This window comes from Streptomyces sp. NPDC028991 (assembly GCF_055564775.1).
Genome location: NZ_JBVHVP010000008.1, coordinates 11,795 through 65,145 on the forward strand (window position 1 = coordinate 11,795; position 53,351 = coordinate 65,145).

The following is a 53,351-nucleotide window of genomic DNA, read 5'->3' on the forward strand; positions in this document are numbered from 1 at the left end:
TAGGGGTGTTGGGTTGTGGGAGAAGACTCTGGCTCGGTGGAATTGTTTTTGAGGGGTGGGGAGCCGCCTCGGGGGGGTGGTGGCGGGGGGCCGCCGTTGGGGGCGCCCCCGCGCCTTCGTCATTCCCCGGCGAGGAACGCGTAGGCGGTGGCGATGAACGGGTCGCGGGCCCGGAAGCGCCGGGTGCACACCGCGGCCAGGGCCGTGCCGGTGTCGGGCCGGAAGCCCAGGAACGCCTGCTGGCCGAGGGTGGCGCCGCTGTGGAAGTACATCGGCCCGCCGTCGGTGGGGTGCCGGAACCACGCCACGGTGTGCACGTGCCGGTGCCCCAGTCCGCGCCTGAGTACCGGCACGCGTACCGCGCGCAGCGCGCCGGCGGCCGGGGAGCCGGCCGGGTCCAGGTGGGCCTCGAGGAAGGCGAGCAGGTCGTGCGGGGTGGACCGGACGGCCCCGGCGGCCTGGAAGCCGCCCGCGTCGAAGGCGGGGACGGGGGTGCGGCCGTCCTTGCGGTGCCCCGTGGCGTCGGTCTTCCGGTCCTCCGCGCGCAGGGCCGTACCGCTCAGCCCGAGCGGGCGCAGGACGTACGCGGTGAGCAGGTCCTCCCATGCCGTGCCGGTGGCCGCGGCGACGGCGTGCCCGAGTACGGAGACGCCGTAGTTGGAGTAGTGCCAGCGGGTTCCGGGGCGGTGCCTGGGGCGGTGCCGCAGGAAGGTTCCGGTCAGCCGCTCGGCCGGGTAGCGGGCGTAGGGATTGGTGCGCCAGGCGGGCAGGCCGCGGGGGACGAAGTCGGCCGGCAGGGCGGGCAGTCCCGACGTGTGGGTGATGAGGTGGGCGAGCGTCACGGGGTCGGGACCGGCCGGCCGGGCGGGGTCCAGACAGGCGGCGGCCGGTTCGCCCCCGGTGAGCGCGCCGTTCCGGATCAGCCGGGTCAGGAGCAGTCCCGTGAAGGTCTTGGAGGCCGACCCGATCTCGTAGCGCAGGTCCTCGCGGGGGACGGCGGGGGGCGGGGCGGTGCCGCCGGTGTGCAGGGTGCGCCGGCCGTTCCGGTGGACGGCGAAGACGACGTCGGGCGCGTCGGACGCGTGGACGGCGTCGGCGAGCCGTTCGCGCAGGGCCGCCTCGTCGGCGGGTACGGAGCGTGCGTACCGCGGCGGGGTGCCCTCCTGGCCGGTGGCGGGTTCGCCCGGCCAGGGCGCGGCGCGGCCCGTCATGAGCCGGTGTGCGCCAGTTCGGCGAGGGCGCGGGAGGTGGCGAGCAGCGAGGCGAAGGCGGCGACCAGCGTCGGGTGGTAGACGATGTCGAACACCTCCTCGGGGTCGCCCTCGGGCATCGTCCGGACGGCGGGCATGGCGCCGTCCGGCTGCTGCGCGGCGGCGAAGCCCCGCCAGGCGGCCTCGTCGAGGGTGGGCCGGGGCAGGCAGGCGTCGACGACGAGGAGCTCGCCGAGCAGGTCCCAGCGTTCGAGGTCGAGCCAGTCGTCGATCCAGACCGGGAGCCAGGTGGCGAGGTAGTCGGCGATGGCCGGCGGCAGGCCGTCGGACCTCTCGCCCCAGTCGGTGAGGTGGAAGACGGTGTGGGTGATGTCGTAGGCGGTGTGGCCCTCCACCGTCCACGGTTCGGGGGTGCCGGCCAGCCAGGTGGTGCCCACCAGGTCGGCCTCGGGCGGCCTGGCCGCGAGCCCGAAGCGGCGCTGGAAGGCGGACAGGCCCAGACGCCGGGTCGGTGTCACGGGGAACCGCGTCCAGCTGTCCAGCCGGTGGTTGAGCACCGTGGCCCGCTCCACCTCGGGCTGGCTGTAGCCCAGTTCCCTGAACGGGAGGTACACCTCGAAGGGGACGGGTGAGAACGGCTCGAGGCGCTGCCCGCGCAGCAGCATGCGGCCGCCGTCCAGGGTTTCGCGCCAGGTGTGGTCGAGCAGTTGGCGGGCCAGTTGGGCCTGCCGGGACCCGGCGACGCCCTCGCGGAAGAGCACCTTGCAGATCAGGGCGAGTTCGCCGATGGGCTTGAAGCGTTCCAGGAAGCCGATCTCGGGGTCCACGTCCGGCTCCAGCCGGAAGCCGTCGCGGTGGGCCCACAGCCACTCCAGGGCACCGACTCCGACGCGGTGGATCAGGCGGGTGTCCGTCATCCCGGCGCTCCTTGTCCGGCGTGGTCCACGTCCCTCAGCCGTGCGGTGGTGAGGGCCGCCGCGAACGCGGCCATCAGCGTGGAGTGGTAGCAGTCGGTGAAGGCGTAGGGATCCGAGCCCGCATCCGAGCCGTCGGCGGACCCGGCGGCATCCTGGATGACACCCTCCTCGGGGATCGCGCCGGACGCGTGCTGTGCCTCCTCGACGCGCTGCCAGGCGTCCTCCAGGACGGCCGGCTCCGGGGGGCGCGGCACGCTCGCCGCCACCGCCAGCAACTCGCAGCTCAGGTCCCACATCCGGGCCTCCAGGCAGGTGTCGAGCCAGGGCGGCAGCCAGTGCAGGAGGTAGTCCGCCAGGTCCGGCGGCACTCCCTGGGGGGTGCGCCCCCATTCGGTGAGGTGGAAGACGACGTGGGTGAGGGCGTAACCGGCCGCGCGTTCGAAGGTCCAGGGCTCCGGCAGGCCGCCCAGCCAGGTGCGGCCCAGCGCCTTGGGCGCCCGGTCGTGGGGGATCAGGCCGCTGCGTCGTTCGGCCTCGATGACGCCGAGCCGCCGGGTGGGGTACTGCTCGGTCAGCCGCCAGCCGCGGGTCCGGGCCACCACGGCCGCGGAGGCCTCGTACCCGGTGTGCCGGTGACCGGCCGAGGCGAAGGCCGCGTAGACCTCCAGCGGGTAGGTGGCGAAGGGCTCGAGCGACTGCATCAACAGGAAGAGTTCGCCCCGGCGGGTCTGCTGCCAGGCGAAGTCCAGCAGGCCGGACACGCGGGGGTGCAGCGGGTCCGACGGCGGGGTGCGGGCGGCGACGGACGCGCAGACCTGGGCCAGTTCGCCCAGTGGCTTCCAGGTGCGGTTCACCTGGCCGTCGGCCGCCAGCGCGTCGTCGCCGAGGGCGAACCGGTCGCGGTGGGTCCACACCCAGGCCAGGGCGGCCTCCTCGACCTCCCGGACGGTCACAGGAGCACTCCGGCGGGCATCAGCCGCGCCGCCTCCAGTTGCAGGGCCACCCGCGGGTCGCTGCCGCCCATGAGCCGTACGAAGTCGAGTCCGGTCTCCAGGCCGAGGGTGTCCGGCACCCCGTCCAGGAGGGTGAGCCAGCGACCGGCGCCGGCCGCCTGCTGCCAGTCACGGCGGCGTACCGCCCGTACGAAGCCGCGGGCGACGTCCACCGGGCGGCGCCGGGCCGCACGGGTCACCGCGCACTCCTCGCCGGGCAGCGCGAGCGGGGCGAGTACGGCGAGCTGGTGGGTCAGGAGCTGCCAACTCGCGTCGTCGAGCCAGCCGGCGTCGGGTTCGGCGCCCGGATCGTCGGCGAGCGGGGCGGTCAGGGGTTGTTCGAGCCGGCGCAGGGCACGGGCCATGGCCCAGTGGCTCCACACGACGGCGGGGGCCGCGTCGGCGCGCGGCGGATGGGCCGCCACGGCGTCCTTGAACACGGCGAGTTGTCCGGGGTCGGGCGGAAGGCGCAGGAGGGCGGTGGGCAAGAGCGCGTCGGCGCCCAGAACCCGTACCGCCGCACGTACGACACCTTCGCCCGCACCGTCCTGGGACATGGTGCTCCCCGCTCGCACGTGGTCTCCGCTCCGAAGAGCGGAGACCACGTCGGAAGCGAGTTCCAGCACCGTTCCCTGGAGAAGGGCTGACGTGCTCGACTGCTCCATCTCACTGCTCCCGTCGGTCCGTCAACCCTTCTTCGGGCGCGGGGTCGGCGGCGAGAGCAGCAGGGTGGTACCTCCGGACTGGAGGGCGAGCGCGGCGCACTCGCGGCTGTCGCGGAAGACTCCGTCGGGCTCGGCGGGGTCGAGTACCGCTTCGATGTCGATGTTCTCGGTGCGGACTTCCTCGAGCACCTTGTCCTTGGAAGGCATTTCACCATCTCCCTCTGGTAGCCAAAGGCCTTCACACCACAGGTGTCCGGGAAGTCACAAAGCATGCCTCTCTTCTCAAAATTCTCAGGAGGTAACTTCTTCAACATTTCCGTTGAAACCGGCATCTTCTGTGCGATGCGCACCACGCGCGGCGTCCGGACCGACGGGGCGGCGGCGTCCGCCCGGCGGACACGGGCTGATCGTCTCGCCCGCAGGCCCTCCTCCGTCCGGTCGTCGTCATGGGCGATCGAGGCGCTGATGCGGCGAGTGTCGGAGGCGCGGTCCCGGCAGACCGGCGACCTCGGCTCGGGCGGGGGGCGAGGTGCCGCTCAGTGCCGGTCTTCGCACCCGGACGGGTTCCACGCCGTTGCCGACGACGGCGGCCACCACGCACCAGGAGCCGCGCGAACGGGCCTGGGCGGGGCACCGCGCGGCGGAGGCGGCGGAGGCGGCGGAGGGCAGGCCCGGCGGGTCCGTCCCCGGCGGAGCGGGACGCGTCACGCGGGTGACACGCCGTCACCCTCTCGCGACAGCACCGTGAGCAGGTCGTCGCGGCCGGCCAGGGCCTCCAGGGACAGGGTGCGGTAGCCGGCCCGGTCGAACAGTACGGTGATGCGGTCGCCGTCCTCGCTCAGCACCGTGCCGTCGCCCCCACTCCGCGTGCCGCACCCGCGCGCCGACCGGGTAGGCGGAGGCGGTGGGATGGACCGGCGGCGCGAGCCGCTCCCCCGGCCTCCGGTGCCCCGGCCTCCCCCGCGGGAAACGGGGGACGGCGGCGCCGGACGAGAACCGGTACCGGACACGTACCGGTACCGGACGCGTACCGGTGCCGGAGGACACCGGTGCCGTCACAGCCGCCGCAGGCGCCAGACGTGGTCCTCGCGGAAGCCTTCGACACCCTCGGGCGAGGCGCTCGGCCGGCGGACGGTCTCCTTGGTCTCGACGCTCCACTCGCCGTCCGGGAGGGCGAGTTCGGCGAGGATCCCGTCCAGGGTGGGGAAGACGGCGTCGAAGGGCGGTTCGGTCTGCCAGGAGGGCCAGCCGGCGTGCAGGACGAGCAGCAGGGTGCCGCCGTCCGCCACGGCGCGGGTGGCGTCCCGCAGGACGGTCTGCTGGTCGAGCGCGACCGGGGACTGGAGGTAGTGGGCGCTCACCAGGTCGAAGGAACCCTCGGGGAACGACCGGCCCAGCTCGTGGCGTTCCCAGGTGACGCGGTCACCGATCCCCGCGTCGGCGGCGTGCCCGGCGGCGCGTTCCAGCGCGGTGCCGGAGATGTCCACGCCGGTGACCCGCCAGCCGCGTGCGGCCAGCCACACGGCGTCAGCCCCTTCGCCGCAGCCGAGGTCCAGCGCGGTGCCGGGAGCGAGGTCGCTCGCCTCGCGGACCAGCAGGTCGTTGGGGCGACCGCTCCAGACGCGGTCGGTGTCGCGGTAGCGGGCTTCCCAGAACTCCGCGGCGGGGGGCGGGGCGGGGGTGTCGGTCATGGTGCCTCCTGGGACGGACGGGGTCGTCTGCTCGGCAGGTCGCGCGACGGCCGCCCGCCTGCTCATGTGCAGGCTGCACCGGCCGGAGCCGGAGTGACAAAGTTCTTTGCCGTTCCGGCAAAGATCGCCACTCCCCCGCCCCGTGAGCGACTCCTGCGCGCCCCGGATCGGCTCCTGCGCGCCCCGCGAGTCAGCGCGTGAGGGCGCCGGGCACGGAGTCCGGGGCGTCGGTGCGCACCCATACCGTCCGCTGCGGGAAGGGGATGTCGATGCCCGCCTCGTCCAGGGCGCCCTTGACCCGGCGGCGCAGCTCGCGGGTGACGCCCCACTGCTGGAGCGGCACGGTCTTGACCGCGAGGCGCACGAGCACGCCGTCGGCGTCCAGGGACTGCACGCCCCACACCGCGGGGTCCTCGAGCAGGAGGTCCCCGAAGTCCGGGTCCCGGCGCAGGGCGCGGCCGGCCTCCTCCAGCACGCGGTAGACGGTGTCGAGGTTCGCGTCGTAGGCCACGGCGACGTCCAGGACGGCGCGCGCCCATTCCTGGCTGTCGTTGCGGACCCGCAGGATCTCGCCGTTGCGGATGTGCCACAGGCCGCCGTTGAGGTCGCGTACGTGCGTCAGCCGCAGGCCGACGTGCTCCACCTCACCGACGGCCTCCCCGAGGTCGACCGAGTCGCCGACGCCGTACTGGTCCTCCACCATGATCAGCAGGCCTGACAGGTAGTCGGCGACCAGACTCTGCGCGCCGAAACCGATCGCCAGGCCCACCACTCCGGCACTGGCCAGCAGCGGTCCCAGTGCGATGCCGACCTGGTCGAGCACCATGGCCACGCCGACCATGAACAGCACGATGGTGACCGCGCTGCTGAGCACCGAGCCGATCGTGCGGGCCCGCTGTTCACGGCGTTGCCGCGCCCGGGACCGGTCGCGGTGCAGCACGGCGGCTCCGCGCCCCGGCCGCCGGGGCCGGCTGCGCTCGGACTCGCCCGCCGACGGTTCCAGCACGCGCTGGACGACCCGGGTGATGGCCCGCTTGGCCACCACACGCACCACCAGCAGGACGACGACGATGAGCGCGATGCGCAGCGGTATCCCGATCAGGGCCGCGGTGTGGTCGCCGATCCAGTCCGACCACGAGACCGCCAGCTGCGGATCGGCGGCCGGGCCGATGGGCGGGGAGGTGTGCGACATCGGCTCGAGTGCTCCGTTCGTCGGGGGTTTCGTCTCTGCCGTCGGGCCCGCCTACCCACGGACGGCTCGAACATGACGCCCGGCGCGGTCGTCGCGTCTCCGCCATTCACCCCTTATGTCCGAAGGTTGCCCAGTCTTCACCCGGTACCGGCCCATCACCGGCGCGGGCCAGGGCACCCGGAAGGGAGTCATCCACAGCGGAGGGGGATCTGCGGCGTGGTTACCGTTGCCGTCCTGCTGCTGCCCGGACTGGGGCTGCTGCTGTTCACCATGACGTACCTGGAGGACCGGCTCTTCGGCGACCCGGCCCCGGCCCGGCACGCCCGGCGCCGACACCTGCGTCTCGTTCCGGGCGGCCGGGCCGGCGGGGCCCCGCCGGCCCGGAAGCGGAAGCCGGCCGCACGCCGGGGACCCGCCGAACACGGCGGACGGGCCGGACAGCGCTCATCCGACCGGGACGCCGCCTGAGGCCGGGCTCGCCGGGACGGCTCCCGGGACGGCCCCCGGGCGCCGGCTGCGGCGCTCGGGCCGCCAGGTGGCCACCAGTGCCGCGGCGAGCAGGAGTTCGGCGACGTCCCCGGCGTAGTACATGATCTCCGCACCCTGCCGGACCTGGTCGACGGGCGCGTGGATGTGCACGAAGAACCCGCCGTACATCGCCTGGGCGATCAGGGCGTGGGCGGCGATCGCGACGCCCAGGTACACCAGCCGGGCCGGAACGCCGGGCCGCGCGGGCGCCGGATCGGGGCCGGCGACGGCGTGGGCGAAGAGGCACCCGGAGACCAGGAAGTGGACGTTCATCAGCCAGTGTCCCGCGGGGTGGCTCATCGCCGCGCCGTAGAGCGGGGTGAAGTACAGCAGTCCCAGGGTGCCGGTGCTCAGCACGAGCGCCACGGCGGGGTGGGTGACCAGCCGCGCGGGACGGCTGTGCAGCAGGGTGGTCACCCGGCGGGCGCCGGCCGGTGGCAGGGTGCGCAGCGCCAGTGTGACCGGCGCGGCCAGCACGAGTGCCAGTGGGGCGTACATGCCGATCAGCATGTGCTGGGCCATGTGTCCCCGGAAGTCGGTGTGGGCGGCCGGCCCCAGTGGGGGCAGCAGGGCGACGGCCAGGAGCGCCAGCCCGCCGAGGAACGATGCCGACCGCCAACCGCTCCAGCCCTGGACCGGGTTGCGGCGACGGGACCGGCGTACGGCGAGCAGGTAGCCGACGGTCGCGGCGAGGAGGATCGTCAGGACCAGCAGGGTGGGTGCCGCCTCGAGTACGCCGTCGCCGCTGCCGGGACCGTCGCCGGGGCCGTGGGGGTGCGCGGGGCGCGTGCCGTCGTGTGTGCCGTCGCCCGTGCCGGCGTGTGAGCTCCCTTGCGTGCCGTCCATCAGACCCGGCCTTCGGCCCCTGCGGTGCCGCGGGGGGCGTCGGGATCGAACGGTCGTCCACCGCGCTGGAGCAGGTGGCCACCGATCAGGAAGAGGGCTCCGAGGACGAGGAAACCGGCGTCCCACCATGCCTGGTGCGGGCCTGCGTACACGTGGTGGATGCCCAGGACGTGGTGGTCGAGAACGCCTTCGACCAGGTTGAACAGGCCCCACCCGGCCAGGATCCAGCCCCACAGCACCCGTGACGCCCACACCGCGCGCCGGTTGTGTGTGACCCGGGAGTACAGGAGCGCCAGGCCGAGCAGGACGGCGATCCAGCACACGGCGTGGAAGATGCCGTCCCACACGGTGTTCATCTCCAGCCCGGAGACGGTGTTCGGGTTGTAGTACTTCACGCCGATGCGGTCGTCGTTGGTGCTGGTGAGCATGTGGTGCCACTGGAGGAGCTGGTGGAGCAGGATGCCGTCGACGAAGCCGCCGAGTCCGACGCCGAGGACGATGCCGGGCAGCCGGACGCTGCTCGGTGCCGTCGTGGCCGCTCGGGTCTCACCTGTCGTGGTGGCCATGGCCTGTACTCCGTCCCGTCGGCGGTGCGCGCGGACCTACGGGACACGGTTTCCCGTTCGGCGGGCCGGTGTCACCCACTGGCGGGTTCCTTCCGCCCTTTTGCGTCAGCCTCCTCGATGGCTCGCACCGCTCTTGCGGCGGTGCCGCGAGGGAGCCTCCGGGACGCAGGTCACGGAGGCTCCGCGCCGTGCCGAAGGGCCACCCGGTCAGCCGGGCGATCCGTGCGTGCGTCAGGTCGCCGTGGAAGGCGAGGCCGAGGACACGGCGCTGCGGTGCGGGGAGCTGGAGGGCGGGCGACTCGCAGCGAATGTGCGTCGTATGCTGGTCGGCGACCTCCCGGCGGAGGCGCTGACCGCCGCCGTGCACCGTACGGGAGCGGGTGCCGTACGGGAGCGGGTGCCCTACGGGAGCGGTGCCGTCGTGCTGTGGGCCCAGGCGCGGCCCCGCCGTCCTGGTCGCCGGCCCGGGGCGAAGACACCGGACGCCTCCGGGGCTGCCGCGACCGCGCGGACCGGGCGAGGCTCCGGCGATGCCGTCCCGGTCGGGCACACCCGCAGCTCACGCAAGGAGATCCGATGAACACCGAGGAACGGCACCCCACGGGCGCGGACGCGGAGTTCGTGAGTTTCTGGCAGGAGCGCCGGGTGTGCTTCCTGTCGACCCCGCGCGCCGACGGGACCCCGCACCTGGTCCCGGTCGGGGTGACGTACGACCACGCCACCCGTACGGCACGCGTCATCACGAGCGGGGGCACCGCGAAGGCGCGCAACGTCCGGCGCGCCGAACGTCCCGTCGTCGCCGTCAGCCAGGTGGACGGCAGACGCTGGTCCACCCTGGAGGGCGTGGCGACCGTGCGGGACGACGCCGAGGCGGTCCGCGACGCGGAGGCCCGGTACGCGGCCCGCTACCGGCAGCCCCGCGCCAACCCGGAGCGGGTGGTCATCGAGATCGCCGTCCGGCGCTTCCTCGGCACGGTGCGCCCCCTCGCACCGGCCGAGGACGACCGCACCCGCGGGTGAGCACGCGGAGTCAGTCGCCGCTTCCCGGGCGTGCGGCGGCGGACTCCGGCGCCCCGTCCGGTGACCGGCGACCGAGGCGTCCGGGCCACCACGCGACGGCACCGATGTCGCGGGCCAGTGCCGGGACCAGCAGTGAGCGCACGACGAGCGTGTCCAGAAGGACGCCGAAGGCCACGATGAAGGCGATCTGCACCAGGAAGGCCAGCGGGATCACCCCGAGGGCGGCGAAGGTGGCGGCGAGGACGACACCGGCCGAGGTGATCACGCCACCGGTGGCGGTCAGCCCCCGCAGGATGCCCTCCCGCACCCCGTGGTCCAGCGACTCCTGCCGTACCCGGGACATGAGGAAGATGTTGTAGTCCACGCCGAGGGCGACCAGGAACACGAACCCGTACAACGGGACGGACGCGTCGGTACCGCTGAAGCCGAACACATGGGTGAAGACGAGCGCCGAGACGCCGAGGGTGGCCACGAAGTTGAGCGCCACGGTCGCCACCAGCAGCACCGGCATCAGCAGCGAGCGCAGCAGGACGGTCAGGATGACCAGGATGATGGCGAGGACCACCGGCACGATGAGCGTGCGGTCGTGTTCGGCGGTGCGCTGGGTGTCGTACTGCTGGGCCGTGTAGCCGCCGACGAGGGCGTCCGCGCCGGGCACGTCGTGGACGGCCGACCTGAGCCGTGCCACCGTGCCCTTGGCGGCGTCGCTGTCCGCCGGCGCCTGGAGCGTCGCGTCGATCCGCACGCGCCCGTCGATCACCTTCGGAGCGCCGTCGCCGGGACGTCCGGACCCGGTCGTCACGGCGGCGGAGGCGACACCGCGGGTGGCGCGGGCCGCCGCGAGGACGGGGTCCGCCCGGTCGGCGTCCGCGATGATCACGGCAGGGTTGCCGGAGCCGCCCGGGAAGTGCCGCGCGAGGGTCTGCTGGGCGGTGACGGACGGAGCGTCGTTCACGAAGATCTCGTCCAGCGGCACGCCCTTGGACGTGAGGGTCGGCGCGAAGGCGGCGCAGGCCAGCAGCGCGGCGAGGGAGACCGCCCAGATGCGGCGCGGGGCCCGGTCCACGCGTTCGGCGATGCGGTGCCACAGGCGGTGCCCGGCCTCCGGGCCGCCGGTCCGGGCGGGCTTGGCCGGCCAGTAGGCGGCGCGGCCGAGCAGGACCAGGACGGCCGGCAGGAAGGTAAGTGTGCTCAGTACGGCACAGACGATGCCGATGGCACCGACGGGTCCGAGCGCGCGGTTGTTGGTCAGGTCGCTGAGCAGCAGCGCCAGCAGGCCCAGGGCGACGGTCGCGGCGCTCGCGACCACGGCTCCCCAGGACGCGCGCAGTGCGGCACGCATGGCGCCGAACCGGTCCGGATGCCGGGCGAGTTCCTCACGGAAGCGGGCGGTGAGCAGGAGTGCGTAGTCGGTGGCGGCGCCGATCACCAGGATGGAGAGGATGCCCTGTACCTGCCCGTCGACGCGTACGACGTCGCGGCCGGCGAGCGCGTAGACGATCGCGCAGGCAAGGGCCAGTGCGAAGACGGCGCCCAGGATGATGCCCAGGGGCAGCAGGACGCTGCGGTAGACGAGCAGCAGGATCACCAGCACCGTGACCAGTGCGACGCCGAGCAGCAGCCCGTCGATGCCCGAGAAGGCGTCCGAGAGATCGGCCTGGGTGGCGGCCGGTCCGGCGAGTTGCGCGCGGGTTCCGGAGACCTGCCCGGCGACGTCTCGGATGTGCTCCAGGACGTCGGGCAGGCGGTCGCCGAGGTCGGGTTCGACCTGGACGACGGCTTGGAGGGCCTCGCCGTCGTCGGAGGGCAGGGCGGGCGTCGCGGGGCCGACGATTCCGGGCTGCCCTTCGAGACCCGCGACCGACCGGGTGGCCGCCGCCCGGTGCTCGGTGACGGCACCGCCGCCGTCGGCGGTCCACACGACGATCACGGGCAGGGTCTCGTCCTGCTGGAAGGCCTTCTGCGCGTCGACGACCCGGGTGGACTCGGCACTGCGGGGCAGGAAAGCGCTCTGGTCGTTGGTGGCGACCTCGCCGAGCTTCCCGGCGTACGGGCCGAGCGCCCCGCCGATGCCGAGCCAGACCAGGAGCAGGACGACGGGGATGAGCCAGCGGGCTCGTCGGGAGGGGATGGACATCGGCCTTCGGGTCTCCTGGTCTTCAGCGGCACTGGAAGTCACTCGATCGCTCGATTGCCAGCTCACTCGTTCATGAACAATCTCAATGATCAAGTTAGTTTGCCATCGTGACACACCGGCTTCTCCCCCCCGACGTGTCCCCCTCTGCTGCGCCGAGCGCCAGGAGATCAGCGGCCGTCCGACCGCGCCAGCCGCAGGTCCTCGTTCATCGCCGTCAGGAAGCGGACCACGACCGCCAGTTCACTGCCGTCGAAGCGGGAGCAGGTGGCCGAGGCCGCTTCGGCCAGGGGACGGAAGTACGTCCTGGCCGCCGCCCGGGCATCGGGCACATAGTGCAGATGGACGACCCGGCGGTCGGCGCTCTCCCGGACCCGGCGCACGTGCCCCGCACGCTCCAGCCGGTCCACGCACGCCGTCACCGCGCCCGAGGTGAGCCCCAGGTGCTCGCGCAGCCGCCCCGGTGTCATGGGCTCCGCCGCGTCCAGGATCGCGGCGAGTGCCTGGACGTCGGTGGCGTGCAGTCCGTGTGTGCCGGCGAAGTCGTGCACGAGGCGGTTGATCTCGCCGTTCATCCTCCGGAGCTGCGCGGCGAGGGAGTGCAGGTCACCCGCCTCGCCCCCGGCTCCGGTTTCCCGCTCGTGCGCGTGCTGTCCGCGCTGGTTCGCTGTCGCCACGTGATCAGCGTATAGAAGGGTCAACCTGGTCCGTCGCGCATCCACCGCGACCGGCGAGCGGGAAGTGATCACCGCGACGACCTCCCGTGCGAGACGGAGCCTGCCCCATGAACGAAGTACACGGCCGCGTGAGCGGTGACGGCGACAGCGCCAACGACAACGACCGTGACCGTGATGACGGAAGAGACGGGGCGGGACTGCGCTGTCTGGTCACCGGTGCCACGGGGTACATCGGCGGCCGGCTCGTGCCGGAACTCCTCGCCGCCGGGCACCGGGTGCGGTGCCTGGCCCGCTCGCCGCACAAGCTGCGCGACCACCCCTGGGCCGGGGAGGCGGAAGTGGTACGCGGAGACGTCACGGACGCCGACTCGGTGGCCGCGGCGATGGAGGGCGTCGACGTGGCCTACTACCTCGTGCACGCGCTGGGCGGCGGCGGGGACTTCGAGGAGACCGACCGGCGGGCGGCGCGCGTCTTCGCGGAACGGGCCAAGGCGGCGGGAGTGCGGCGCATCGTCTACCTCGGCGGCCTGACACCGCCGGGTGTGCCGGAGCTGGACCTGTCGCCGCACCTGCGCTCCCGCGCGGAGGTCGGCCGCGTCCTGCTGGCCTCCGGCGTGCCCACGACCGTGCTGCGCGCCGCGGTCGTCATCGGCTCGGGGTCGGCCTCCTTCGAGATGCTGCGCTACCTCACCGAGCGCCTGCCGGTGATGGTCACGCCGAGCTGGGTCCACACCCGCATCCAGCCGGTCGCCGTCCGGGACGTGCTGCGCGCCCTCGTCGGGAGCGCGCGCATGCCGGCCGACGTCTCCCGCACCTTCGACGTCGGCGGGCCGGACATCCTCACCTACCGGGACATGATGGTCCGGTACGCCGGGATCGCCGAGCTGCCGCGGCGGCTGATCCTGCCCGTGCCGATGCTCACGCCCGGCCTGTCCAGCCACTGGGTCGGCCTGGTCACCCCGGTGCCCGCGGCCATCGCGCGCCCGCTGACCGAGTCGTTGCGGCACGAGGTGGTGTGCCGCGAGAACGACATCGTCCGGTACGTGCCCGCCCCGCCGGGCTGTCCGCTCGGCTTCGACGACGCCGTCCGGCTGGCCCTGCGACGCGTACGGGAGGCGCGGGTCACCACCCGCTGGTCGTCCGCCTCCGTGCCCGGCGCACCCAGTGACCCGCTGCCCACCGATCCCGACTGGGCCGGCGGCAGCCTCTACACCGACCACCGCACCCTGACCGTCGACGCTCCGCCGGACGCGCTGTGGCGGGTCATCGAGGGGGTCGGCGGCGACAACGGCTGGTACTCCTTCCCGCTCGCCTGGGCGGTACGAGGCCGGCTGGACCGGCTGGCGGGCGGCGTCGGCCTGCGCCGCGGGCGCCGGGACGCCGCCCGGCTGCGGGCCGGCGACTCGCTCGACTTCTGGCGGGTGGAAGAGATCGTTCCCGGCCGTCTGCTCCGGCTGCGCGCGGAAATGCGTCTGCCGGGACTGGCGTGGCTGGAGATGTACGCCGAGACGGACGACGCGGGCCGGACGCGGTACCGCCAGCGGGCCCTGTTCCATCCGCACGGGCTGGCGGGCCACGCCTACTGGTGGAGCGTGTGGCCCTTCCACTCCGTGGTGTTCGGCGGCATGGCCCGCAACATCGGCCGCGCCGCCGCACGGGGCCCCGTGCCCGGACCGGTTCACGATGCCCCCGCTTCCTGAGACAGCAGCCGGCACGACCGGCGGCGGGCGGCGGGCGGCGGGCGGCGGGCGGCGGGCGGCGGGTGCGGGGGCTGGAGGGACGGGCCTGCGAGGACGGACGGGCCGTGGCCGTGCCCGAGCCGTGGCGGCTGCCGGGCCGGAGCGGGCCGCGCAAAACCCAGGCGCGTACACCCCAGGCACGTACACCAACCCAGGCACGTTCAACCCGGCGCGCGCTACCCGGGCGCGGGCGGCCGTCAGTCGAAGGGGCTGTTCGGTGTGCGGGTGTCGGGGCTGTCGGGGCGGGCCGTGTGGTCCGGGTGGTCGCGGGTCCGGCGGGCTTCCTTCATCTCCGCCTCGTACAGATGGTCGCGGCCCTCGGCCAGTTGCTCCACCGCCTCGCGCTCCAGGTCCCGGAACGCCTGGTAGTACGTCCGGTCGTAGGCCTCGACGATCTGGAACGTCCAGTGGCCCGGGATGACGTTGCGCCCGACGATCTCCCTCTCCACGCGTTCCGCCCACTCCGCGTGGCCCGCCTCGCGCAGCAGTGCCACGGCGCGGTCCAGTTGGAGGTCCGCCGTGCCGGTGAGCTGGTGGAAGGAGAACAGGTGCCCACGGGCTCGCTCGGTCGTCTCCAGCGCCTTCGACAGGGACCCGAGCGCTTCCACCGTCTGATCGCCGAGGCCTCCGGGGCGCCGGTGCGGATCTTCCATACCGTGGCGGTTCCTTTCCGTGTACGGGACCGAATGCGGATCGGTACGCGTGGCGGTGTCCGTGAGAACGGCGTCATGCCAGCGGGTCGTGTCCCCAGTTCATGAGCGAGTACCGCCAGCGGGTGTCCCGCACATCGCCCGAGGGACGCTGGGCCAGGTGCCGGCGGACGTAGCCGACGACCTTGCGCATGTGCTGGTAGTCGTCGTCCGAGAGGTCGCCCTTCTTCGTCCGCAGAATGCCGACGATCCTCCGCCCGGACGCGTGCCCGGTGGACTCTCCCCCGTCCTTGTGCTGTCCGACGTCCCGCGACCGGTCCAAGGCCAGCCACTTCTCCAGTTCGGTCGGCGTCATGTTGACCAGTTCGTGGAATCCGTCCCAGGTCTCCTCGCGCTCCTCGCCGTCCACGCCGGTTCACTTCCTCTTCTTCAGCGCGGACGGCTTGTGCACCGCGGACTTGCCCGACTTCTCGCTGCGGACCTGGTACTGCGGTTCTTCCGGGGACGCGTCCACCGTGCGGCCCGCGGCCTCGGTCCGCTCGGTGATCTTCTTCTCCACCTTCCCCTCGGTCCGGGTGCCGTGGGTGTTCCAGGCGACCCTGTCGCCCTTCTTCGGATCGTCGCGCTCGTCGCGGTTCTTCGCCATCTCGGTACTCCTTCGTCTGCCGGTCGTTCGCGGAGACCGGGGAACGGGTCAGGTTCGGAAGCCGTCTTCCTGGTGGTACGCCGCAAGCGCGTCCTTCGGGCGCGTTCCGTCCCGCAGGTCCGCCAGGACGTCCCGTGCCGCCCGGCTGCCGGAGGCCAGGGCCCCCTGGACCGATCCGGTGGCGCGGTGGTCCCCGCACACGTAGCGCCCCTCGGCCCAGCGGGTGTCGCGGTTCAACGGCCACGGGGGACGCATCGCCGGAAGGGCGCCCTCGACGGTGTACGTGGCGACCGGTTGCCAGTCGGCCGTGTCGGTGCCGTACAGCACCGCCGCACGCCGCCGGACGGCGCTCTCACCGTCCGGCGCGTCCGCGCCCAGTACCGACGTGGAGACCAGCGCGGTGCCCGGCGGGGCGTAGGTGGGGCTGACCTCGGTGAGCACGCAGGTGTTGAGGACGGCGAGCGTGCTGTCGACCACGAGGGTCGGCTCGGGCAACGGTGAGCGCCCGGTGGCGTGGTAGTAGGTGGTGACGGTCCGGCCGGGCGGCACGTCGAGCCCCGGCAGCAGGCGTGCCGCGGCGGCCGCGCCGGTGGCCACGACCACGGCGCCGGCGCCTCGCTCGCTGCCGTCCTGGAGCAGCACACCCCCGTCGGTGAGGCTGCGGACGGGCGAGTCCAGCCGTACCGTGCCCTCCGGGAGCCGGGCGGCCAGGAGCCGCGGCACACTGCCGATCCCCTGGGCCGGGAGGCAGAGGGTGCCGCGGGCCATGCTGCGCCACACGAGGTGGAAGAAGCGGGCCGACGTCTCCAGTTCCGCTTCCAGGAAAACGCCCGCCAGGAAAGGGCGCAGCAGGTCGTCCACCGCGTCGCGGGACAGCCCGCCGCGCGCCAGGGCCTGGGCGGTGGTCCGGTCCCGGCCTCGTTCGAGCAGGGCGGTGGGGGCCAGTACGTCCTTGACGGTGAGGCCGGCCAGTGCCATGAGGTCGCGGGCTCCCGGGGCCCGGCCCGGCAGCAGACCGCCGGCCTCGCGCGGGCGCCGGGTCGGGTCGGTGAGACGCGCGACACCGGACGGCGTGTGGGCCAGTACACCGGGCGTGAACGGCCGCAGGCGCAGCCTTCGCAGCGGCAGCAGCCGCCGGACCTGCGGATAGGCGGTGTTGAAGACCTGGAAGCCGCGGTCCAGGAGAAAGCCGTCCCGGCGGTCCGTGCGCATGCGCCCGCCGACCTCGTCGGAGGCCTCGTGGAGCGTGACGCGCAGGCCGGCACGGGTGAGACCGAAGGCGCAGGCCAGCCCGGCGAGGCCGCCCCCGACCACGAGGACGTCCGGTTCCCGGCCGTGCCCGTCGCTCGCCATGCACGCTCCTTCCGCCTCCTCAACAGCCTGAGCCCCTCACGGAGGTCGCACCACTCGGGCGGGACCCGTCGGCGCCGCGCGTCGGCCGGGCCGGCCGGGCCCCCTCCGGGGGCGCCGGCTCCGCCGCCCGCCGCCGAACTATCCTGGCCGCGGCCCCGGCGCCGCCGTCCGGGGCTTCCCCTCGTCACCACCGTCGCTCCGGGAGCAGTCCGTTGAACAGCAGTCCCCCGAACAACAGGTCGTCGAACAGCGGCACAGCGAACCCGGACAGCTACTACGAGCGCATCGACGAGCACCGCTACAAGCCCACCGTTCACGCCGGCGGGGCATGGAGCGCGGACGAGCAGCACTTCAGTCCGCTCGGGGGCCTGATCGTCCACGCCGTCGACCGCCACCTGGCCGGACGTGCCGGTGCGAGCATGTCAGTGAGCCGCATCGGCTTCGACATCCTCGGCCGGCCGGCACTGGACGAGTGCGAGATACGGGTGGAGACCATCCGGCCGGGACGCACCATCGAACTGGTGGAGGCGACCGTACTCATCGCGGACCGGTCCGTGGCGCGGGCCAGGGCCTGGCTGCTGGCCGACGTGGACACCAGCGCCGTCGCCGGTGGCGGCGCCGACCGGCTCACCGCGCCGGAGACGCTCGCGTCCTGGCCGATGGCCTCCGAGTGGCCGGGCGGATACATCGCCTCGCTGGACGTGCGCCCGCTCGCCCCGCCCCGGCCGGGCCGCACCACCGCCTGGGTCTCCACCGGGCTCGACCTGGTCGCCGGGGAGGCGGCGAGCCCGCTGGCGTCCTACGTCGCGCTGGTCGACACGGCCAACGGCATCGCGGTACGGCGGTCGCCGGCGGAGTGGATGTTCCCGAACGTCGACCTGACCCTGCACCTGCACCGCGCGCCGCGCGGCCGGTGGACCGGCCTGGACACCACCGTCGTCTTCGGTCCCACGGGTCAGGGCATCACCAGCACCGTGCTGCACGACGTGGACGGCCCCGTCGGGCACGCGCAGCAGATGCTCACCGTCCGCCCGCAGCCGTGAACGACCGGCGGCCCGGCCCACGCCCGACGCCTCGGTCCTGGCCGGCGGGCGGGTCTGCGGGCGGGTCGGCGGGCGGGTCTGCGGGCGGGTCGGCGGGCGGGTCTGCGGGCGGGTCTGCGAGAACCCGTCGGGCAGGGACGACACCGCGTGTCACCTTGACCGGAGCGGGCGGGGCCGGGCCGGATGCCGGCCGCACCCGACGCGTTCACACTCCGGCCGTACTGGTCCGGTGGCCGCGCCCGCCGGACCCGGCCGCTCCTCGCAGCCTGCGGCCACGCCGCGTCGGCCCCCAGGGCTTGAGGAGTGAGATCACCGTCATGAAGACGTAGGCGGACAGCGAGACGACCGGCCCGAACAGCACGTCGCCCGCGTCGGGCAGCGGCCCGCCCGCGGCGACCGCGGCGACGGCCGAGTTCACGCCCGGGCGCAGCGCGAAGACCGTGGCGGTCGTCGTGGCCAGCGTCAGCCAGAACTTCGTGAACACCCACCGGTGCCTGGCCAGCCCCCACGGCGTGCCCAGGGCCAGCACCACACCGCTCGACAGGGTCAGGACGGCGAGCGGGAGCAGGAGCCAGTCGGCGAAGAGCTTCATGCCTCGGACACTGGCCTCCACGGTCCCCACGGACGCGGTGGTGGCGGCGGTGGCCCCGAGCGCCAGGAGGCCGAGCGAGAGCCCGAGCCAGCCGGCGGAGGCGACGACATGGACGACGAGGGAGGCCCGGCGTGCGGGACGGCTGAGTTTCACCCCGTCCACGCTGCCGGGCGGCGGCCGTGAAGACGTCCGGCGACGGGAGTAACCCCATGTACCGACCCGGGCGTACGCGGCGAGGCGGGCCGTGCCACGAACGGCGCAGTCGTTCCTTTCCCGCCCTGCGGTGCGCCGTGGCCCGCCATAGGCTGACACGCGTCTCCAGGAATCGCCGCTAGGAGTTCTCATGCGTCTGCCCGTCGAGCTCAGGCATGTCGCCCCACGACTGGCCACCGGGGCTTTCATTCTCAACTCCGGACTGTCGAAGCGCGGGGCCGATGAGCAGACCGCCGCCATGCTGCACGGAATGGCGAAGAACACCTATCCGTTCCTGGGCAGGCTGCAGCCCGGTACCTTCGCCCGGCTGCTTTCCGCCGGTGAGACGGCGCTCGGCGCCGCGCTGCTCCTGCCGGTCGTGCCGACGGCCGTGGCGGGCGTCGGCCTGACCGCGTTCTCCGCCGGGCTGGTGGGTCTGTACCTGCGCACGCCCGGCATGCGCGAGGAGGGCAGCCTGCGCCCGACCCAGGAGGGCACGGCTCTGGCGAAGGACACCTGGATGCTCGGCATCGGGATCGGATTCGTCGTCGACGGCATCACCCGCAGGGGCCGGTGACGGCGCGGCGCCCGCCCAGTGGCCGCGACGGTAACGAGAAGCATCACCGGAATTAACGGGAAACCACGGAATCCGTAATGCAGCGTGATTCCGTTCAACTTTCGCCGAATCAACGCCGGATCACTGCCGAAACACACGTCACGTCACTATGCTGAAACCGCTTCGCCGAGTTGGCGCAGCGGCTGCCGACGCGCCCGGGGAGGGGCGCCGACGGCAGTTGTCGGGGGGCGCGGAGAAAATGAGAAAACGGCAGGTGCTGTTCCTGCCTCGAGAATCTCGAGAGCTCGTCAGGAATCCGCCACGGGTCCGTTGCCTCGCCACCCCCGGCATTCGTTTCCACGAAAGCTGAGGAATCCCCGTGAGACGCATGACCTCCGCGCTTCTGTCCCTGAGCGCCCTGCTGGCGACCTCCGCTCTGGCCGCTCCCGCGGCCGGAGCCGCCCCGGGGGCCGACGGGCCGGCCGCCGTGCCCGCCGGATGGGAGGCGGTGGACGCGAGCGATCTGGCGCGCATCACCGGGGAGGCGGACGCCCGGCAGGCTCCGCCGGCCGCCCAGGACGGCTCCCTCGCAGCGGCCGCGGAGCCCGATCCGCTGGCGATGCAGTCGGCTCGCAACGGCCGCTTCGTGGCCACCGAGGTGAACTACGCCGCCCCCAACACCGGGGTCCTGCGGGCTCGTTCGGCCGAGTTCGGCGGCTCCTGGGAAAGCTTCGCCTTCGAGTGGGACGAAGCCACCCAGACGTACGCCCTGAGGTCCCTGGCCAACAACCGCTACGTGGCGGTGGAGAAGAACTTCACCGGCAGCGCGCGGAACGTCCTACGGGCCCGCTCCACGAGCGTGGGCGGCTGGGAGCGGTTCTTCGTTTACTACAACGAGGACCTGGAGCGCTGGGCGCTCCAGTCCACGCTGAACGGACTCTTCGTCACCATGGAGAACGGCTACACCGGTTCGCTCCAGTACGCGCTGCGCGCCCGCTCCGCCGACATCACCGGCTCCTGGGAGGAGTTCGTCCTGTACGACCTCGGCGCCTGACACCCGTCGAGCCGACCCACCGGCGCCCGCATGGAACTCGGGCACCGGTGGCGTCCGCTGTCCGCTCGGCCGGAACCGACATTCCCGCAAACGCGATCAGCGGCGCGATATCACCTTGCGGACCGGCGATTTCGGCACGACTCTGAAAGTTATCCCGGCCTTCCGGTCACCGCCTCGAACCGTTCGTGAACCACACAGCGCAGCAGAGGAGCCGGTGCCGGTGCGCGGAAACGACGAGAAGGCCCCCTGGCGATGAGCCCCACCGCAGCGCCGTACCCGGCCCGCGGCGCCGCCTCCTACTGGGAACCGGTGTGGCAGCGGGGCAGGCGCTACCGGTCCATCGACTCGGCCGAGACCGAGGCACTGGGCCGGCACCTGGGCAACGGAGGCGGCCGCCCCGCGCTGGACATCGGCTGCGGCGAAGGCGCACTCACCGCGCACCTCACCGCGCTCGGCTACCGGGCGGTCGGTGTCGACTGCGCCCCCACCGCCGTGGCTTCCGCCCGCACTCGGCATCCCTCGGCCGACATCCGGGTCTTCGACTTCGACACCGAGGACGCCGCTCGTCTCCCCCACCCGGCTTTCGCCGTCATCACCTGCCGTCTCGTCTACCGCTGGGCCGCCGACAAACCCGGCTTCCTCTCCCGCGTACGCGGTCCCTCGCACCCGGCGGCGTCTTCTGGGTGGGCACCTCCGTACACGACCCCTCCCGGGGAGCTCTCAGGCCCTGGGAGTGCGATGCCTCCGACGTGGAACTCCTCACCGCCGGGTGGTCGAGGGTCGATGTCCACGAGCTCGATCCGTCCTACCGGTGCTACGGCCTGCGCCCCTGACCCCGTCCGTACGACCGGCACCGAAGGGCCCTCGTGACGCCGGACCCCGCCCCCGAACCCGCCTGGACGGTCCCACGGCCGACGGCAGCTCGACCGCGGCTACTCACCCCCGTTCCGGAACGCGTCGACTGGGGGTTCCGGACCGGCGTCGGCCCACGACCGTCCAGGTCGTCCAGGCCGGCGGCACCGCTGAGATCACCGGCGCCGCATGGAGGACACATACGTTTTGCCCCTTTCTCGCTGGCAACCCGTGCGGAGTACATCGACGTGTGACGAGGTGAGAACCATGCTGTTGCTGGGTCTCCTGCTCATGGCGGGCGCCGCCGCCTTCGCGGGGCTGCTGATCGCGGACAATCTGTCCGGCGGTCCGGACTACACGGTGTCCCTGCTGGGGAGCGAGCCGTTCACGATCAGCACGCTCGGGGCGTTCCTCGGCGGTATCGCGCTGACCCTGATCTTCGGCTTGGGGATGTGGATGCTGCTGGCCGGAACGGCGCTGGCGCGCCACCGCAGCAAGAAGCACCGCCGGGACCGTGACACCGCCAGGCGGGCCACCGCCGAGCGCGACGAACTGGCCGGCCGTTTGGAAGGCGAGGACGGCAGCAGCACGGCGGGCCAGACGGCGGGACACCGCCGGTCGGCCTCCCACCGACCGCAGTGGCTCCGGCTCCACGGCCACTGACCGGGTCGGGCCGAACCGGCGCCTCCTCGTGGTCGTCGACGGGCCGAACCTCGCATACTGCCGAACCGGAGGCCGGGTGGCCGGGACCCCGGGACCGGCCAGCGGCACGAACTCGTCGGTCGGCCTTGGGTGAGGCCAAGCAGGCCGCAGGCCGGTGCCGCGGCACGTCACGCTCCCGTGGGAGTCACCGGGCCCCGCCTCGCAGACGACGCAACGGCGGCACCGAAGGCGTCAACAACAAAACCAAACTGATCAAACACCAGATGTACGGCCGCGCGAGCTTCCCTCTCCTCCGCCACCGCATCCTCCTGGGCTGACCACACCCTCCGTCACCACCGACTACGGCCGAAAGGGATAGCGGGACCCCGGCGGTGTGATCGCCGGGATCTTGGGAACCCCGCATCCGTCCCGGTCCGCGACGTATTTCCTGCTACGAGCCGGAGGCCGCGCCCCAGCCGGTGCCGTCGAAGCGGGGGCCCTTGTAGAGCAGGCCTTGGTAGCGCCAGTCGTCCTCGACGAGGCCGGCGATGTCCTCCAGGGTCGCGTCGGCGAGCTCGTCCGCGGGCGGGTGGCGTTCCAGGTAGTTGAGGATCGCGGTCGCCTGGCCAGCGGTCCTGCGCAAGTCCGGGTCGCGGTCGAAGAGCGGTTCGTAGCCGCGGAAGGCGGCGAGCTGCTCCTGCACGTCGTCGTAGCGCCCCTCCCGCCAGTACGCGAGCGCGAGCGTCCAGCGGACGCGGAAGACGTCGTACTGGTCGACGAGGAACCTGCTCTCGCCCTGCCGGTAGCCCTTGAGGACCTTCTCCAGCAGGGTGGCGACCTCGGCCCAGCGCTCCTCGCCGACGTAGAGACCGGCCAGCTCCCGGGTGTGGCGGGTGGTGAGGGCGGACATGGCCTCGAACTCCTGGAGTCCTCCCCGCGTACGGCCCGCCGTCAGGTGGCACATGCCGAGGAGCCGGCCGCGGCTTCCCTACCCGAAGTGGTTGGCGTGCGTGCGGTATTCGTCCTCCGCGAGGGCGATGGCCTTGTCCTCGTCGCCGTTCACCCAGAGACAGAACGCGAGCCGGTAGGCTTTTGCCCCGGGCGCCCACGGCTCGCCTCCGGGGCCGTGCGGTCAGGACGGCCTGGTGTCGCTCATGCCACAACGGGCCAACCTCGGCGACGAGTTCAGCAATCACGTCGGGCGTCAGGCCCGTGATCCGCTGGCTTCGGATGATCGCTGCACGTGCCCGGTTCCCCACCACACAGACCATGATCAACGATCAAGGACCCGACGCACCAGTGCTAACCATGCACGAGCTCGTTGGTCCCGCGATCCGCCGAGTCGCCCTCCCGCCAGGGATCGCGGTACGGAGCCGCCATCTGCCCCCCCCCGCTCACCAGCAGCCAAGTCTCAGGCGTTCCCCGCAGGTCAGCGGGCTCTACCCCGTGGCTTGAGCGGCACCGCCGGCAGCTCGGGGGCGGGCAGCGGAGCCCCGTCGTACCCCTTGACCTCCCCGAACCGTGTCCCTTCCATCCAGTCCCGGCGGGCCTGGACGATCTCGTCCTGGGAGCGCCCGATCCAGTTCCAGAACATGATCAGCTCCTCCTCGAACGGCTCGCCGCCGAGAAGCATCAGGGCCGCGTCCGAGTCGGCGCGCAGAGGCAGTTCGTCTCGGCCGCAGCCGAGGTAGAGCATCGAGCCCGGGACCAGCGGCACGCCGTCGACGTGGGCTTCGCCGGCCATGGACAGGACGGCGTACTCGAAGTCCCGTTCCAGTGGGAGGCGTACGTCCGTGCCGCCGGCGAGGGTCAGGTCGGCACCGACGATGGGGGTGTACGTCGTTCCCGGCGAGGTGGCGCCGTCGAGGGTGCCGAGCAGCAGGGTGGCCGTCAGGCCGGGGGCGGTGACGCGGGGCAGCTCGGCGTGGAACTCGAAGTGCGGGTCGGTGTGGCGGTGGCCGTCCGGCAGGGCGACCCACAGCTGCGCGCCGTGCAGGTGGCGGGCGTGCGACCGCGGGCTCTCCTCGGAGTGGCTGATCGCGCGGCCCGAGGTCATCAGGCCCAGCTGGCGCGGGCGGATGGTCTGCAGGCTGCCCGTGGAGTCGCGGTGCAGCACCTCGCCCTCGTGCAGCCAGCTGACCGTCTGCAGGCCCATGTGGGGATGCGGCGGCACCTGCATGCCGGGCTCGTCGGCGATGTCGTCGGGACCGTAGTGATCGACGAAACACCAGGCGCCGACCATGCGCCGGCCCAGGTTGGGCAGCAGCCGGCGGACCTCGGTGGACTCGCCGAGCTTGACGTGGCGAGGGCTGAGGAGTTCCCGCACGGGCTCCGGCACCACGAAGCCGCGGCCGCCGCACAGGCTGGGAACCGCCTCGCGATCAAGATTGCTCATGCCGCCCAACCTAGCCCCGGACGGGCCCCCGCGTCAGACCCTCCTTCGACCGTCACCGTGGCGGGACGGATTCGGCTCCCTCCGGCACACCCTCCCCGCGATGGTGGAATTTTCAACCATGCGGCGTGGTTGCGGCAGACCGAGGGAGGTCACGAGTGGACACGACGTACTACGACCACGGAACGCCGGCGGAGCGCTGGGAGCGCGCGCGGATGTTCTTCGACGCCAGGGACTACGCCGCCGCGGCACGCGTCCTGAGCGGGCTGGTCGGGGAGGTGCCCGACCAGACCGGGCCGCGGCTGCTGCTGGCGCGCGCCTACTACCACTCGGCCCAACTGCGGCGCGCGGAGGCCGAGCTGCGGATCGTCGTCGAGCGCGACCCCGTCGAGCAGTACGCCCGGCTGATGCTCGGACGCACCCTCGAACGGCAGGGGCGGCAGGAGGAGGCCGACGCTCAGCTGCGCATCGCCTCCGCGCTGGCGGGCGACTTCGCCGGCCGCTGAGCGGCGACGACACGAGGACGCGGGGAGCGGTGCGTACGGCACCGTACTCACCGCCCGCCCGCCGTCCCTCACCGCCCGCCCGGCCGGCCGCCGCGAGTCACCGCTTCGCCGTGGCGCCGGCGTACGTCCGCCGCCCCCGCCGGTGGGCGATCTCGCCGAGTACGACGTCGGCCGCGACGAACGCGGCCAGTGGGATGCCGAGCAGCGGCACGAAGTAGCCGAGGACGGCGACGGCCGCGAGCAGCGGGACGAGGAGCGGCGGCGGCACCTGCTGCCACGCGCCGCGCGGGATCGGGCGGCCGAACGCGGAACCCCGGCCACGCTGCCACCACATGCGGTAGCCCCAGACGATGAGCAGGATTAGGGAGGCGGCCAGCAGCATCAGGACGATCTGGTTGGGCAGACCGAACAGGCTGCCGGTGTGCAGGTCGATGCCCCAGCGGCTGAGCTTGGCGAGAACCGGGTAGTCGGCGAAGCGGAGTACGTCGGTCACCTCGCCCGTCGCCGGGTCCACGGCGACCGAGTCCTGCTTCTCGGGCCAGCTGCGCTGCACCTGCTTGACGACGTAGGCGGAGGACGCGTCCGCGGGCGGGACGATCTCCACGGGGTCGCCCAGGCCCTCGACGCGCGCGGCGGCCAGGACCTCGTCGAGGCCGGCCCCGTGCGCGGCGTCCGCGCCGGTGCCCGCCGCCGTGCCGTGGCCCGCGTGCTCGCCGCCCCCGGCTGCCGAGGCCGACACGGACGGTGTGGTCTGGCCGAGCGAGACGCGCAGTTCCTCGATGTTCGCCCCGGCGTAGGTCGACCAGGTCAGGCCGGTCGCCGAAAGGAAGACGAACCCGGCCGCGGCCCATGCGCCGACCGTGCCGTGCAGGCCGAGGGTGCGGCGTCGGCCGCCGGTGCCGCGCAGCTTGCGGCGTGCCCGGCGGCGGGAGAACCACAGCACCAGGCCGCCACCCGCGATCACCCACAGCCAGCTGGCGGCGAACTCGCTGTACAGGCGGCCCGTTTCGCCCAGGTGCAGGTCCCGGTGGAACTCGTCGATCCAGGTGCGCAGCGGCAGCGCGCCGGTCGATCCGTACTGTTCGAGGGCGCCGCGCACCTGCGCGGTGTACGGGTCGACGAAGACCGCGAGCGTGTGGTCCGGGTCGACGCCCCGGACGCCGGACAGGAGCACCCTGGTGGTGGCATCGGCCCCGGGCGAGGGGCGTACGGCCGACACCGTGCCCTCGGGATGGGCCTGCCGGGCGGCCGCGACCTGCTCGGAGACCGGAAGCTTGCGGTCACCCACGTCGGGGACGGTCAGCTCGTGTGCGTAGACCAGCTTCTCGGCCTGGAACGATGCGGCGTAGAGGAAGCCGGTGGCCGCCGCGACCAGCAGGAAGGGTGCGACGAACAGCCCCGCGTAGAAGTGCAGGCGCAGGACGAGCGGGCGGAGTACGGACCATCTGCCGGGCGCAGGCGGCGAGGTCGACGGCTTGGGGGCCTCGTCCGTTGGGGTCGGGGACGTGGTGGTCATCTGTGGGGCGCTCCGTGGACGTCGTGGGGACGGGGTGGTCCCAGTGGTCGGCGCGGGAGCGCGCCGGGTTCCCGGCGCTGAACGTGGCCTGCCTCACACCGTCGGGGCCGGCCGGTGGGTGCCGTACGCCGTGACATCCTGGCGCGATGGGAACTCCGAGTGGTCGTGCGCCCCTTGCCGAGCGGGTCGAGGAACTGCTCGCCTCCGACGGGCCGTTGCCGATCGTCGAGGCCGGCGATCCGGTACTGCGGCGCGTCGCCGAGCCCTTCGACGGGCAGTTGGAGCCATCACTGCTGGCACGGTTCATCGAGGCGCTGCGCCTCACCATGCACGCGGCGCCGGGTGTCGGCCTGGCCGCGCCGCAGGTGGGGGTGGGACTCAGGATCGCGGTGATCGAGGACCCGGCACCGGTGCCGGACGAGGTGCGGGTGGCGCGCGGGCGGGTGCCGCAACCGTTCCGGGTGCTGGTCAATCCGTCGTACGAGGCCGTGGACGCCGGGCGCGCCGCGTTCTTCGAGGGCTGTCTGAGTGTGCCGGGGTGGCAGGCGGTGGTGGCTCGGCACTCCGAGGTGCGGTTGGTGGCCCGGGACGAGCACGGGCGGGTGGTGGACGAGGTGTTCGCCGGGTGGCCGGCGCGGATCGTGCAGCACGAGACGGATCACCTGGACGGCATGTTGTACCTGGACCGGGCCGAACTGCGGTCGCTGGCGTCGAATCGGGCGATGGCGGAGTTGTGGGGGCAGGTGACGCCTGAGCGAGCTGCGGCGGGGCTGGGGTTCGAACTGCCAGGGCCGGTGGGGCCGACGGGATCGGCGGGATCGGCGGGCTGATTGGCCGCAGGGGTTCGGCGCGGGTGGGCGCAGCCCGGCGTTGCGGGGTGCCGCTGCGCGCCACCCGCGGCGCCCCAGCGGCACGGGCAGCGGCAGCGGCAGCGGCAGCGGCACGGGGACTTGTGCGGGTGGCGGTCAGTTGTCCCGGTATGACTCCAGCAGCCTCAGCCATACCTCGCTGATCGTCGGGTACGACGGGACCGCGTGCCACAGGCGGCCGATCGGGACCTGGCCGGCGACGGCGACGGTCGCGGAGTGGATCATCTCGCCGATGCCGGGGCCGACGAAGGTGACGCCGCGGACGATCTCGTCCTCCAGGTCGACGACCATACGGGCGCGGCCCTTGTAGCCGTCGCCGTACAGGCTCGCGCCGGCCACCGTGGCGAGGTCGACGTCGACTGCGCGGACGCGGTGGCCGGCCTGCTCGGCCTCGGCCAGGGTCAGGCCGACGGACGCCGCCTCGGGGTCGGTGAACACCACCTGGGGCACGGCGTCGTGGTCGGCGGTCGCGGCGTGCGCGCCCCACGGGCCGGAGTCCGGATTCGGTACGCCGGAGGCCCGGGCGGCGATGGCGGCGCCCGCGATGCGGGCCTGGTACTTGCCCTGGTGGGTGAGCAGGGCGCGGTGGTTGACGTCACCGACGGCGTAGAGCCAGTCGTGCCCGTCCACTCGGAGGCTGTCGTCGACGGGGAGCCAGGAGCCCGGCTCCAGTCCGACGGTGTCCAGGCCGATGTCGTCGGTGCGGGGGGCCCGGCCCGTGGCGAAGAGGATCTCGTCGGCCTCGAGGCGGTCACCGGTGTCGGTGACGGCGACGACGGTGCCGCCCTCCCGGGTGACGGACTCGACGGAGGTGCCGGTGCGGATGTCGACGCCGGCGTCGGTGAGCGCCTCGGCGACCAGTTCACCGGCGAACGGTTCCATCCGGGCGAGCAGGCCGCCGTCGCCGCGGACCAGCATCGTCACCCGGGAGCCGAGAGCCTGCCAGGCCGTGGCCATCTCCACGGCGACGACTCCGCCGCCGACCACGATCAGCCTGCCCGGCGCGCGCTCGGCGCTGGTGGCCTCGCGGCTGGTCCAGGGGCGCACCTCGGCGAGTCCGGGCAGGTCGGGGAGGGCGGCGGCGCTGCCGGTACAGACGGCTACGGCGTGCCGGGCGGTCAGTACCCGGCGGGTGCCGTCGGGCGCGGCCACCTCCACCGTGCGCGGCCCGGCGAGCCGTCCCCGGCCGCGGAACAGGTCGGCCCCGATGCCCTCCACCCACTGGACCTGGCCGTCGTCCTTCCAGTGGGAGGTGTACTCGTCGCGGCGGGCGAGGACCGCCGGGGTGTCGAGGGGCTCGCGCACCGACCGGTTCAGACCGGGCAGGCGGCGGGCGTCCGCGCGGGCGATGACCGGGCGCAGCAGGGCCTTGCTGGGCATGCACGCCCAGTAGGAGCATTCGCCGCCGACCAGTTCGCTCTCCACGATCGCGGTGGACAGCCCGGCCGCGCGGGTGCGGTCGGCGACGTTCTCCCCCACGGGGCCCGCGCCGATCACGACGACGTCGTACGCGATGGAATCCGATTGCGTCATGGGGTCAGTCTGGTGGGTGGTGTGCGACGTGGCCACATGGGTACGTGCGCGGAATACCCACCAGGTCGGCAGTGTTGTGCCGACGGCTTACGCCCCGAACCCAGGAAGAGGGATCACGTCATGACCAGCACCGTGGAGCTCACCAAGGAGAACTTCGACCAGACGGTCACGGACAACGAGTTCGTCCTGATCGACTTCTGGGCGTCGTGGTGCGGTCCGTGCAAGCAGTTCGCCCCGGTCTACGAGAAGGCGGCCGAGGCCAACCCCGACCTCGTGTTCGGCAAGGTGGACACGGAGGCGCAGCCCGAGCTGGCGCAGGCCTTCGGCATCCAGTCGATTCCGACGCTGATGATCGTCCGGGAACAGGTGGCCGTTTTCGCGCAGCCGGGCGCGCTGCCCGAGGAAGCCCTGACGGACGTCATCGGCCAGGCCCGGAAGCTGGACATGGACGAGGTCCGCAAGGCCGTCGCCGAGCAGCAGGCGCAGACGGAGGGGCAGGCCGGGCAGGACGGGCAGTAGCAGGGGAGCAGTAGCGGGGAAGGAAGCCGGCCGCCGGTCAGCTCGACTCGCGGTGGACCACCGCCGCGCCCAGCACCTCGTGGTGCTCGGGCGCGGCGCCGGGGTCGTGGACCGCGCGGTCGATCAGGGCGGCCAGGTCGCGGCCGGAGGGCAGTTCCAGGCGGACGGTGCTCAGCCGGGGCCGGAGCAGCCGGCCCAGCATCAGGTCGTCGGCGCCGATCACGGCCGCGTCGCCCGGGATGCCGAGGCCCTCGTCCTGCAGCGCCCGCATCAGCAGCATCGCGTACTCGTCGTTGTACGTGAACACGGCGTCCAGGCCGAGGGAGCCCCAGCGGGCGGCCAGCCGGGCGGCGTCCCGCTCCTCGTAGGCGAGGGGCAGTTCGGTGACGGTGGCTTCGGTCCCGCGCACGGCGCGGCGGGCGCCGGTCAGGCGCGGCGCCGAGAACACCTCCAGCCCGCTCTCCGTGGGCACGACGACGCCGATCCTGCGGCGTCCGCGGTCGTGGAGGTGGCGGGCCGCGGTATGGCCGACGGTCTCGTGGTCCATGAGCAGTGCGTGCGCACCCTCGACGGCCTCCGGGCCGAGGGTGACGACCGCCCGGGCGCCCGAACGCTTGAGGAGGTTCACGCCCCGCGGGCCGAGACCCGAGCCGGGTACCAGGACGGCGACCGGGCGCAGTTCGGCCCAGGCCCGGGCCGCCTCGTCGTCGTGCCGGCCCACGGTGCCGTACTGCACGACGGTGTAGTCGAGGCGGCCGAGGGCCCACTGGAGTTCGCCGAGGAATCGGCTGTAGAGGGGGCCGACGGGGAAGGACGGCGCGGGCATCAGCACCGTACGGCTGTGTCCGGCGCGCAGGGAGCGGGCCGCGGCGTGCGGGACGTATCCGAGTTCCCGGGCGGCCTCGTGGACGCGGCGGCGGGTGGGCTCGCTGATCCGGACGGCGCTGGTGTTGTTCAGGACGTAGGAGACGGTCGCGCGCGAGACGCCGGCCAGGCGGGCCACATCGGCGCTCGTGGGAACGGAGCGCGGTGCGAGGGCCTCGGGGGCGGGCGGTTTCGGTATCTGCACCATGACGTACGGCATCTTGGCAGAAGCCGGGTACGGGACGGCGAGCGGGGCGACGCCGTCCGGATCGGACGAAATCCCACGCCCGTGAGCTCGGGTTCCCACCCCGTCGGCGCGAGGTCGCACCCCGTCGGCGCAGGGGGCGCGGGTCAGTCCGGGCGTTCGGTGCGGGTCACGCGCGCGACGAGGTCGAGCCAGCCCGCCTGGAGCCGCGCCGGGGGCACCCCGCACTGTTTGGTGAGGTGATGGACCAGGGCGGCGTCGAGGTACGCCAGGAGCGTGTGGGAGAGGAGCTCACTGTCCCCGTCCGGGACCGCCTGCCGCAGCAGCAGGGCGACGTGGCCGCGCAGGAAGCGGCGCGGCGCGGCGGTGTAGCGGCGTTCCGCGCTCGGCTCGGCGGCCAGTTGCAGGTCCAGTTCGTCGATGGATCGGCGCAGCATCGTACAGCCGAAGGCGCGCAGCCGCTCGACGGGCGGCGCCCCGGGACCCAGGGGCGGCGGCCCGCCGAGGAGCGCGGCCTGGAACTTCTTCTCGGAGTGGTCGAGGAGTGCCATGAGCAGGCCGGTGCGGTCGCCGAAGCGGCGGAAGACCGTGCCTTTGCCCACCGAGGCCGCCGCGGCCACCGCCTCCATCGTGACGCCGGCCGCGCCGTGCTCGGCGACCAGCCTGGCGGCGGCCTCGAGCAGCCGGGCCCGGTTGCGCGCGGCGTCGGCGCGCAGGCAGGGCTCCTCCTCCTCGATCCCCGTGCCGAGTTGCAGCAGATCGGGTGGACCGTCGGTCTCCTGGGGCTTCGGGAAGGGCGGCAGAGCGGCGGCGGACATGAAGCCAGGGTAAAGCATCGGGAAGAAAACTGGACCGCGGTCCGTTTGAGGTGCTAGAAATTAAGCGGACCCCGGTCCGGATTGATTACGGCAGTGTTTCAGCAGCGTCTGCCCCCGCGGGCGGCTGCTCCATCAGTGGGAGTACTCATGTCTGTCCGCATCCTTGCACTCGTCGGCAGCCTTCGTGCCGGTTCGCACAACCGCCAGCTCGCCGAGGCGGCCGCCAAGTTCGCGCCGGAGGGCGCCGAGGTGCAGCTGTTCGAGGGGCTGGCCGAGATCCCCTTCTACAACGAGGACATCGACGTCGAGGGCAGCGTCCCGGCCGCCGCGGCGAAGCTGCGCGAGGCCGCCCAGGCCTCCGACGCCTTCCTGCTCTTCTCGCCGGAGTACAACGGCACCATCCCCGCCGTCCTGAAGAACGCCATCGACTGGCTGTCCCGTCCGTTCGGCGCGGGTGCCTTCGCCGGCAAGCCCGTCGCCGTCGTCGGCACCGCCTTCGGCCAGTACGGCGGCGTGTGGGCGCAGGACGACACCCGCAAGGCCGTGGGTATCGCCGGCGGAAAGGTGATCGAGGACCTCAAGCTGTCCATCCCCGGTTCGGTGACCCGTTTCGCCGAGACCCACCCGGCCGACGACGCCGAGGTCGCCGCCCAGCTGACCGAGGTCGTCGCCCGGCTGCACGGCCACGCCGACGAGGCCGTCGCCGCCTGAACCTCGCCCTGCACGCGTACGGGACCGGAGCTCGCCCGAGCTCCGGTCCCGTACGCGTGTACCCGGCGCGTGCACCCGGCGCGTGCACCCGGCGCGTGCACCCGGGGTGTCTACCGATGCACGTGCCGACGTGGTGCCGGCGTATGTCGCCTACGTCATATGACCGCCGTCGCGGCCAGCGTGTGCAGTTCCTCCAGCGCGGCCGCGACCGCCGGACGCCGGTGACCGCCGCGCCGGGTGCAGGTCAGCAGCTTGCGGTGCGGCCGGTTGGCACAGGACACCCGGACGATCGGCAGCTGCGGGGTCAGTTGGGCGAGCCGGGGTATCAGCGCGACACCCAGCCCATGCGCGACCAGATGGGCGGTGACGTTCCAGTCGAGCGCGTGATGGACCACGTCGGGAGTGAAGCCGGCGGCACCGCACGCCGACATCACGTGCGGACGGCAGGGGCTCTCCGGCACCGGTGCGATCCACGGCTCGCCGGCGGCGTCGGCGAGATCGGCCCCCTCCGCGGGGCCCGCTCCCTCGGGGAAACCGGCCCCGTATCGTCCGGCCAGCGGGTGGCCCTCGGGGACGACCAGGTCGAACGGATCGTCGAGGAGCGGTCGCTGGTCGAAGCGCGCGTCGGCCGACGGCGGGTTGGACGGGGTCGCCTCCACGACGGCCAGATCGGCCTCCCCCTCGAAGAGCAGATCGAAGCCCTCCGCCACCTCGACCTCCCGGATCCGCACCGACAGCCGCGGATGCCGCTCGCGCAGCCGCGCGGCCATCGGCGCCAGCAGCACGGAGACGGCCACCGGGAACCCCGTCACCCGCAGCGGCCCGGCGGGCGCCCCCTCCCCCGCCCGCAGGTCGAGCTCGGCCTCGTCCCAGCGAGCCTCGATGGCGTCGGCGTGCGCGAGCAGGCTCTCCGCGGCCGGGGTGAGCCGGACGCCGCGGCCCTGCGGCTCCAGCAGGTCGACGCCCAGGTCGCGGGCGAGCTGGCGGATCTGCTGCGAGGCGGCGGACGGCGTGAAGTGCAGGGCGCGGGCCGCCGCGGTGACCGTGCCGTAGTGGGAGACGGCCCTGAGGACGTGCAGCCTGCGCAGGTCAATCATGAAGTGCACGCTTCACGGTGGAGTCCGTAAAGTCAACCTGGACGTGAACGGATCCGTGGCCGCACCCTGACTGTGGCGCGACGGCCGATCACACGTCACGCGCCGGCCTTCGACGTACCACTCACGCACATGACCACCGACGGACGAGGAGTCGCCATGCCCAGCACGACCGGTGTCGTCTGCCCGCACTGCGGGTGGCCCGACGGTGCCGAGCCCTTCCAGGTGGTGTCCGCGCACCCGACGGCGGCGGGCGGCACCCTGTGGACACGGTGCGCCTGCGGTTCCCTCCAAGCCCGCGTCGTCGACGAACACGGCACCCGCGTCGTCTCGCGCGGCAAGCCCTCCCCGGCCCGCTGCTGACCCGCCCGCCTGCGGTAGGCCTTCGTCACGCGAGCAGGCCTCGTCAGGCGCCCCGCCCCTTCTCCTCCGGCCCCTGCTTCCTCGCGGCCCACAGGCTCGTCGCCGTGGTGACCGCGAGGACGAGCACGATGAAGCCGAGTGAGAAGGGGATGCCGATCTCGGGGACGTGGACCCCGGACTCGTGCAGGGCGTGCAGCACCAGCTTGACGCCGATGAAGCCCAGGATCACCGACAGACCGTACGAGAGGTGGACCAGCTTCCTCAGCAGGCCGCCGATGAGGAAGTACAGCTGGCGCAGGCCCATCAGGGCGAACGCGTTGGCCGTGAACACGATGTACGGGTCCTGCGTCAGACCGTAGATGGCGGGGATGGAGTCCAGGGCGAACAGGACGTCGGTGCTGCCGATGGCGAGCATGACGACCAGCATCGGGGTCATCACCCGCTTGCCGTTCTCCTCGATCCACAGCTTGGTGCCGTGATAGCGGTCGGCGACGCCGAAGCGGCGTTCGATCGACTTCAGCAGCTTGTTCTCCTCGTACTCCTTTTCGTGCCCACCCTTGCGGGCGTCCTGGATGAGTTTCCAGGCGGTCCAGATCAGGAAGGCGCCGAAGATGTAGAAGACCCAGGAGAAGGCGGAGATGATCGCCGCGCCGGCCGCGATGAACGCGGCGCGCAGCACCAGGGCCACGATGACGCCGACCATCAGCACGCGCTGCTGGTACTGGGAGGGCACCGCGAACTTCCCCATGATCAGGACGAAGACGAAGAGGTTGTCGACGCTGAGGGACTTCTCGGTGATGTAGCCGGCGAAGAACTCGCCGGCGGGGGCGCCACCGGCGAAGACGAGTACACCCAATCCGAACAGACAGGCGAGGACCACCCACACGGCCGTCCAGATCCCGGCCTCCCGGACCGACACGTCGTGCGGCTTGCGACCGATGAAGAAGTCGGCGGCGACGAGGACGCACAGGCCCCCGACGGTCAGCAGCCAGCCGCTGAGGGAGACGTTCACTGATGCTCCTGTGACAGATGGAGGAACAGGACCACGTACAGGTACAGGTACAGGTACAGGTTTCTTGGTCAGGGTGTTTCCGCAGAGCGGCCCAGGCAACCCGGCACCGTGCGCGGCCTGCGCACAGTGGCCGGCGGGCCGGCCGAATCCGACGTGACGGGAGCCCCGGATGACCACTGCCCCCGCTCATCCGCACCCCGCCCGCCCGGGCCCGCGCATCGGCGTGCTGGGTTCGTACGGCGGCTTCAACATCGGCGACGAGGCGATCCTGACCTGCGTCCTGAGCTGTCTGCGGGCCCAGCGGCCCGACGCGCACCTGGTCGTCCTGAGCCGGAACGCGGAGCACACCCGTGCCCACCACCCCGACGCCGACGAGGTGGTGCCCTGGGAGGGGGTCAGCCGCAACCACGTCCTTGACGTGCTGCCCGGCCTGGACCTGCTGGTGCTGGGCGGCGGCGGCATCCTCTACGACGGCGAGGCACGGCGCTATCTGCGGCTGGTGCGCGCCGCCCAGACCCGTGACGTGCCCACCTTCGCCTATGCCGTCGGCGCCGGACCGCTGACGGATGCCGAGGACCGGGAGGCGGTGCGGACCGTGCTGGCGGACATGGACGACGTCGTGGTGCGGGACGAGGAGTCCCGGCTGGTGCTGGAGGAGGTCGGTCTGGAGCGGGAGGTCGCCGTCACCGCCGACCCTGCCCTGCTGCTGGGGCCGGAACCGTTCACCGGGCCCATGATGCGCGACGAGGGCATCCCCTCCGGCGCCCGGCTCGTGGGGATGTCGGTGCGCGAACCGGGCCGGGCCGCCGAGAAGCTCGACGAGGGCGACTACCACGCACTGCTCGCCGACGTCGCGGACTTCCTGGTGCGGCGGCTGGACGCGCACGTGGTGTTCCTGCCCATGGAGCGGCACGACGTACGGCACGCGCACGCCGTGCTGTCCCACATGACCGCCCCGGACAAGGGGCGGATCCTGCACGGTGACTACAGCCCTGGGCAGGTCCTCGGCTTCATGCGTCATCTGGACGTGGCCGTCGGCATGCGGCTGCACTTCGTGATCTTCGCGGCGCTCACCGGCGTGCCCGTGCTGCCGTTGCCCTACTCCGGCAAGGTCTTCGACTTCGCGCGCCGGCTGGGCGCCCCGGCCCTGGTCGGCGTGGCGCGGGAGCAGGCCGGGCTGCTGCTGGCCGAGGTGGACCGGTTGTGGGACGAGTATCCCCAGCGCCGGGAGGACTTCCGGTCGCGGATCCGGGAGCTGTCCGCGGCGGCCCGGGAGACCTGCGTGCGCTGCGGCTCGCTGCTGGACGAGATCGGCGAGAGCGGCGAGAGCGGTGAGGGCGGCGAGATCGGCGAGATCGGCGACGGGCCGCGGGTGCGGGCCGCGGGGCGCGAACCGTACACCGGGGAGCCGCGACCGCTGCACGCCTGACGCCGAGCCCGAGGACCCCCGAGGAACCCCCGAGGAGAGCGATGCCGATCCTGGAAGAGCCCCGCGAATCCCGCACGGTCACCCTGCCCCCGCGGCCGGCCCGGCACGGGGGCCGGTGCGACGTCCTCGTGGTGGGCGGGGGTCCCGCCGGGTTCGCCGCCGCGGTGGGCGCCGCCGACGCCGGGGCGGACGTCGTGCTGGTGGAGCGGTACGGGTTCCTCGGCGGCAACGCGACCGTGGCGCTGGTGATGCCGCTGATGTCGTTCCACAACGAGCACAAGCAGGCCGCGTTCACCGAGGCCGGGGACACCTCGCGGCTGCTGCCCACCGACCACGGCGAGGGCGAACCCGTGGTCGCGGGCGTGCTGTGGCAGCTCCTCGACCGGCTGATGGGGCGCGGGGGCTGTCTGCCGCCCTCTCCGAAAACCGGGTACACGGTCCCCTTCGACCCGGAACTCTTCAAACTCTCCCTGCTCGAGATGATGGACGAGTCGGGGGTGCGGATGCTGTTCCACTCCTTCGCCTCCGGCGCGCTGCCCCTCGACGACGGCTCCGGCTGGCGGGTGGTGTTCGAGACGAAGTCGGGCCCCGTGGTGATCGACGCCGGGGTGGTCGTGGACGGGACGGGCGACGGTGACGTGGCGACGTCCTGCGGGGCGCCGTACGAGATCGGCCGGCCCGAGGACGGGCTGGTGCAGCCCATGACGCTGATGTTCCGTGTCGCGGACTTCGCGCGGCCGGACTTCGCCGACTACGTGCGCGAGCACCCCGACCAGTGGCGGGGCGTGCACGGCCTGTGGGACCTGATCGAGGAGGCCCGGGCGAACGGCGAACTCCGGCTGCCGCGCGAGGACATCCTCTTCTTCGCGACCCCGCACCCGCGGGAGATCGCCGTCAACAGCACCCGGGTCAACCGAGTACTCGGCACCAGCGTGTGGGACCTGACCCGAGCCGAGTACACCGCCCGGCGCCAGCTCTCCCAGATCGACCGCTTCCTGCGCACCCGCGTGCCGGGTTTCGAGGAGGCGTACGTGGTGCAGAGCGGCACGCACATCGGTGTACGGGAGAGCCGGCGGGTGCTCGGCGACTACCAGCTCACCGGCCACGACATCCTGGCCGCGCGCACCTTCCCGGACGTGGTCGCGCACGGTGCCTATCCGGTCGACATCCACAACCCGCGCGGTTCCGGCACCATCCTGAAGCGGGTGCCGCAGGGCAGCTTCTACGACATCCCGCTGCGCTGTCTGGTGCCCCGGGGCACCGAGCGGCTGCTGGTTGCCGGGCGCTGCATCTCCGGGACGCACGTGGCGCACTCCTCGTACCGGGTCATGCCCATCGCCATGGCGACCGGCCAGGCGGCCGGCGTGTGCGCGGCGCTGACCGTCCGGCACGGGCGCGGTCCGCGCGGGCTGCCCTACCGGATGGTCCAGCACGAGCTGCTGCGGCAGGGGGCCCGGCTGCGCGTCTGAAGCCGGGCCGGTGGTGGCCCGGTGGTGGTCCGAGCCCGGTCCGGTGGATGGCCCGAGCCCGGTCCGGTGGATCAGGCCGCAGCCATCAGACCCCAGCCGGTCGATCAGACCCGCAAGAAGGTGCGGTGCCTGATCGGCGCGGTTGGCGGGGCGATTGGGGCGATGGGGTGGTTGGCGGGCGATTGGGGCGATGGGGTGCCCGCGCGTGAGCGCTGTCGAGCGGACGGGCGCCGGACGGGCCCTGGCGTCCCGGGTCTCAGCTCGCCCAGTCCAGCAGGCGGTCCCGGGTCTCGGGGGCGCGGAGGTGGTCGAGGGAGGCCTTCTCGAGCTGGCGGACGCGTTCCCGGGTCAGTCCCACGTGCTGGGCCACCTGGTGCAGGGTGCGCGGGCGGCCGTCGTGCAGGCCGTAGCGCAGGCTGAGGATCAGGGCCTCGCGGGGCGCGAGGGTGCCGACGGCCTCCCGCAGTTCGGCCGCGAGGGCCTGGAACTCGGCGACCTCGGGGGCCTGGAGCACCTCGGTGTCGGGGATGAGGTCGCCGACGACGGTCTCGCCGGTCTCGTCGACCGGGGTGTCCAGACTGACGGCGTCCCGTCCGACGCGGCGCAGCCAGACGACCTTGTCCCCGTCGATGCCGCTCTCGGCCGCCACCTCCTCGGCGGTCGGCTCGCGGTCGAGGGTTCCCCGGAGTTTCCGTTCGACCTTGGCGAGCTTCTGCAACTGCTCCACGACGTGCACCGGAAGCCGTACCGTGCGCGCGTGCGTCGCCAGGCCCCGCTCGATGGCCTGGCGGATCCACCAGGTGGCGTACGTGGAGAACTTGAAGCCCTTGGTGTGGTCGAACTTCTCGACGGCCCGGATCAGTCCGAGGTTGCCTTCCTGGATGACGTCCAGGAGGGGCAGTCCGCGGTGGGCGTGGCGTTTGGCCATCGACACCACGAGCCGCAGGTTGGCCCGCACCATGTGGTCCTTGGCGGCCTGGCCGTCGTGGACGGTCTCCTCCAGTGCCCGGCGCTGCCCGGGCGTCGGGGCGGGCTCGCCGGTGTCGGCCGCCTCCAGTTCCTCCATGGCCCGGACACCGGCCTCGATGCGCCGGGCCAGGCTCACCTCGTCCTCGGCGGTCAGCAGCGGGGTGGCGCCGATCTGGGTCAGGTACTGGCCGAGCAGGTCCGGTTCCTCGTCGGGCTCCGGGATCCGGTTCCGCAGCCGCGCGGTGCGGGCGGGGGCCCGGCGGTCCTCCCCGAAACCCTCGGAGGGGGTTGGGGTTGGGGTTGGTGCCGGGGGTGCCATGTCATTTCCTCCGTCCCCGTGTGGAGTTCCGGGTCAGTGCGGGGCGGGGGCGCCCCGTTCCCTGGTGTCCCGTTCCCGCCGCAGCCGGCCGGTAACGACCATCAGGTCCGCCGCCGCCAACAGGACGAACGCCGCGCACACGGCGGCGAGGGCCACCAGGTCGCCGCGTCCGGGGCTGTCGCCGGGACCGGTGTCCGCGGCCCACACGCCGAAGAACGCGGCCCCGGCGACGAAGAGCGGCAGGAAGACCGCCGACAGCAGCAGCCGCAGCCGCAGCGGGCTCTGTGCGGTGACCGGTTCGGTGCCGGTGCGCGGGAAGCGCCGGCCGATCCTGCCGGACCGCTCGCGTGGAGTGCCTTCCGTGGCCCCGTCGGGGCGGCGTCGGTCGCTCATGCCGTTCCTCCGTAGCGGTCGGAGACGCCGGTGACCGGGGACGCCGGTGGCCGGGGACGTAGGTGACCGGGGACGTAGGTGCTCCGGGCACCTAGTGGTCGGGAGCGGCCTTGCCGATGTCCGCCAGGGCGGAGTGCGGGTCGTCGGCGGCCGCGAGGTCACCGAGGGTGACCACGCCGACCGGAACGCCGCCGTGCTCGACGACCGGGAGCCGCCGGACCGCGTGACGTCGCATCAGCTCGGCCGCGCGGTCGGTGGTGTCGTCGGGGGCGAGGGTGACGACCGGCGGGGGTGTGCACACCGAGCCGACCGTGGTGTCGTCGGGGCCGCGGCCGTCGGCGACGCTCCGGAGCACTATGTCGCGGTCGGTGAGCAGGCCGAACAAATCGCAGTCGTAGGTCACCAGGACGTCGCCGATGTCCTCCTCGCGCATCAGCCGTGCCGCCCGCGCCACCGTGGTCATGGGCTCGACGGCCACCGCGGCGGGTGACATCACGTCTCGGATGCGCCGTGTCATGGTCGCGCCTCCCGGAGTGTCGGTGCTCGGTTCCGTGCGGGCCGCGTAGCCCGCACCCGGGCCGGTAAACCGCTGTCCGGCGGCCGGCTCAGCCGAGGTCGATCAGGGCCAGCCCGATGTCGGGGCGGTGGGTCTTGGCCAGTTCGGCCGGGCTGTCCCGGACGACGACCTCCAGCGTCGGCCAGACCCGGCCGGACAGCAGGTGGCCGCCGCGGGTGGAGCCGTCGGACAGGCCCAGTACGGCGTGCAGGTGCGGGGTCGGCCCGTCGTCGGCGACGGCGATGTCCCCGATCAGGGACAGCACCTCGCACTGCTCCTCCACCGGGATCTGCCGGTAGTCCCTGGCCCGCCGGTCGAACCAGCCGACGACCGCCTCCGAGAAGGCGCCCACGGCGGTCACCTGGGACGCGCCGAGGGAGCGGTCACGGGCGAAGGCGGTGAGTTCGGCGACCGCGTCGTCACCCGGGTCGAGCACCACCACGTACACCGCGGACGGACCGTCCTGCACCTGTTGCCACTTCATGCCCGCCGGGTACCCGGCGGGCGCCCGGGCAACCCGCCCGGCAGGTGTCCTGCCGGGCGGGTCGGCGCTCCGCCGCCAGGTCCGAGGGCGCGGAATACCATGCCCGTCGGACCAGCCGACCCGCGATGCGGCACCTGGCGGGCGAACAGCGCCTCCGGCGCACGCCACCCCGCACGAACGGGACTGCTACGGCTACGGCTACGCGGCCTGGGTGTACGGCCCCACCGCGCCGGCCCCGGACGAGGAGCCTGCGAGCCGCCCCGGTCCCGCCGGCCTCGGCACACGTCGAGCAGCCGGACGCCCCGGCCGGAGGTCTCGCACCGTGGCCGGGTGTACCGGCCCTGACCCGCGTGCCGCCCAGGGCTCCCTACTCCGGCCGGCCGCCGTCGGGACCGAGTGCCCGGCTGATGGCGGCGAGCCAGTCGCCGACCGGTCCGAAGGTGAGCAACCCGCTGCCCGCGCCCGCGAGTTCACCGGACGCGGGCAGCAGCCGTCCGTACGTACGCTCCAGGGAGGTGCGGTCGCCGAGTTCGAGGGCGAGCGCGGCCTCGGCGCAGCACAGGGCTTCGTACAGGAGGTCGGGCGGCGGCTCCGGAAGAGCCCTCAGCGCGGTCCGGGCCTCGGTGGCGCGGCCGTCTGCGAGGAGGTCGAACGGTTCGGCCCAGGGGCGGTACGGCCCCCAGTCCGCGCGCGGGTCCACCTCCGCCGGACGTCCGTGGGCCAGGCGCAGGCCGAGCAGGGCGAGGGGCAGCAGTCCGCGTTGCAGGCCCGGCATCCCGGCGCCGTCGAGCCGCGCGGCGGCCGACCGGTAGGCGGCCTCGGCACTGTCGTACGGGCTGCCGGTGGCGGCCCGGCGCAGGGCTCGGTACCACTCGGTGAAGACGGCCACGAGCGGCCGTTCGTGCCGTTCGGCCAGGCGGTCGACGGCGGCGGCGTGCTCGTCGGCGGCGGCGAAGTCGGCGAGGGCCGAGCGTGCCTGGAGCCGGATCAGGTGGCCGAGGACGGCGTAGTTGACCAGGCCGTGCCGGTCGGCGAGCGCGACGAGTTCGGCGCCGGTCGCGTCGCGGCGCGGGGCCAGTCCGGCGGAGGTGCAGGACTGCATGAAGACGCCGTTGAGGGCGAAGGCCAGCAGTGCGGGGTCGTCCAGGCGGCGGGCGATCCGCTCGGCCTCGTCCGCCGCCCGCGGCCCGCGCGGGGACCGGACACCCCGGGATTCCACGGCGACGGTGGCCAGCAGACGGCAGCGTGCCGAGTCGGCGGTGGTGTCGTCCGGCAGCGCGGCGAGCGTGCGTTCGGCCGCCGCGACGAGGCGCCGGGCCCGTTCGGGGTCGTCGCTGCGCGTCCAGTTGGCGGGGACGTCGTAGGCGCCGATCACCCGGGCCGTCAGGTCCGCGTCGCCGGTCTCCTCCGCCGCCGCGACCGCCGCCATACGGTGCTCCCGGGCGGCCTCCAGTCCGCCGCCGCCGGTGACCGCGAGGGTGCGCAGCAGGCCCACGGTCGACTCCAGCCGGGCGTGGGCACCGGCGGCGACCGTGCGGTCGTACGCCTCGGTGGCCCGGGCCCACAGCCGGGCCGCCGCCTCCGCCGGTTCGTCGGGCGGGTCCAGGTCCGGGTCCTGGGCGAGGATGCCGGCCTCCAGGCGGCGCAGCCGGGGCCCGGGGTCGACGCCCAGGTGTCCGGCGAGCAGGGCGCGGGCGCGGCGCAGCACGGCGAGGGCGTCCGCCTGGCGTCCGGTCCGGTACAGGGCGAGGGCGAGCAGCCGCCAGGCCTCCTCGCGCCAGGGGTGCTCGGTCAGGTGGGCGTCCAGGTCGGGGACCGCCTCGGCGGCCCGGCCCAGTTCCACGAGCAGTTCCGCGCGCCGTTCGACGGCACGCAGCCGCAGTTCGGTGAGCCGGGAACGCTCGCCGCGGGCCCACTCCTCCCCGCCGAACTCGGCGTAGGCGGGGCCCCGCCACTCCTCCAGCGCCGTCCGGAGCCGGTCCGGGGCCTGCGTGGCCGGCAGCCGGTCGGCCTCCGCGACGGCCGCCTCGAAGCGCCACGCGTCCACGGCGTCCGGCGCCGCGCGCAGGGCGTACCCGGGTCCTTCGGTGACCAGCAGCCGGGCCGGGGCCCGCGGCGGGCGGCCGGGTTCCAGGGCCCGGCGCAGATCGCCGACGAAGGTGCGCAGCGCGCCCACGGCCCGCGGTGGCGGTGCGTCCCACAGGTCCTCGACCAGGCGGGTGAGCGGGACGACCCGGCGCCGGGCCAGCAGGAGGCGGGCCAGTACGGCGCGGTGCCGGGGGCCCTTGAGGGCCAGCGCGTCGCCGGCACGTTCGGCCGTGACCGGTCCGAGCACACCGAACGTGACCGCTTCCATGTTCCGTCCGCTCCGATCCGCCCTCGCTCGTGCGCACACCACGGTACGCGTGCTGATCGGTTGCTGATTCGGGCCCGGCAGGCTCGAAGGCGTCATCAGCGACGCGAACAGACCCGATCCGAACAGACCCCATCTGAACAGGCCTGATCGAGCAGACCTGATGTGACAGGCCTGATGTGGCCTGATGTGGCAGGCCTGATGTGGCAGGCCTGATCGAGCAGACCCGATGTGATCAGAAAGGTACGACAAGCATGACACCGACCCTTCCGGGCTTCGCCTACGACCGCGTGACGGTCGCCGACGGCATCGCCCTGAACGCGGCCGTCGGCGGCTCCGGCAGCCCGATCGTGCTGCTGCACGGCTTTCCGCAGACCCATCTGATGTGGCGGCACGTCGCCGCCGACCTCGCGGCCGACCACACCGTCATCTGCCCCGACCTGCGCGGCTACGGAGACAGCGACAAGCCGGCCGACCCGGACGGCACCGCCTACGCCAAGCGGACCATGGCCGCCGACGTGGTCGCCCTGGCCCGGGCGCTCGGGCACGAGCGGTTCGCGCTGGCCGGGCACGACCGGGGCGCCCTCGTCGCGGTGCGGGCCGGGCTCGACCACCCGGACGCGGTGACGCACCTGGCCGCGCTGGACGTGCTGCCGACCCTCGACATGTGGGACGTCCTGCACGGCACCACGGCGGCGGTGGGCTTCCACCTGTACCTGATGGCGCAGCCGCCCGGACTGCCCGAGCGGTTGATCGGCGCCGCGCCGGACGCGTTCTTCGGTCACTTCCTCGACGTCTGGACGCGGGATCCGGACGCCCTGCCCGCCGACGTACGCGCCGCCTACCTCAAGGCGTCCCGCGAGGCGGTGCCGTCCATCGTGGCCGACTACCGCGCCTCGGCCGGCATCGACGTCGCCCACGACCGGGCCGACCGCGACCACGGGAACCGGCTGCGGATGCCCGTGACCGTCCTCCAGCAGGACTGGGGCGCCGCCCTCGGCTACGACGCCGTCGCGCTGTGGCGGGCCTGGGCCCCGGACCTGCGGCACGACACCGTCGACTGCGGCCACTTCATGGCGGAGGAGGCGCCCGGTGAGGTCGCCGGGGCGCTGCGGAAACTGCTGACGCGGTAGGGCCGGTGGGGGCGGGCGTCGGCGGACCGGCGTACAACGGGCGGTTGTGCGTGCCCTCCGACCAGTTGTTTGATCCCGGGGACGGCCACTCGCTTGGATGGCGGCGTGACGGAGTCGGGCATCGTGAACAGCGGGTCGCTGGGGCGGCGGTTCGGGTGGCTGTGGGCCGCCTACTCCGTCAGCACGTTCGGTACGAGACTCGCGTTCGACGCCTTTCCGCTGATCGCGGTCGTGGTGCTGGACGCCGGAACGGCGCGGGTGGCGGCGCTCTCGGCGGCCGGTCTCGCGGTGGGGGCGCTGGTGGCGGTGCCCCTGGGGCCGTGGGTGGAGTTCCGGCGCGAGCGGCCGGTCATGGTCGCGATGGACCTGGTCCGGTGCGCGGTGCTGCTGAGTGTGCCGCTCGCGTTCGCGTTCGACCGGCTCGGCTTCGCCCACTTGCTGGTCGTGTCGGTCGTCGTCGCCGCGGCGGACATCACGTTCAGGGCAGCCGCCGGTTCCTGTCTGAAGGCACTGGTACGGCCACCGGACCTGCTGGCCGCGAACGGCCGGTTCGAGGCGACGACCTGGACCGCGACGTTGCTCGGCCCCCCGGTCGGCGGTGCCGCGATCGGCGTCTTCGGCCCGGTGGTGACGGTGGCGGTCGACGCGGTCAGCTACCTGCTGTCGGCGCTGGGGATCCGGGCGATCGGCGGCGGGGAGCCGCGCCCGAAGCATGCCGACGCGCCCCGGCTGCGGGCCGGTGACCTGCTGGACGGCTGGCGGTACGTCCTGGCCTCGCCAGGTCTGCGTCCGCTCTTCCTCAACACCGTCCTGGTCAACGGTCTGATCATGGCGACCGCACCGCTGCTCGCCGTCCTCATGCTGGGCGATCTGGGGTTCGCGCCCTGGCAGTACGGACTGGCCTTCGCGGTGCCGTGCGCCGGCGGACTGATCGGCTCCCGGCTGGCCGGCACGCTCGTGACGCGCTTCGGGCAGCACCGGGTGCTGGTCACCAGCGGGGTGCTGCGCGTGTGCTGGCCCGTCGGGCTGGCCTTCGTCCGGCCCGGTACCACGGGGCTGGTCCTCGTGATGGCCGTCGAGTTCGGGCTGATCACCTGCATGGGCGTGTTCAACCCGGTGTTCGCCACGCGTCGGCTCGAACTGACCCCGGCGGACCGGGTCGCCCGTACCCTGACCGCCTGGTCGGTCAGCGGCAAACTGGCGATCGCGGCCCTGACCGCGGTGTGGGGCCTCCTGGCCGGTCTGACCGGTCCGCGTACGGCGATCGCGGGCGCGGGCGTACTCGTCCTGGCGACCCCGCTGCTGCTGCCCCGGCGCCACGTGACGTCCTAGGCCGTCGGGGTCTTCCGCCTCAGCGTGGGGAACTGACGGCGGGCCTGCGCGAACAGGACGGGGTGGTCGGTGCCGTAGGTGACCGCGGCGGCGAAGAGGGCGTCGAGGGCGGCGCACAGCGGGTCCGGTTGGGCCGCGGCGAGCAGTGCGGGCATGGCCATCGCCTGTCGCAGCAGGTTGTCGTGGCACCCGTCCGGCGAGTCCACCGCGGTGTGGCGGACGCGGGCGTCGGCGAAGAACCGGTCCCAGGCCCGCTGGGTGTCGTCGAACGGCGCCGGCAGGCGCTCCCCGCGGTCCAGCGCCGCCAGCGCGGGCGCGACCCAGTCGACGTCGTCCAGCCCCGCCACGGCGAAGGCGCGACGAGCGGCCCAGCGGGCGATACTCCGCTGCGTCGCCGGACACACCGCGTCGACGGCGTCGAGCAGGTCCCGGTCCAGCGGGACCAGTCCCCGTGCGTTGCCGCCGGCCTCGCGCAGGCGGCGGCTGGGCAGTCGTCCTCCCCAGGACAGGGTCTCCGCCCGCTCCCGCGCGGCACGCTCGGCCGCTCGCCGCCCCTCCCGTCGGCGGCACTCGGCCACGGCCCGCTCCTCCGGCGTGGCGGGCGGCGTCAGGCTGCGGGCGTGCCGGTGCCAGTAGGCGGCGCTGCGCGAGGTCTGCCGGACGACGAGGTCCTCGGCGGGCGGGGCCGGCCAGAACTGCAGCAGGTAGTGGTCGACCGGCGCGCCGCCTCGGAGTACGGCGAGCTCTTCCTCCCTGCCGCGGTCCATGCCGCGCCCGCAGTAGCGCACCCGGTGGTCGGCCGGGAGCAGGTCCAGCGCGCACAGGGGGCCGTCGCCCCACGGCAGGACGACCGTCGAGGCGGAAGCCGGCCGGAAGGACGCCTCCACCACGTCCTCCCAGCCGTCGTCGAGGGGCGGCGCCGCTCCGTGCACCTCGACGGTCAGACCGACGCGGCCGGTGTGCAGACCCGTGACGAGGAGGAGATATCCGGGTACGGCCGCGCCGCACAGTCCGTTGCTCTGCCCGGCGCAGGCCGGCGACGGTCCCGGGGTGTCCCGGTCCCGCCTGCTGTCCACGTGGAACTGCCCGTAGCCGACGTGCAGTTCACCGCTGTACACCGTCCGCACGGCCACCCCCTCCTCACGTCCGGCTGCCTGAGGCCACCAGTATGCGGAGGGGGTCTGACAACGGTGCGCCGACGTCCGGTCAGCGTGCCCCGGGCACGTCCTCCGTGACACCGTTCAGCGGCGAGGACGGGTCGCTGCCGTAGGGGCGGGTGAAGGCCTCCATGCCGTGCCCGGACGGGTCTGCGAAGTACACGCCCCGTCCACCGTCGCTGCGGTTGATCCGGCCCGGGTGCCGACCGTGCGGGTCGGCCTGGATGGGAATTCCGTCCTCGACGAGCCGGGCGAGGATCGCGTCGAACTCGTCCTCGCAGACGAGGAACGCGTAGTGCTGCGCCGGGATGTCGATGTCGGCGGTGGCGAAATCGAGGGTGACGCCGTTGGCGGTCGTCACGGGCAGGAACATTCCGGTCGGCTCGCCGACCTCCAGCCCCAGGATTCCGGCGAGGAAACGAGCGGACTTCTCCCGGTCCCGGGAGAGAACGATGGTGTGGTTGAACTCGACTGACACGGGTGAATGCCTCCACGGGCATCTCCGCGGCGCCTCCATGCCTCACCCGGACGGTGACCGACACGCGATGCCGCGCCGCGGATCTTAGACGAGGTGAGCCGGGGTGTCGACACCCGGCGAAATCCGCCGGTGGGGCGGTGGGGCGCGCCGGTCGTCGCCGCACTTTCCGGGAAGTCTTCAACGCCATCGCGCTGGTGGCCTGCGACAGCGTGTGGGGGCTGCTCGCGGCCCCCACACGCGACTGGTTCGCGCGTTCCCCGCGCCGGATGTCCGCGGTCGGCGGGGCCGGCGGTCGGCAGTGATCGGCCTCGGCGTCACCGTGGCCCCCCCACCGGGCGCACGGACTAGCGCTCGGCTGTCGGCTGTCGGCTGTCGGCTGTCGGCTGTCGGCTGTCGGCTGTCGGCTGTCGGCTGGGATCGTGGTTGTTTCTCAGGTGGACGCCTGATCGCTGTCCTTCATCGCACCCCAGCCGTGCCAGCGCTCGACCTCGACCCACGCGCTGACCCGGGCCCGGGCCCGGTTCGGGTACGGGTTGCCCGTGTAGTGCCTGGAGAGGCGGTCGATGCCGGTGAGTCCCTCGTCGTCGCGGGTCTCGGTGACGCGGCCGATGAGAGTGACGTGGGTGTACCAGTCGTCGCCCGCGAGGACGGTGAGGGTCACGCGCGGGTCCCGGCGCACGTGCCCCAGACGTACCCGGCCCTCGTCGAAGTTGATCAGAACCCGGCCGTCGTCCTCCCACAGGTACCAGGTGGGCGTGGACACGGGCGCGCCGTCGGAGCGGAGAGTGGCCATGACGCACGGGTTGGGTCGGCGCAGCAGTTCGACGGCCTCGGGCGGCAGCGGCGGCTTCGGCATACGGACTCCTGATTCTGGCGGGTACCGATGATCTTGATGTGTGCCGGGACCGCGTCGGCGTTCCGGTCGTTCCGGCCGTTCCGCTCACCCGGTACCCCGGATGAGCTCAGTCGTACGGCTTCTCCTCGAAACTGGCGAAGTACGCCGCCGCCATGTCCTCGTCGCCGTGCCCCTGCGCGGCGGCGCGCGACAGGCGTTCGGCGCCGGCGGCGGCAACGTCCAGACGGACGCCGTTCGCCTCGCCGGCCTCGACGATGAGCCGGGCGTCCTTCACGGCTGTGGTGACCGTGAACTGGGCCGGCGCCAGCGTGCCGTCAAGGATCATGCCGGCCTTGGCGCGCAGGTATCCCATGTCGAGCGGACCGCCCGCGATGGCGTCGAAGAAGCCGTCCGGGTCCACGCCCAGCGCCTTGGCGAGCGCCAGGACCTCACCCGTCGCGTTGGTGACGGCGAGGACCCAGCTGTTGGCCACCAGCTTCAGCCGGGTGGCGCTGCCGGCGGCGCCGTCCTCGCCGGTCCACACCGTGCGGGAGCCGACGGTGTCCAGGACGGGCGCCACCGCGTCCCGTGCTTCGGCCGGGCCGGCGGCCAGCACCAGCAGCTGACCGGCCTCGGCGGGCTCGCGGGTGCCGAGGACGGGGGCGTCGAAGAAGACGAGGCCGTGTTCCTGGGCGAAGGCGGCCAGGTCGGCGACCGCGTCGACCCCGGCGGTGGTCGACTGGACCCACGCGGTGCCGGGCCGCAGGCCGGGGGCGGCCTGCCGCATGACGTCGAGGGCGGCCGGCCCGTCGTAGAGCATGGTGAGGACGACGTCGGCGCCCCGCACCGCCTCCTCGGGGCGGGCGGCGACGTGCGCGCCGTCGCCTGCCAGTGGTTCGGCCTTGTCCCGGCTGCGGTTCCAGACCCGGACGGTGTGCCCGGCGCGGGCGAGGTTGCGGGCCATCGCGGCACCCATGATTCCGGTGCCCAGGACGCTCACGGTGAGCTGGTCGATCATGAGGTCGGCTTTCTGGCTCGTGCGGTCGGCGGCCGGGGGCCAGGGCCCGGTCGGGGCCGGGGACGCGGTGATCAGCCTGCCACCCGGTCTCGCGCGTCGCCGGTCAGCCCGGCCGGCCAGGCCTGGTGTCGCCCGCTCGGTGTTCCTGGCTGCATGCTTGTCGCTCCGGGCGGACGTTGCCACTCGGCGGCGTGCGCCTACGGCCGGACCGCTCGTCCGCGCCCCGTACGGCCGTGAGCGCTTTTCCCGAAGACGCCGAAGACCTGCTCTCGCCGGTGACCTCGAAGACCGTCCGCACCTCGGCGCAGGGGGCCCGGCTCGACCGGCCCCGGTCCCTACATGCGGGTACCGGCCCGTGCCGCCTCGACCGCCGCGGCGATCGGCGCCGTGCGCCCGTCCGGCGCGCGGTAGGACCCCGCCGCCACGATCTGTTCCGTCTGCTGTGCGATGCCCCGCAGGCGCGCGCTCACGGCGCCACCCCCGTGGACGCCGTGACCGCGCGCCGCGCGGCCTCCCCCGTCGTGCTCATGCAGGAATCCTGGGCGATGCTGGTGATGCGGCGCAACGGAGTTTCCCGACCGGCGAACGAAGGGGAAAGCCCCTGGGAATGGACGGGTCACGAAGATTACCGAGTAGGAACGTCCCGTAATGCACCCTTGTGCGGAGCGGCACGAGGGTCTTGGGTGGGACGAGTGTGCCGACCCGGCCCGCCGCGAAAGGGTCGGCGGCATGGATGGAATCTCAGGAGGATCCCGACATGTCCGATGCGGTAAGTGGCTGTATCCGGCCACGCACCACTGTCACCGAAGCCGAGGTCGAGGCGCTGGTCCACGGCATCTGCTTCAAGACCGGCCCACCGAGACTCCTCGGTGTCGAAGTGGAATGGCTCGTCCACGAGCTGCGCGCGCCGCGGCTCCCCGTGTCACCCGAACGGCTCGAAGCGGTCTACGCCGCACTGCGGACCGTGCCCCTCAGGTCGGCGCTGACCGTCGAACCCGGCGGCCAGCTGGAGCTGAGTTCGCTCCCCGCCGCCTCCCTGACGGAGTGCATCGGTACCGTCTCCGCCGACCTCGCCGCCGTCCGCGCGGTGCTGCGCGAGGACGGTCTCGCCCTCGTCGGCCTCGGCCACGACCCCTGGCACGCGCCCCGCCGCTTCCTGCGGCAGCCGCGCTACGACGCCATGGAGGCCTGCCTCGACCGCACCGGCCCCGCGGGCCGCTTCATGATGTGCACGTCGGCCTCCGTGCAGGTGTGTCTGGACGCCGGGTACGAGGAGCCCGGCCCCCTCGGTCACGTACGCCGCTGGTGGCTCGCGCACCAGCTGGGGGCGGTGCTGCTGGCCGCGTTCGCCAATTCCCCGCTGGCCGGCGGCCGGCCCACCGGCTGGCGGTCCACCCGGCAGCTGCGGTGGACGCAGATCGGCGCCGGCCGGGCGGGCGGCCCCCCGCTGGACGCCGACCCGCGCGGCGCCTGGACCCGGCACGTCCTGGACGCCCCGGTGATGTGCGTCCGCGGCGACGGCGGGCCCTGGGACGTGCCCGAGGGCATGACCTTCCGGGAGTGGACCCGGGGCGGGGCCCCGAGACCGCCGTCCCCGGAGGATCTCGACTACCACCTCACCACGCTGTTCCCGCCGGTCAGACCGCGCGGCCACCTGGAGCTGCGCATGATCGACGCGCAGCCCGGGGACGACGGCTGGATGGTGCCGCTCGCCGTGACGGCGGCGCTGTTCGAGGACCCGGAGGCCACCGAGACCGCCTACCGGGCCGTGAAGCCGCTCGCCGAGCGCACGCTCGGTCTGCCCGCCCCGCACAACCCGCTGTACCGGAGCGCCGCCCGCGACGCACTCACCGATCCGGAACTGCGCGAGGCGGCCGTCACGTGCTTCACCGCGGCGCTCGCCGCCCTGCCCCGGCTCGGCGCCACCGCCGAGGTGAGGGCCGCCGTCGCGGCGCACCTGGAGGACTACGTCCTCAGGGGCCGCTGCCCCGCCGACGACCTGCTGGACATGCCGGACGGCGCGAGCCGTGGCCCGCACGGGAGGGAGACCCGCCCATGACCGACCCCGCCATGGAGACCGCCACCGACACCACCACCGCCGGCGGCCCCGCCGCCGACGCCGAGACCCTGCGCGAGCGGGCCCTGGCCACGCTCGTCACGGCCCGGAACCGCACGACGCTGCTGACCAGCTGCGTGGAGGGCCCCGACCTGACCTCCCAGGTGTCGCCGCTCATGTCCCCGTTGGTGTGGGACCTGGCGCACATAGGCAACCAGGAGGAGCAGTGGCTGCTGCGCGCCGTCGCCGGGCACGAGGCGATACGGCCCGAGATCGACAGCCTCTACGACGCCTTCGAGCATCCGCGCGCCGAGCGGCCCAAGCTGCCCCTGCTGTCCCCCGCCGAGGCCCGCCGGTACGCCGCCGACGTACGCGGACGGGCGCTGGACGTGCTGGAGGGCACCGCGTTCCACGGGACGCGGCTGACGGAGGCGGGCTTCGCCTTCGGGATGATCGCCCAGCACGAGCAGCAGCACGACGAGACCATGCTGATCACCCATCAGCTCCGCAAGGGCCCGCAGGCCCTGACCGCCCCGGACCCGGACCCCGTACCGCTGTACACCGGCCCGGCGGAGGTCCTGGTGCCCGGCGGCCCGTTCGCGATGGGGACGTCGACCGAGCCGTGGGCCCTGGACAACGAACGCCCCGCGCACCGGCGCGAGGTGGCGCCCTTCTACCTCGACACCACGCCGGTGACCAACGGCGCGTACCGGGCGTTCATCGACGACGGCGGCTACGACGACCCGCGCTGGTGGTCCCCTCAGGGCTGGGACCACATCCGCCGGCACTCCATCACCGCCCCGCTGTTCTGGCGCCGCGACGGCGGGCAGTGGCTGCGGCGCCGCTTCGGGGTCACCGAAGTGGTGCCGTCCGACGAGCCGGTGGTGCACGTGTGCTGGTACGAGGCGGACGCGTACGCCCGCTGGGCCGGGCGGCGGCTGCCCACCGAGGCCGAGTGGGAGAAGGCGGCCAGGTACGATCCGGCCGCGGACCGCTCGGCCCGCTATCCGTGGGGGGACGCCGACCCGGGTCCGGAGCACGCCAACCTCGGCCAGCGGCATCTGCGCCCGGCGCCCGCCGGCAGCTACCCGGCCGGTGAGTCGCCGCTCGGGGTCCGGCAGCTGATCGGCGACGTCTGGGAGTGGACGTCGAGCGACTTCGCCCCGTACCCCGGCTTCCGGGCCTTTCCGTACAAGGAGTACTCGGAGGTGTTCTTCGGGCCCGAGTACAAGGTGCTGCGCGGTGGTTCCTTCGCCGTGGACGCGGTGGCCTGCCGGGGCACGTTCCGCAACTGGGACTATCCGATCCGGCGGCAGATCTTCTCCGGGTTCCGCACCGCCCGGACGCCGGAGGCCCGCTGATGTGCCGTCACCTCGCGTACGTGGGTCCCGAGGAGACCCTCGGCCGGCTTCTCGTGGCGCCGCCGCACGGCCTGTACCGGCAGTCCTGGGCACCCAGGCACCAGCGCTACGGGACGGTCAACGCCGACGGGTTCGGCGTCGGCTGGTACGCCGACGGGGACCCGGTGCCGGCGCGGTACCGGCGGGCCGGGCCGATCTGGGCCGACCAGTCCTTCGCCGACCTGGCCCGCGTGGTGCGGACCGGCGCCCTGCTCGCCGCCGTGCGGGACGCGACGCTCTCGGGCGCGGACGCGGAGGCCGCGGCGGCGCCGTTCGCCTCGGGGACCTGGCTGTTCAGCCACAACGGAGCCGTGGCGGGCTGGCCGGGCTCGCTGGCGCGAGTGGCCGGGGCGCTGCCGCCCCGGGAACTGCTGTCGCTGGAGGCCCGCAACGACTCGGCGCTGGTGTGGGCGCTGGTGCTGGCCCGGCTGCGCGCCGGGGACGACGAGGGCCGGGCGCTCGCCGAGACGGTGCTGGAGGTCGCGGCGGCGTCCCCCGCCTCCCGGCTCAATCTGCTGCTCACCAGCGGCGACACCATCACGGCCACCACCTGGGGCGACACCCTGTGGTACCTGAGCCGTCCCGACGGCGGCACGGTCGTGGCCTCGGAGCCGTACGACGACGACCCTCGCTGGCAGGAGGTCCCGGACCGCACCCTGCTCGCCGTGAGCCGCACGGACGTGCTGCTCACTCCGCTCAAGGATCCGGGCGACAACGCCCTCACAGACGCTTTCGTCTCCCCGAAGGAGCCCCGCACGTGAGCCCGTTCCGTCTCACCCGCACGCTGCCCGAGGACGCCACGGAGGCGGCCCTGCGCGCCGACGTCCTGGCGGGCCTGACGAATACGCCCAAGTGGCTGCCGCCCAAGTGGTTCTACGACGCGCGGGGCAGCGAGCTGTTCGAGGAGATCACCGCGCTGCCCGAGTACTACCCGACCCGGGCCGAGCGGGAGATCCTCGTCGACCGGGCCGGCGAGATCGCCGCGGCGACCGGCGCCCGCACCCTGGTGGAGCTGGGCTCCGGATCCTCGGAGAAGACGCGGTTCCTGCTCGACGCGCTGACCGGTCTGCGCGGTTATGTCCCGGTCGACGTCAGCGAGAGCGCCCTGACCCAGGCCGGTCAGGCGCTCGTCGCCGAGCGGCCGGACCTCCAGGTGCACGCCCTGATCGCCGACTTCACGGGAGGGCTGACACTGCCCGAGACGCCGGGTCCCCGGCTGGTGGCGTTCCTCGGCGGCACGATCGGCAACCTGCTGCCCGGTGAGCGCGCCGCGTTCCTGGCCACCGTCCGCGCCCTGCTCTCCCCGGGCGACGCCCTGCTGCTGGGCACGGACCTGGTCAAGGACGAGCGGGTGCTGGTCCGGGCGTACGACGACGCGGCCGGGGTGACGGCCGCGTTCAACAAGAACGTGCTGTCCGTCATCAACCGGGAGCTGGCGGCCGACTTCGCGCCCGCGGCCTTCGAGCACGTGGCGGTGTGGAACGCCGACAGCGAGTGGATCGAGATGCGGCTGCGCTCACGGGCCGCGCAGACGGTCAAGGTCCAGGCGCTCGACCTGGCGGTGGACTTCGCGGACGGGGAGGAACTGCGCACCGAGGTCTCCGCGAAGTTCCGGCGGGAGGGCGTGCGGGCCGAACTGGCCGCGGCCGGTCTCGAGCTGTCCCACTGGTGGACGGACGGCGAGGACCGTTTCGCGCTGTCGCTGAGCGTGGCTCGTTGAGCATGGCCCGATGAGCGCCGTGCGGTGAGCGCCGTGCGGTGAGCGCCGTGCGGTGAGCCCGGTGCGCTGCCGCGGCGGCGCGTTCAGCGC

The 53,351-nt window shown here is 73.4% G+C and carries 58 protein-coding genes and 1 pseudogene (1 of these 59 cut by a window edge); 23 read left to right on the top strand and 36 right to left on the bottom strand.

Going from position 1 to position 53,351, the window contains the following annotated elements:
• Positions 1-119: 119 nt before the first annotated feature.
• The 8 genes from ACZ4V1_RS18100 to ACZ4V1_RS18135 form a co-directional block, all read right to left on the bottom strand.
• Positions 120-1,211: a serine hydrolase domain-containing protein gene (locus ACZ4V1_RS18100; RefSeq protein WP_468336536.1), complete on the bottom strand. Its 1,092-nt coding sequence runs from the start codon at positions 1,209-1,211 to the stop codon at positions 120-122.
• The gene (locus ACZ4V1_RS18105; protein ID WP_468336539.1) at positions 1,208-2,128 is read right to left on the bottom strand and encodes a DUF6895 family protein; all 921 of its coding nucleotides are present in this window, start codon (positions 2,126-2,128) and stop codon (positions 1,208-1,210) included. Before ACZ4V1_RS18105 ends, ACZ4V1_RS18100 begins: the two co-directional genes overlap by 4 nt.
• Positions 2,125-3,081, bottom strand: a complete 957-nt coding sequence (locus ACZ4V1_RS18110; protein WP_468336542.1) for a DUF6895 family protein — start codon at positions 3,079-3,081, stop codon at positions 2,125-2,127. Before ACZ4V1_RS18110 ends, ACZ4V1_RS18105 begins: the two co-directional genes overlap by 4 nt.
• Entirely contained in the window at positions 3,078-3,785 is a 708-nt protein-coding gene (locus ACZ4V1_RS18115) for a hypothetical protein (RefSeq protein WP_468336544.1), read from the bottom strand. Before ACZ4V1_RS18115 ends, ACZ4V1_RS18110 begins: the two co-directional genes overlap by 4 nt.
• Positions 3,786-3,806: 21 nt before the next feature.
• Positions 3,807-3,992, bottom strand: a complete 186-nt coding sequence (locus tag ACZ4V1_RS18120) for a hypothetical protein (RefSeq protein ID WP_468336546.1) — start codon at positions 3,990-3,992, stop codon at positions 3,807-3,809.
• A 497-nt stretch (positions 3,993-4,489) separates the two neighbouring features.
• Positions 4,490-4,630 (bottom strand): hypothetical protein, encoded by a 141-nt coding sequence (locus tag ACZ4V1_RS18125; protein WP_468336549.1) that lies wholly within the window; start codon positions 4,628-4,630, stop codon positions 4,490-4,492.
• Positions 4,631-4,840: 210 nt separating this feature from the next.
• Positions 4,841-5,476: a class I SAM-dependent methyltransferase gene (locus ACZ4V1_RS18130; protein ID WP_468336552.1), complete on the bottom strand. Its 636-nt coding sequence runs from the start codon at positions 5,474-5,476 to the stop codon at positions 4,841-4,843.
• A gap of 190 nt (positions 5,477-5,666) precedes the next feature.
• The gene (locus ACZ4V1_RS18135) at positions 5,667-6,668 is read right to left on the bottom strand and encodes a mechanosensitive ion channel family protein (RefSeq protein ID WP_468336555.1); all 1,002 of its coding nucleotides are present in this window, start codon (positions 6,666-6,668) and stop codon (positions 5,667-5,669) included.
• A 216-nt stretch (positions 6,669-6,884) separates the two neighbouring features.
• Between ACZ4V1_RS18135 and ACZ4V1_RS18140 the strand changes: the two genes are divergently transcribed.
• Entirely contained in the window at positions 6,885-7,136 is a 252-nt protein-coding gene (locus ACZ4V1_RS18140; RefSeq protein ID WP_468336558.1) for a hypothetical protein, read from the top strand.
• On the opposite strand, the gene ACZ4V1_RS18145 is transcribed toward ACZ4V1_RS18140, so the two are convergent.
• Entirely contained in the window at positions 7,113-8,042 is a 930-nt protein-coding gene (locus ACZ4V1_RS18145) for a cytochrome c oxidase assembly protein (protein WP_468336561.1), read from the bottom strand. The genes ACZ4V1_RS18140 and ACZ4V1_RS18145 overlap by 24 nt on opposite strands.
• Positions 8,042-8,608, bottom strand: a complete 567-nt coding sequence (locus tag ACZ4V1_RS18150; RefSeq protein WP_468336564.1) for a DUF2243 domain-containing protein — start codon at positions 8,606-8,608, stop codon at positions 8,042-8,044. The genes ACZ4V1_RS18145 and ACZ4V1_RS18150 overlap by 1 nt, the downstream gene beginning before the upstream one ends.
• Positions 8,609-8,834: 226 nt before the next feature.
• On the opposite strand from ACZ4V1_RS18150, the gene ACZ4V1_RS18155 reads away from it, so the two are divergent.
• Both ACZ4V1_RS18155 and ACZ4V1_RS18160 read left to right on the top strand, forming a co-directional pair.
• A complete protein-coding gene (locus tag ACZ4V1_RS18155; protein ID WP_468336567.1) occupies positions 8,835-9,188 on the top strand; it encodes a hypothetical protein in 354 nt (117 codons plus the stop codon).
• Entirely contained in the window at positions 9,185-9,628 is a 444-nt protein-coding gene (locus ACZ4V1_RS18160; protein ID WP_468336570.1) for a PPOX class F420-dependent oxidoreductase, read from the top strand. Before ACZ4V1_RS18155 ends, ACZ4V1_RS18160 begins: the two co-directional genes overlap by 4 nt.
• A 10-nt stretch (positions 9,629-9,638) precedes the next feature.
• On the opposite strand, the gene ACZ4V1_RS18165 is transcribed toward ACZ4V1_RS18160, so the two are convergent.
• Entirely contained in the window at positions 9,639-11,765 is a 2,127-nt protein-coding gene (locus ACZ4V1_RS18165) for an MMPL family transporter (RefSeq protein WP_468336574.1), read from the bottom strand.
• A 167-nt stretch (positions 11,766-11,932) separates the two neighbouring features.
• Entirely contained in the window at positions 11,933-12,439 is a 507-nt protein-coding gene (locus tag ACZ4V1_RS18170; RefSeq protein WP_468336577.1) for a MarR family winged helix-turn-helix transcriptional regulator, read from the bottom strand.
• Positions 12,440-12,546: 107 nt separating this feature from the next.
• Between ACZ4V1_RS18170 and ACZ4V1_RS18175 the strand changes: the two genes are divergently transcribed.
• Entirely contained in the window at positions 12,547-14,139 is a 1,593-nt protein-coding gene (locus ACZ4V1_RS18175; RefSeq protein WP_468336580.1) for an SDR family oxidoreductase, read from the top strand.
• Positions 14,140-14,375: 236 nt separating this feature from the next.
• Here ACZ4V1_RS18175 and ACZ4V1_RS18180 read toward each other — a convergent pair whose 3' ends face one another.
• From ACZ4V1_RS18180 to ACZ4V1_RS18195, 4 genes are all read right to left on the bottom strand, one after another.
• Positions 14,376-14,831 carry a hypothetical protein gene (locus tag ACZ4V1_RS18180; protein WP_468336583.1) on the bottom strand — a complete coding sequence of 152 codons (456 nt, stop codon included), beginning with the start codon at positions 14,829-14,831 and terminating at the stop codon, positions 14,376-14,378.
• A 73-nt stretch (positions 14,832-14,904) separates the two neighbouring features.
• Entirely contained in the window at positions 14,905-15,237 is a 333-nt protein-coding gene (locus tag ACZ4V1_RS18185; protein WP_468336586.1) for a DUF3140 domain-containing protein, read from the bottom strand.
• A 6-nt stretch (positions 15,238-15,243) separates the two neighbouring features.
• Entirely contained in the window at positions 15,244-15,474 is a 231-nt protein-coding gene (locus ACZ4V1_RS18190; protein ID WP_468336589.1) for a hypervirulence associated TUDOR domain-containing protein, read from the bottom strand.
• Between the two features lie 48 nt (positions 15,475-15,522).
• A complete protein-coding gene (locus tag ACZ4V1_RS18195; RefSeq protein WP_468336592.1) occupies positions 15,523-16,827 on the bottom strand; it encodes an NAD(P)/FAD-dependent oxidoreductase in 1,305 nt (434 codons plus the stop codon).
• A 212-nt stretch (positions 16,828-17,039) separates the two neighbouring features.
• Between ACZ4V1_RS18195 and ACZ4V1_RS18200 the strand changes: the two genes are divergently transcribed.
• A complete protein-coding gene (locus tag ACZ4V1_RS18200; RefSeq protein WP_468336595.1) occupies positions 17,040-17,870 on the top strand; it encodes a thioesterase family protein in 831 nt (276 codons plus the stop codon).
• Positions 17,871-18,075: 205 nt separating this feature from the next.
• Here ACZ4V1_RS18200 and ACZ4V1_RS18205 read toward each other — a convergent pair whose 3' ends face one another.
• Positions 18,076-18,615, bottom strand: coding sequence for a DUF2269 domain-containing protein (locus ACZ4V1_RS18205; protein ID WP_468336598.1), 540 nt, complete (start codon positions 18,613-18,615; stop codon positions 18,076-18,078).
• A 190-nt stretch (positions 18,616-18,805) separates the two neighbouring features.
• Between ACZ4V1_RS18205 and ACZ4V1_RS18210 the strand changes: the two genes are divergently transcribed.
• From ACZ4V1_RS18210 to ACZ4V1_RS18225, 4 genes are all read left to right on the top strand, one after another.
• A complete protein-coding gene (locus tag ACZ4V1_RS18210; RefSeq protein WP_468336601.1) occupies positions 18,806-19,231 on the top strand; it encodes a hypothetical protein in 426 nt (141 codons plus the stop codon).
• Positions 19,232-19,598: 367 nt separating this feature from the next.
• A complete protein-coding gene (locus ACZ4V1_RS18215; RefSeq protein ID WP_468336604.1) occupies positions 19,599-20,264 on the top strand; it encodes a fascin domain-containing protein in 666 nt (221 codons plus the stop codon).
• A gap of 252 nt (positions 20,265-20,516) precedes the next feature.
• Positions 20,517-21,134 (top strand): class I SAM-dependent methyltransferase, encoded by a 618-nt coding sequence (locus tag ACZ4V1_RS18220; protein ID WP_468336607.1) that lies wholly within the window; start codon positions 20,517-20,519, stop codon positions 21,132-21,134.
• 249 nt (positions 21,135-21,383) lie between these two features.
• Positions 21,384-21,779, top strand: a complete 396-nt coding sequence (locus ACZ4V1_RS18225) for a hypothetical protein (RefSeq protein ID WP_468336610.1) — start codon at positions 21,384-21,386, stop codon at positions 21,777-21,779.
• A gap of 430 nt (positions 21,780-22,209) precedes the next feature.
• Here the strand turns inward: ACZ4V1_RS18225 and ACZ4V1_RS18230 are convergent, their stop codons facing one another.
• Both ACZ4V1_RS18230 and ACZ4V1_RS18235 read right to left on the bottom strand, forming a co-directional pair.
• Positions 22,210-22,668, bottom strand: coding sequence for a hypothetical protein (locus ACZ4V1_RS18230; RefSeq protein WP_468336613.1), 459 nt, complete (start codon positions 22,666-22,668; stop codon positions 22,210-22,212).
• A 519-nt stretch (positions 22,669-23,187) separates the two neighbouring features.
• Positions 23,188-24,153 carry a pirin family protein gene (locus ACZ4V1_RS18235; RefSeq protein WP_468336616.1) on the bottom strand — a complete coding sequence of 322 codons (966 nt, stop codon included), beginning with the start codon at positions 24,151-24,153 and terminating at the stop codon, positions 23,188-23,190.
• A gap of 155 nt (positions 24,154-24,308) precedes the next feature.
• Here ACZ4V1_RS18235 and ACZ4V1_RS18240 point away from each other — a divergent pair, with 155 nt between their 5' ends.
• Positions 24,309-24,656, top strand: a complete 348-nt coding sequence (locus ACZ4V1_RS18240; protein WP_468336619.1) for a tetratricopeptide repeat protein — start codon at positions 24,309-24,311, stop codon at positions 24,654-24,656.
• Positions 24,657-24,753: 97 nt separating this feature from the next.
• Here the strand turns inward: ACZ4V1_RS18240 and ACZ4V1_RS18245 are convergent, their stop codons facing one another.
• Entirely contained in the window at positions 24,754-26,172 is a 1,419-nt protein-coding gene (locus tag ACZ4V1_RS18245; protein ID WP_468336622.1) for a PepSY-associated TM helix domain-containing protein, read from the bottom strand.
• A 146-nt stretch (positions 26,173-26,318) separates the two neighbouring features.
• Between ACZ4V1_RS18245 and ACZ4V1_RS18250 the strand changes: the two genes are divergently transcribed.
• Positions 26,319-27,002 carry a peptide deformylase gene (locus ACZ4V1_RS18250; protein WP_468336625.1) on the top strand — a complete coding sequence of 228 codons (684 nt, stop codon included), beginning with the start codon at positions 26,319-26,321 and terminating at the stop codon, positions 27,000-27,002.
• A gap of 135 nt (positions 27,003-27,137) precedes the next feature.
• Here ACZ4V1_RS18250 and ACZ4V1_RS18255 read toward each other — a convergent pair whose 3' ends face one another.
• Positions 27,138-28,574, bottom strand: coding sequence for a dihydrolipoyl dehydrogenase family protein (locus ACZ4V1_RS18255; protein WP_468336628.1), 1,437 nt, complete (start codon positions 28,572-28,574; stop codon positions 27,138-27,140).
• 120 nt (positions 28,575-28,694) lie between these two features.
• Here ACZ4V1_RS18255 and trxA point away from each other — a divergent pair, with 120 nt between their 5' ends.
• Positions 28,695-29,093 carry a thioredoxin gene (gene trxA / locus ACZ4V1_RS18260; protein WP_468336631.1) on the top strand — a complete coding sequence of 133 codons (399 nt, stop codon included), beginning with the start codon at positions 28,695-28,697 and terminating at the stop codon, positions 29,091-29,093.
• A gap of 37 nt (positions 29,094-29,130) precedes the next feature.
• Here the strand turns inward: trxA and ACZ4V1_RS18265 are convergent, their stop codons facing one another.
• Both ACZ4V1_RS18265 and ACZ4V1_RS18270 read right to left on the bottom strand, forming a co-directional pair.
• Positions 29,131-30,165: a LacI family DNA-binding transcriptional regulator gene (locus ACZ4V1_RS18265; RefSeq protein ID WP_468336634.1), complete on the bottom strand. Its 1,035-nt coding sequence runs from the start codon at positions 30,163-30,165 to the stop codon at positions 29,131-29,133.
• Between the two features lie 143 nt (positions 30,166-30,308).
• On the bottom strand, positions 30,309-30,998 hold the full coding sequence (locus tag ACZ4V1_RS18270) for a TetR/AcrR family transcriptional regulator (protein ID WP_468336637.1): 690 nt from the start codon (positions 30,996-30,998) through the stop codon (positions 30,309-30,311).
• Positions 30,999-31,127: 129 nt separating this feature from the next.
• Here ACZ4V1_RS18270 and ACZ4V1_RS18275 point away from each other — a divergent pair, with 129 nt between their 5' ends.
• Positions 31,128-31,691 carry an NAD(P)H-dependent oxidoreductase gene (locus ACZ4V1_RS18275; RefSeq protein ID WP_468336640.1) on the top strand — a complete coding sequence of 188 codons (564 nt, stop codon included), beginning with the start codon at positions 31,128-31,130 and terminating at the stop codon, positions 31,689-31,691.
• Between the two features lie 155 nt (positions 31,692-31,846).
• On the opposite strand, the gene ACZ4V1_RS18280 is transcribed toward ACZ4V1_RS18275, so the two are convergent.
• A complete protein-coding gene (locus ACZ4V1_RS18280; protein ID WP_468336643.1) occupies positions 31,847-32,788 on the bottom strand; it encodes a LysR family transcriptional regulator in 942 nt (313 codons plus the stop codon).
• 156 nt (positions 32,789-32,944) lie between these two features.
• Between ACZ4V1_RS18280 and ACZ4V1_RS18285 the strand changes: the two genes are divergently transcribed.
• On the top strand, positions 32,945-33,148 hold the full coding sequence (locus tag ACZ4V1_RS18285) for a hypothetical protein (protein ID WP_468336646.1): 204 nt from the start codon (positions 32,945-32,947) through the stop codon (positions 33,146-33,148).
• A gap of 43 nt (positions 33,149-33,191) precedes the next feature.
• On the opposite strand, the gene ACZ4V1_RS18290 is transcribed toward ACZ4V1_RS18285, so the two are convergent.
• Positions 33,192-34,160: a TerC family protein gene (locus ACZ4V1_RS18290; protein WP_468336649.1), complete on the bottom strand. Its 969-nt coding sequence runs from the start codon at positions 34,158-34,160 to the stop codon at positions 33,192-33,194.
• 169 nt (positions 34,161-34,329) lie between these two features.
• Between ACZ4V1_RS18290 and ACZ4V1_RS18295 the strand changes: the two genes are divergently transcribed.
• Positions 34,330-35,589, top strand: coding sequence for a polysaccharide pyruvyl transferase family protein (locus ACZ4V1_RS18295; RefSeq protein WP_468336652.1), 1,260 nt, complete (start codon positions 34,330-34,332; stop codon positions 35,587-35,589).
• A 41-nt stretch (positions 35,590-35,630) separates the two neighbouring features.
• Entirely contained in the window at positions 35,631-37,058 is a 1,428-nt protein-coding gene (locus tag ACZ4V1_RS18300) for an FAD-dependent oxidoreductase (RefSeq protein ID WP_468336655.1), read from the top strand.
• A 256-nt stretch (positions 37,059-37,314) separates the two neighbouring features.
• Here ACZ4V1_RS18300 and ACZ4V1_RS18305 read toward each other — a convergent pair whose 3' ends face one another.
• The 5 genes from ACZ4V1_RS18305 to ACZ4V1_RS18325 form a co-directional block, all read right to left on the bottom strand.
• Positions 37,315-38,346: a sigma-70 family RNA polymerase sigma factor gene (locus tag ACZ4V1_RS18305; protein WP_468336658.1), complete on the bottom strand. Its 1,032-nt coding sequence runs from the start codon at positions 38,344-38,346 to the stop codon at positions 37,315-37,317.
• Positions 38,347-38,379: 33 nt separating this feature from the next.
• Positions 38,380-38,739, bottom strand: a complete 360-nt coding sequence (locus ACZ4V1_RS18310) for a DUF6343 family protein (protein ID WP_468336661.1) — start codon at positions 38,737-38,739, stop codon at positions 38,380-38,382.
• A gap of 91 nt (positions 38,740-38,830) precedes the next feature.
• On the bottom strand, positions 38,831-39,256 hold the full coding sequence (locus ACZ4V1_RS18315; RefSeq protein WP_468336665.1) for a CBS domain-containing protein: 426 nt from the start codon (positions 39,254-39,256) through the stop codon (positions 38,831-38,833).
• Positions 39,257-39,344: 88 nt separating this feature from the next.
• Positions 39,345-39,779, bottom strand: coding sequence for a PPC domain-containing DNA-binding protein (locus ACZ4V1_RS18320; protein ID WP_468336668.1), 435 nt, complete (start codon positions 39,777-39,779; stop codon positions 39,345-39,347).
• A gap of 367 nt (positions 39,780-40,146) precedes the next feature.
• Entirely contained in the window at positions 40,147-42,135 is a 1,989-nt protein-coding gene (locus ACZ4V1_RS18325; RefSeq protein ID WP_468336670.1) for an AfsR/SARP family transcriptional regulator, read from the bottom strand.
• Positions 42,136-42,386: 251 nt separating this feature from the next.
• Here ACZ4V1_RS18325 and ACZ4V1_RS18330 point away from each other — a divergent pair, with 251 nt between their 5' ends.
• Together ACZ4V1_RS18330 and ACZ4V1_RS18335 are read left to right on the top strand one after the other, a co-directional pair.
• On the top strand, positions 42,387-43,265 hold the full coding sequence (locus ACZ4V1_RS18330) for an alpha/beta fold hydrolase (protein WP_468336673.1): 879 nt from the start codon (positions 42,387-42,389) through the stop codon (positions 43,263-43,265).
• Positions 43,266-43,370: 105 nt separating this feature from the next.
• The gene (locus tag ACZ4V1_RS18335) at positions 43,371-44,597 is read left to right on the top strand and encodes an MFS transporter (RefSeq protein ID WP_468336676.1); all 1,227 of its coding nucleotides are present in this window, start codon (positions 43,371-43,373) and stop codon (positions 44,595-44,597) included.
• Here ACZ4V1_RS18335 and ACZ4V1_RS18340 read toward each other — a convergent pair.
• Both ACZ4V1_RS18340 and ACZ4V1_RS18345 read right to left on the bottom strand, forming a co-directional pair.
• Positions 44,594-45,724, bottom strand: coding sequence for a hypothetical protein (locus ACZ4V1_RS18340; RefSeq protein ID WP_468336679.1), 1,131 nt, complete (start codon positions 45,722-45,724; stop codon positions 44,594-44,596). The two genes, ACZ4V1_RS18335 and ACZ4V1_RS18340, sit on opposite strands and share 4 nt — an antisense overlap.
• Before the next feature lie 79 nt (positions 45,725-45,803).
• Positions 45,804-46,232, bottom strand: coding sequence for a VOC family protein (locus tag ACZ4V1_RS18345; protein ID WP_468336682.1), 429 nt, complete (start codon positions 46,230-46,232; stop codon positions 45,804-45,806).
• 173 nt (positions 46,233-46,405) lie between these two features.
• Between ACZ4V1_RS18345 and ACZ4V1_RS18350 the strand changes: the two are divergent.
• Positions 46,406-46,580, top strand: a pseudogene (locus tag ACZ4V1_RS18350) (LysE family translocator); the annotation flags it as partial.
• Positions 46,581-46,662: 82 nt separating this feature from the next.
• Here the strand turns inward: ACZ4V1_RS18350 and ACZ4V1_RS18355 are convergent.
• From ACZ4V1_RS18355 to ACZ4V1_RS18365, 3 genes are all read right to left on the bottom strand, one after another.
• Positions 46,663-47,088 (bottom strand): PPOX class F420-dependent oxidoreductase, encoded by a 426-nt coding sequence (locus ACZ4V1_RS18355; protein ID WP_468336685.1) that lies wholly within the window; start codon positions 47,086-47,088, stop codon positions 46,663-46,665.
• A 106-nt stretch (positions 47,089-47,194) separates the two neighbouring features.
• Positions 47,195-48,085 carry an NAD(P)-dependent oxidoreductase gene (locus ACZ4V1_RS18360; protein WP_468336688.1) on the bottom strand — a complete coding sequence of 297 codons (891 nt, stop codon included), beginning with the start codon at positions 48,083-48,085 and terminating at the stop codon, positions 47,195-47,197.
• Positions 48,086-48,420: 335 nt separating this feature from the next.
• Entirely contained in the window at positions 48,421-48,555 is a 135-nt protein-coding gene (locus ACZ4V1_RS18365; RefSeq protein ID WP_468336691.1) for a hypothetical protein, read from the bottom strand.
• 287 nt (positions 48,556-48,842) lie between these two features.
• Between ACZ4V1_RS18365 and egtA the strand changes: the two genes are divergently transcribed.
• Genes egtA through egtD form a run of 4 tightly spaced genes read left to right on the top strand, consistent with a single transcriptional unit; the run spans position 48,843 to position 53,261 of the window.
• The gene (gene egtA / locus ACZ4V1_RS18370; protein WP_468336694.1) at positions 48,843-50,144 is read left to right on the top strand and encodes an ergothioneine biosynthesis glutamate--cysteine ligase EgtA; all 1,302 of its coding nucleotides are present in this window, start codon (positions 48,843-48,845) and stop codon (positions 50,142-50,144) included.
• Positions 50,141-51,502: an ergothioneine biosynthesis protein EgtB gene (egtB, locus tag ACZ4V1_RS18375; RefSeq protein ID WP_468336697.1), complete on the top strand. Its 1,362-nt coding sequence runs from the start codon at positions 50,141-50,143 to the stop codon at positions 51,500-51,502. The genes egtA and egtB overlap by 4 nt, the downstream gene beginning before the upstream one ends.
• Positions 51,502-52,302: an ergothioneine biosynthesis protein EgtC gene (gene egtC, locus ACZ4V1_RS18380; RefSeq protein WP_468336700.1), complete on the top strand. Its 801-nt coding sequence runs from the start codon at positions 51,502-51,504 to the stop codon at positions 52,300-52,302. Before egtB ends, egtC begins: the two co-directional genes overlap by 1 nt.
• Entirely contained in the window at positions 52,299-53,261 is a 963-nt protein-coding gene (gene egtD, locus ACZ4V1_RS18385) for an L-histidine N(alpha)-methyltransferase (protein ID WP_468336703.1), read from the top strand. Before egtC ends, egtD begins: the two co-directional genes overlap by 4 nt.
• Before the next feature lie 83 nt (positions 53,262-53,344).
• Here the strand turns inward: egtD and ACZ4V1_RS18390 are convergent, their stop codons facing one another.
• Positions 53,345-53,351: the final stretch of an extracellular solute-binding protein gene (locus tag ACZ4V1_RS18390; RefSeq protein WP_468336706.1), read on the bottom strand. It continues 1,256 nt past the right edge of the window; only the last 7 of its 1,263 coding nucleotides appear in the window; its start codon lies off the right edge, out of view; its stop codon occupies positions 53,345-53,347.

Bases quoted from the DNA above. Each gene is read 5' to 3' on its own strand.
- ACZ4V1_RS18210 (WP_468336601.1), top strand. From the start codon at position 18,806: ATGCGTCTGCCCGTCGAGCTCAGGCATGTCGCCCCACGACTGGCCACC.
- ACZ4V1_RS18175 (WP_468336580.1), top strand. From the start codon at position 12,547: ATGAACGAAGTACACGGCCGCGTGAGCGGTGACGGCGACAGCGCCAAC.
- ACZ4V1_RS18295 (WP_468336652.1), top strand. From the start codon at position 34,330: ATGACCACTGCCCCCGCTCATCCGCACCCCGCCCGCCCGGGCCCGCGC.
- ACZ4V1_RS18135 (WP_468336555.1), bottom strand. From the start codon at position 6,668: ATGTCGCACACCTCCCCGCCCATCGGCCCGGCCGCCGATCCGCAGCTG.
- ACZ4V1_RS18130 (WP_468336552.1), bottom strand. From the start codon at position 5,476: ATGACCGACACCCCCGCCCCGCCCCCCGCCGCGGAGTTCTGGGAAGCC.
- ACZ4V1_RS18355 (WP_468336685.1), bottom strand. From the start codon at position 47,088: ATGCCGAAGCCGCCGCTGCCGCCCGAGGCCGTCGAACTGCTGCGCCGA.
- ACZ4V1_RS18325 (WP_468336670.1), bottom strand. From the start codon at position 42,135: ATGGAAGCGGTCACGTTCGGTGTGCTCGGACCGGTCACGGCCGAACGT.
- ACZ4V1_RS18280 (WP_468336643.1), bottom strand. From the start codon at position 32,788: ATGATTGACCTGCGCAGGCTGCACGTCCTCAGGGCCGTCTCCCACTAC.
- ACZ4V1_RS18305 (WP_468336658.1), bottom strand. From the start codon at position 38,346: ATGGCACCCCCGGCACCAACCCCAACCCCAACCCCCTCCGAGGGTTTC.
- ACZ4V1_RS18320 (WP_468336668.1), bottom strand. From the start codon at position 39,779: ATGAAGTGGCAACAGGTGCAGGACGGTCCGTCCGCGGTGTACGTGGTG.
- ACZ4V1_RS18265 (WP_468336634.1), bottom strand. From the start codon at position 30,165: ATGGTGCAGATACCGAAACCGCCCGCCCCCGAGGCCCTCGCACCGCGC.
- ACZ4V1_RS18195 (WP_468336592.1), bottom strand. From the start codon at position 16,827: ATGGCGAGCGACGGGCACGGCCGGGAACCGGACGTCCTCGTGGTCGGG.
- egtC (WP_468336700.1), top strand. From the start codon at position 51,502: ATGTGCCGTCACCTCGCGTACGTGGGTCCCGAGGAGACCCTCGGCCGG.
- ACZ4V1_RS18285 (WP_468336646.1), top strand. From the start codon at position 32,945: ATGCCCAGCACGACCGGTGTCGTCTGCCCGCACTGCGGGTGGCCCGAC.
- ACZ4V1_RS18300 (WP_468336655.1), top strand. From the start codon at position 35,631: ATGCCGATCCTGGAAGAGCCCCGCGAATCCCGCACGGTCACCCTGCCC.
- ACZ4V1_RS18160 (WP_468336570.1), top strand. From the start codon at position 9,185: ATGAACACCGAGGAACGGCACCCCACGGGCGCGGACGCGGAGTTCGTG.
- ACZ4V1_RS18250 (WP_468336625.1), top strand. From the start codon at position 26,319: ATGGGAACTCCGAGTGGTCGTGCGCCCCTTGCCGAGCGGGTCGAGGAA.
- ACZ4V1_RS18105 (WP_468336539.1), bottom strand. From the start codon at position 2,128: ATGACGGACACCCGCCTGATCCACCGCGTCGGAGTCGGTGCCCTGGAG.
- ACZ4V1_RS18245 (WP_468336622.1), bottom strand. From the start codon at position 26,172: ATGACCACCACGTCCCCGACCCCAACGGACGAGGCCCCCAAGCCGTCG.
- ACZ4V1_RS18310 (WP_468336661.1), bottom strand. From the start codon at position 38,739: ATGAGCGACCGACGCCGCCCCGACGGGGCCACGGAAGGCACTCCACGC.
- trxA (WP_468336631.1), top strand. From the start codon at position 28,695: ATGACCAGCACCGTGGAGCTCACCAAGGAGAACTTCGACCAGACGGTC.
- ACZ4V1_RS18275 (WP_468336640.1), top strand. From the start codon at position 31,128: ATGTCTGTCCGCATCCTTGCACTCGTCGGCAGCCTTCGTGCCGGTTCG.
- ACZ4V1_RS18190 (WP_468336589.1), bottom strand. From the start codon at position 15,474: ATGGCGAAGAACCGCGACGAGCGCGACGATCCGAAGAAGGGCGACAGG.
- ACZ4V1_RS18215 (WP_468336604.1), top strand. From the start codon at position 19,599: ATGACCTCCGCGCTTCTGTCCCTGAGCGCCCTGCTGGCGACCTCCGCT.
- ACZ4V1_RS18165 (WP_468336574.1), bottom strand. From the start codon at position 11,765: ATGTCCATCCCCTCCCGACGAGCCCGCTGGCTCATCCCCGTCGTCCTG.
- ACZ4V1_RS18220 (WP_468336607.1), top strand. From the start codon at position 20,517: ATGAGCCCCACCGCAGCGCCGTACCCGGCCCGCGGCGCCGCCTCCTAC.
- ACZ4V1_RS18100 (WP_468336536.1), bottom strand. From the start codon at position 1,211: ATGACGGGCCGCGCCGCGCCCTGGCCGGGCGAACCCGCCACCGGCCAG.
- ACZ4V1_RS18225 (WP_468336610.1), top strand. From the start codon at position 21,384: ATGCTGTTGCTGGGTCTCCTGCTCATGGCGGGCGCCGCCGCCTTCGCG.
- ACZ4V1_RS18270 (WP_468336637.1), bottom strand. From the start codon at position 30,998: ATGCTTTACCCTGGCTTCATGTCCGCCGCCGCTCTGCCGCCCTTCCCG.
- ACZ4V1_RS18145 (WP_468336561.1), bottom strand. From the start codon at position 8,042: ATGGACGGCACGCAAGGGAGCTCACACGCCGGCACGGGCGACGGCACA.
- ACZ4V1_RS18115 (WP_468336544.1), bottom strand. From the start codon at position 3,785: ATGGAGCAGTCGAGCACGTCAGCCCTTCTCCAGGGAACGGTGCTGGAA.
- egtA (WP_468336694.1), top strand. From the start codon at position 48,843: ATGTCCGATGCGGTAAGTGGCTGTATCCGGCCACGCACCACTGTCACC.
- ACZ4V1_RS18255 (WP_468336628.1), bottom strand. From the start codon at position 28,574: ATGACGCAATCGGATTCCATCGCGTACGACGTCGTCGTGATCGGCGCG.
- egtB (WP_468336697.1), top strand. From the start codon at position 50,141: ATGACCGACCCCGCCATGGAGACCGCCACCGACACCACCACCGCCGGC.
- ACZ4V1_RS18235 (WP_468336616.1), bottom strand. From the start codon at position 24,153: ATGAGCAATCTTGATCGCGAGGCGGTTCCCAGCCTGTGCGGCGGCCGC.
- ACZ4V1_RS18330 (WP_468336673.1), top strand. From the start codon at position 42,387: ATGACACCGACCCTTCCGGGCTTCGCCTACGACCGCGTGACGGTCGCC.
- ACZ4V1_RS18360 (WP_468336688.1), bottom strand. From the start codon at position 48,085: ATGATCGACCAGCTCACCGTGAGCGTCCTGGGCACCGGAATCATGGGT.
- ACZ4V1_RS18150 (WP_468336564.1), bottom strand. From the start codon at position 8,608: ATGGCCACCACGACAGGTGAGACCCGAGCGGCCACGACGGCACCGAGC.
- ACZ4V1_RS18180 (WP_468336583.1), bottom strand. From the start codon at position 14,831: ATGGAAGATCCGCACCGGCGCCCCGGAGGCCTCGGCGATCAGACGGTG.
- ACZ4V1_RS18315 (WP_468336665.1), bottom strand. From the start codon at position 39,256: ATGACACGGCGCATCCGAGACGTGATGTCACCCGCCGCGGTGGCCGTC.
- ACZ4V1_RS18120 (WP_468336546.1), bottom strand. From the start codon at position 3,992: ATGCCTTCCAAGGACAAGGTGCTCGAGGAAGTCCGCACCGAGAACATC.
- ACZ4V1_RS18230 (WP_468336613.1), bottom strand. From the start codon at position 22,668: ATGTCCGCCCTCACCACCCGCCACACCCGGGAGCTGGCCGGTCTCTAC.